Annotated in this window: 57 protein-coding genes (1 of these 57 only partly in view); 38 read left to right on the forward strand and 19 right to left on the reverse strand. The window is 75.7% G+C overall.

Annotated features, from left to right (window positions below):
• The 7 genes from JD79_RS17060 to JD79_RS23920 form a co-directional block, all read left to right on the forward strand.
• Positions 1-903, forward strand: partial view of a tRNA (adenine-N1)-methyltransferase gene (locus tag JD79_RS17060; RefSeq protein ID WP_281270324.1) — the 3' portion only. Its footprint begins 27 nt before the window's first position; the window shows 903 of its 930 coding nt (coding positions 28-930); its start codon lies beyond the left edge, outside the window; its stop codon occupies positions 901-903.
• A 144-nt stretch (positions 904-1,047) separates the two neighbouring features.
• Positions 1,048-2,835 carry a proteasome ATPase gene (gene arc, locus JD79_RS17065; RefSeq protein ID WP_110006501.1) on the forward strand — a complete coding sequence of 596 codons (1,788 nt, stop codon included), beginning with the start codon at positions 1,048-1,050 and terminating at the stop codon, positions 2,833-2,835.
• Positions 2,836-2,907: 72 nt separating this feature from the next.
• Positions 2,908-3,816: a septum formation family protein gene (locus JD79_RS17070; RefSeq protein ID WP_110006502.1), complete on the forward strand. Its 909-nt coding sequence runs from the start codon at positions 2,908-2,910 to the stop codon at positions 3,814-3,816.
• A gap of 52 nt (positions 3,817-3,868) precedes the next feature.
• Positions 3,869-5,374, forward strand: coding sequence for a depupylase/deamidase Dop (dop, locus tag JD79_RS17075; protein ID WP_110006503.1), 1,506 nt, complete (start codon positions 3,869-3,871; stop codon positions 5,372-5,374).
• A complete protein-coding gene (locus JD79_RS17080) occupies positions 5,375-6,358 on the forward strand; it encodes an acyl-CoA dehydrogenase family protein (protein WP_110006504.1) in 984 nt (327 codons plus the stop codon).
• Between the two features lie 72 nt (positions 6,359-6,430).
• Positions 6,431-6,640 carry a ubiquitin-like protein Pup gene (locus JD79_RS17085; protein ID WP_110006505.1) on the forward strand — a complete coding sequence of 70 codons (210 nt, stop codon included), beginning with the start codon at positions 6,431-6,433 and terminating at the stop codon, positions 6,638-6,640.
• Between the two features lie 356 nt (positions 6,641-6,996).
• A complete protein-coding gene (locus tag JD79_RS23920) occupies positions 6,997-7,293 on the forward strand; it encodes an endonuclease VII domain-containing protein (RefSeq protein WP_245900165.1) in 297 nt (98 codons plus the stop codon).
• A gap of 11 nt (positions 7,294-7,304) precedes the next feature.
• Here JD79_RS23920 and JD79_RS17095 read toward each other — a convergent pair whose 3' ends face one another.
• Positions 7,305-7,916, reverse strand: coding sequence for a hypothetical protein (locus JD79_RS17095; protein WP_110006507.1), 612 nt, complete (start codon positions 7,914-7,916; stop codon positions 7,305-7,307).
• 173 nt (positions 7,917-8,089) lie between these two features.
• On the opposite strand from JD79_RS17095, the gene prcB reads away from it, so the two are divergent.
• From prcB to pafA, 3 genes are read left to right on the forward strand one after another with little or no spacing between them, the layout of a single operon-like run.
• Complete coding sequence (prcB, locus tag JD79_RS17100) at positions 8,090-8,947, forward strand: proteasome subunit beta (protein WP_110007800.1); 858 nt, start codon at positions 8,090-8,092, stop codon at positions 8,945-8,947.
• Positions 8,948-8,950: 3 nt separating this feature from the next.
• Complete coding sequence (gene prcA / locus JD79_RS17105; protein WP_110006508.1) at positions 8,951-9,859, forward strand: proteasome subunit alpha; 909 nt, start codon at positions 8,951-8,953, stop codon at positions 9,857-9,859.
• A gap of 59 nt (positions 9,860-9,918) precedes the next feature.
• Positions 9,919-11,277, forward strand: a complete 1,359-nt coding sequence (gene pafA, locus JD79_RS17110; protein WP_110006509.1) for a Pup--protein ligase — start codon at positions 9,919-9,921, stop codon at positions 11,275-11,277.
• Between the two features lie 63 nt (positions 11,278-11,340).
• Here pafA and JD79_RS17115 read toward each other — a convergent pair whose 3' ends face one another.
• On the reverse strand, positions 11,341-12,450 hold the full coding sequence (locus tag JD79_RS17115) for a DUF3866 family protein (protein WP_245900167.1): 1,110 nt from the start codon (positions 12,448-12,450) through the stop codon (positions 11,341-11,343).
• Between the two features lie 142 nt (positions 12,451-12,592).
• On the opposite strand from JD79_RS17115, the gene JD79_RS17120 reads away from it, so the two are divergent.
• The 5 genes from JD79_RS17120 to tatC all read left to right on the forward strand — a co-directional run bounded on the left by JD79_RS17120 (position 12,593) and on the right by tatC (position 16,228).
• Positions 12,593-13,621: a helix-turn-helix transcriptional regulator gene (locus JD79_RS17120; protein WP_110006511.1), complete on the forward strand. Its 1,029-nt coding sequence runs from the start codon at positions 12,593-12,595 to the stop codon at positions 13,619-13,621.
• Positions 13,618-14,583, forward strand: a complete 966-nt coding sequence (locus JD79_RS17125) for a helix-turn-helix transcriptional regulator (protein ID WP_110006512.1) — start codon at positions 13,618-13,620, stop codon at positions 14,581-14,583. Before JD79_RS17120 ends, JD79_RS17125 begins: the two co-directional genes overlap by 4 nt.
• 71 nt (positions 14,584-14,654) lie before the next feature.
• Entirely contained in the window at positions 14,655-14,861 is a 207-nt protein-coding gene (locus tag JD79_RS17130; RefSeq protein ID WP_110007801.1) for a hypothetical protein, read from the forward strand.
• A gap of 114 nt (positions 14,862-14,975) precedes the next feature.
• Complete coding sequence (tatA, locus tag JD79_RS17135; protein WP_110006513.1) at positions 14,976-15,275, forward strand: Sec-independent protein translocase subunit TatA; 300 nt, start codon at positions 14,976-14,978, stop codon at positions 15,273-15,275.
• A gap of 20 nt (positions 15,276-15,295) precedes the next feature.
• Positions 15,296-16,228, forward strand: a complete 933-nt coding sequence (tatC, locus tag JD79_RS17140) for a twin-arginine translocase subunit TatC (RefSeq protein ID WP_245900168.1) — start codon at positions 15,296-15,298, stop codon at positions 16,226-16,228.
• Here tatC and JD79_RS17145 read toward each other — a convergent pair whose 3' ends face one another.
• Positions 16,229-17,617: an FAD-dependent oxidoreductase gene (locus JD79_RS17145; RefSeq protein ID WP_110006514.1), complete on the reverse strand. Its 1,389-nt coding sequence runs from the start codon at positions 17,615-17,617 to the stop codon at positions 16,229-16,231.
• Between the two features lie 278 nt (positions 17,618-17,895).
• Between JD79_RS17145 and JD79_RS17150 the strand changes: the two genes are divergently transcribed.
• The 3 genes from JD79_RS17150 (at position 17,896) to JD79_RS17160 (ending at position 22,608) form a co-directional block, all read left to right on the forward strand.
• Positions 17,896-18,789 (forward strand): diacylglycerol/lipid kinase family protein, encoded by an 894-nt coding sequence (locus JD79_RS17150; RefSeq protein ID WP_110006515.1) that lies wholly within the window; start codon positions 17,896-17,898, stop codon positions 18,787-18,789.
• A gap of 169 nt (positions 18,790-18,958) precedes the next feature.
• Positions 18,959-21,805, forward strand: a complete 2,847-nt coding sequence (locus JD79_RS17155) for a DEAD/DEAH box helicase (RefSeq protein WP_110006516.1) — start codon at positions 18,959-18,961, stop codon at positions 21,803-21,805.
• Between the two features lie 161 nt (positions 21,806-21,966).
• The gene (locus JD79_RS17160) at positions 21,967-22,608 is read left to right on the forward strand and encodes a DUF4333 domain-containing protein (RefSeq protein WP_110006517.1); all 642 of its coding nucleotides are present in this window, start codon (positions 21,967-21,969) and stop codon (positions 22,606-22,608) included.
• Between the two features lie 33 nt (positions 22,609-22,641).
• Here the strand turns inward: JD79_RS17160 and JD79_RS17165 are convergent, their stop codons facing one another.
• The gene (locus JD79_RS17165; protein ID WP_110007803.1) at positions 22,642-23,559 is read right to left on the reverse strand and encodes a 5'-3' exonuclease; all 918 of its coding nucleotides are present in this window, start codon (positions 23,557-23,559) and stop codon (positions 22,642-22,644) included.
• Between the two features lie 76 nt (positions 23,560-23,635).
• Between JD79_RS17165 and JD79_RS17170 the strand changes: the two genes are divergently transcribed.
• From JD79_RS17170 to JD79_RS17195, 5 genes are all read left to right on the forward strand, one after another.
• Complete coding sequence (locus JD79_RS17170) at positions 23,636-24,775, forward strand: M24 family metallopeptidase (RefSeq protein WP_110006518.1); 1,140 nt, start codon at positions 23,636-23,638, stop codon at positions 24,773-24,775.
• Complete coding sequence (locus tag JD79_RS17175; RefSeq protein WP_110006519.1) at positions 24,750-25,217, forward strand: Lrp/AsnC family transcriptional regulator; 468 nt, start codon at positions 24,750-24,752, stop codon at positions 25,215-25,217. The genes JD79_RS17170 and JD79_RS17175 overlap by 26 nt, the downstream gene beginning before the upstream one ends.
• Before the next feature lie 33 nt (positions 25,218-25,250).
• On the forward strand, positions 25,251-26,123 hold the full coding sequence (locus JD79_RS17180; RefSeq protein WP_110006520.1) for a DMT family transporter: 873 nt from the start codon (positions 25,251-25,253) through the stop codon (positions 26,121-26,123).
• 150 nt (positions 26,124-26,273) lie between these two features.
• Positions 26,274-28,166, forward strand: a complete 1,893-nt coding sequence (locus JD79_RS17190; RefSeq protein WP_110006522.1) for an intein-containing Rv2578c family radical SAM protein — start codon at positions 26,274-26,276, stop codon at positions 28,164-28,166.
• 249 nt (positions 28,167-28,415) lie between these two features.
• Positions 28,416-28,706: a DUF1540 domain-containing protein gene (locus tag JD79_RS17195; RefSeq protein ID WP_110006523.1), complete on the forward strand. Its 291-nt coding sequence runs from the start codon at positions 28,416-28,418 to the stop codon at positions 28,704-28,706.
• A 75-nt stretch (positions 28,707-28,781) separates the two neighbouring features.
• On the opposite strand, the gene JD79_RS17200 is transcribed toward JD79_RS17195, so the two are convergent.
• The gene (locus tag JD79_RS17200) at positions 28,782-29,636 is read right to left on the reverse strand and encodes a hypothetical protein (RefSeq protein ID WP_110006524.1); all 855 of its coding nucleotides are present in this window, start codon (positions 29,634-29,636) and stop codon (positions 28,782-28,784) included.
• A 217-nt stretch (positions 29,637-29,853) separates the two neighbouring features.
• Entirely contained in the window at positions 29,854-30,171 is a 318-nt protein-coding gene (locus tag JD79_RS17205; protein WP_245900169.1) for an AMP-binding enzyme, read from the reverse strand.
• Positions 30,172-30,374: 203 nt separating this feature from the next.
• Between JD79_RS17205 and JD79_RS17210 the strand changes: the two genes are divergently transcribed.
• The 3 genes from JD79_RS17210 to JD79_RS17220 all read left to right on the forward strand — a co-directional run bounded on the left by JD79_RS17210 (position 30,375) and on the right by JD79_RS17220 (position 32,948).
• The gene (locus JD79_RS17210) at positions 30,375-30,806 is read left to right on the forward strand and encodes a TetR family transcriptional regulator C-terminal domain-containing protein (protein ID WP_245900170.1); all 432 of its coding nucleotides are present in this window, start codon (positions 30,375-30,377) and stop codon (positions 30,804-30,806) included.
• A gap of 61 nt (positions 30,807-30,867) precedes the next feature.
• Positions 30,868-32,019 (forward strand): carboxylate-amine ligase, encoded by a 1,152-nt coding sequence (locus JD79_RS17215; protein WP_110007804.1) that lies wholly within the window; start codon positions 30,868-30,870, stop codon positions 32,017-32,019.
• A 41-nt stretch (positions 32,020-32,060) separates the two neighbouring features.
• Positions 32,061-32,948, forward strand: a complete 888-nt coding sequence (locus JD79_RS17220; RefSeq protein WP_110006526.1) for a lysophospholipid acyltransferase family protein — start codon at positions 32,061-32,063, stop codon at positions 32,946-32,948.
• Positions 32,949-32,954: 6 nt separating this feature from the next.
• Here JD79_RS17220 and JD79_RS17225 read toward each other — a convergent pair whose 3' ends face one another.
• Entirely contained in the window at positions 32,955-33,482 is a 528-nt protein-coding gene (locus JD79_RS17225) for a GNAT family N-acetyltransferase (RefSeq protein WP_110006527.1), read from the reverse strand.
• Between the two features lie 82 nt (positions 33,483-33,564).
• Between JD79_RS17225 and JD79_RS17230 the strand changes: the two genes are divergently transcribed.
• From JD79_RS17230 to JD79_RS17245, 5 genes are all read left to right on the forward strand, one after another.
• A complete protein-coding gene (locus JD79_RS17230) occupies positions 33,565-35,112 on the forward strand; it encodes an amidohydrolase (RefSeq protein WP_245900171.1) in 1,548 nt (515 codons plus the stop codon).
• Positions 35,113-35,259: 147 nt separating this feature from the next.
• Entirely contained in the window at positions 35,260-36,018 is a 759-nt protein-coding gene (locus JD79_RS23930; protein WP_245900172.1) for a hypothetical protein, read from the forward strand.
• A complete protein-coding gene (gene lnt, locus JD79_RS23935) occupies positions 36,015-36,890 on the forward strand; it encodes an apolipoprotein N-acyltransferase (protein ID WP_245900173.1) in 876 nt (291 codons plus the stop codon). Before JD79_RS23930 ends, lnt begins: the two co-directional genes overlap by 4 nt.
• Complete coding sequence (locus tag JD79_RS17240) at positions 36,887-37,678, forward strand: polyprenol monophosphomannose synthase (RefSeq protein ID WP_110006529.1); 792 nt, start codon at positions 36,887-36,889, stop codon at positions 37,676-37,678. The genes lnt and JD79_RS17240 overlap by 4 nt, the downstream gene beginning before the upstream one ends.
• A 41-nt stretch (positions 37,679-37,719) precedes the next feature.
• Positions 37,720-38,232, forward strand: a complete 513-nt coding sequence (locus JD79_RS17245) for an FxsA family protein (RefSeq protein ID WP_110006530.1) — start codon at positions 37,720-37,722, stop codon at positions 38,230-38,232.
• A gap of 102 nt (positions 38,233-38,334) precedes the next feature.
• Here the strand turns inward: JD79_RS17245 and JD79_RS17250 are convergent, their stop codons facing one another.
• The 5 genes from JD79_RS17250 to JD79_RS17270 form a co-directional block, all read right to left on the reverse strand.
• Positions 38,335-38,679 carry an RNA polymerase-binding protein RbpA gene (locus tag JD79_RS17250; RefSeq protein ID WP_110006531.1) on the reverse strand — a complete coding sequence of 115 codons (345 nt, stop codon included), beginning with the start codon at positions 38,677-38,679 and terminating at the stop codon, positions 38,335-38,337.
• Between the two features lie 190 nt (positions 38,680-38,869).
• The gene (locus JD79_RS17255) at positions 38,870-39,601 is read right to left on the reverse strand and encodes a thymidine kinase (protein ID WP_110006532.1); all 732 of its coding nucleotides are present in this window, start codon (positions 39,599-39,601) and stop codon (positions 38,870-38,872) included.
• Positions 39,598-40,950, reverse strand: coding sequence for an MFS transporter (locus JD79_RS17260; protein ID WP_110007805.1), 1,353 nt, complete (start codon positions 40,948-40,950; stop codon positions 39,598-39,600). The genes JD79_RS17255 and JD79_RS17260 overlap by 4 nt, the downstream gene beginning before the upstream one ends.
• 63 nt (positions 40,951-41,013) lie before the next feature.
• Positions 41,014-41,913 carry a lysophospholipid acyltransferase family protein gene (locus JD79_RS17265; RefSeq protein ID WP_245900174.1) on the reverse strand — a complete coding sequence of 300 codons (900 nt, stop codon included), beginning with the start codon at positions 41,911-41,913 and terminating at the stop codon, positions 41,014-41,016.
• On the reverse strand, positions 41,910-42,686 hold the full coding sequence (locus JD79_RS17270) for a glycerophosphodiester phosphodiesterase family protein (RefSeq protein WP_211308027.1): 777 nt from the start codon (positions 42,684-42,686) through the stop codon (positions 41,910-41,912). Before JD79_RS17270 ends, JD79_RS17265 begins: the two co-directional genes overlap by 4 nt.
• Before the next feature lie 105 nt (positions 42,687-42,791).
• Here JD79_RS17270 and JD79_RS17275 point away from each other — a divergent pair, with 105 nt between their 5' ends.
• Complete coding sequence (locus tag JD79_RS17275; RefSeq protein ID WP_245900175.1) at positions 42,792-43,211, forward strand: hypothetical protein; 420 nt, start codon at positions 42,792-42,794, stop codon at positions 43,209-43,211.
• A 34-nt stretch (positions 43,212-43,245) separates the two neighbouring features.
• Here the strand turns inward: JD79_RS17275 and JD79_RS17280 are convergent, their stop codons facing one another.
• Together JD79_RS17280 and JD79_RS17285 are read right to left on the reverse strand one after the other, a co-directional pair.
• Positions 43,246-43,488, reverse strand: a complete 243-nt coding sequence (locus tag JD79_RS17280; protein ID WP_110006533.1) for a hypothetical protein — start codon at positions 43,486-43,488, stop codon at positions 43,246-43,248.
• A gap of 581 nt (positions 43,489-44,069) precedes the next feature.
• Entirely contained in the window at positions 44,070-45,032 is a 963-nt protein-coding gene (locus tag JD79_RS17285) for an ABC transporter permease (protein WP_110006534.1), read from the reverse strand.
• A gap of 61 nt (positions 45,033-45,093) precedes the next feature.
• Here JD79_RS17285 and JD79_RS17290 point away from each other — a divergent pair, with 61 nt between their 5' ends.
• Positions 45,094-45,939: an ABC transporter permease gene (locus JD79_RS17290; protein ID WP_110006535.1), complete on the forward strand. Its 846-nt coding sequence runs from the start codon at positions 45,094-45,096 to the stop codon at positions 45,937-45,939.
• Positions 45,940-46,110: 171 nt separating this feature from the next.
• Here JD79_RS17290 and JD79_RS17295 read toward each other — a convergent pair whose 3' ends face one another.
• Positions 46,111-46,887, reverse strand: coding sequence for a TetR/AcrR family transcriptional regulator (locus JD79_RS17295; protein WP_110006536.1), 777 nt, complete (start codon positions 46,885-46,887; stop codon positions 46,111-46,113).
• A gap of 127 nt (positions 46,888-47,014) precedes the next feature.
• Here JD79_RS17295 and JD79_RS17300 point away from each other — a divergent pair, with 127 nt between their 5' ends.
• Both JD79_RS17300 and JD79_RS17305 read left to right on the forward strand, forming a co-directional pair.
• Complete coding sequence (locus JD79_RS17300) at positions 47,015-47,971, forward strand: ATP-binding cassette domain-containing protein (RefSeq protein WP_110006537.1); 957 nt, start codon at positions 47,015-47,017, stop codon at positions 47,969-47,971.
• Positions 47,972-47,996: 25 nt separating this feature from the next.
• A complete protein-coding gene (locus tag JD79_RS17305) occupies positions 47,997-48,794 on the forward strand; it encodes an ABC transporter permease (protein WP_211308028.1) in 798 nt (265 codons plus the stop codon).
• 291 nt (positions 48,795-49,085) lie between these two features.
• Here the strand turns inward: JD79_RS17305 and JD79_RS17310 are convergent, their stop codons facing one another.
• Positions 49,086-49,688 (reverse strand): antibiotic biosynthesis monooxygenase, encoded by a 603-nt coding sequence (locus JD79_RS17310; RefSeq protein WP_245900176.1) that lies wholly within the window; start codon positions 49,686-49,688, stop codon positions 49,086-49,088.
• Between the two features lie 185 nt (positions 49,689-49,873).
• On the opposite strand from JD79_RS17310, the gene JD79_RS17315 reads away from it, so the two are divergent.
• The gene (locus JD79_RS17315; RefSeq protein WP_110006538.1) at positions 49,874-50,578 is read left to right on the forward strand and encodes a M50 family metallopeptidase; all 705 of its coding nucleotides are present in this window, start codon (positions 49,874-49,876) and stop codon (positions 50,576-50,578) included.
• Positions 50,579-50,584: 6 nt separating this feature from the next.
• On the opposite strand, the gene JD79_RS17320 is transcribed toward JD79_RS17315, so the two are convergent.
• On the reverse strand, positions 50,585-52,960 hold the full coding sequence (locus JD79_RS17320) for a glycoside hydrolase family 65 protein (protein ID WP_110006539.1): 2,376 nt from the start codon (positions 52,958-52,960) through the stop codon (positions 50,585-50,587).
• On the reverse strand, positions 52,957-53,688 hold the full coding sequence (locus JD79_RS17325) for a beta-phosphoglucomutase family hydrolase (protein ID WP_110006540.1): 732 nt from the start codon (positions 53,686-53,688) through the stop codon (positions 52,957-52,959). The genes JD79_RS17320 and JD79_RS17325 overlap by 4 nt, the downstream gene beginning before the upstream one ends.
• A 221-nt stretch (positions 53,689-53,909) precedes the next feature.
• Here JD79_RS17325 and JD79_RS17330 point away from each other — a divergent pair, with 221 nt between their 5' ends.
• Positions 53,910-54,455, forward strand: a complete 546-nt coding sequence (locus JD79_RS17330; RefSeq protein ID WP_110006541.1) for a YbhB/YbcL family Raf kinase inhibitor-like protein — start codon at positions 53,910-53,912, stop codon at positions 54,453-54,455.
• Positions 54,456-54,571: 116 nt separating this feature from the next.
• Here the strand turns inward: JD79_RS17330 and JD79_RS17335 are convergent, their stop codons facing one another.
• Positions 54,572-55,363 carry a GNAT family N-acetyltransferase gene (locus JD79_RS17335; protein ID WP_110006542.1) on the reverse strand — a complete coding sequence of 264 codons (792 nt, stop codon included), beginning with the start codon at positions 55,361-55,363 and terminating at the stop codon, positions 54,572-54,574.
• 113 nt (positions 55,364-55,476) lie between these two features.
• Here JD79_RS17335 and coaA point away from each other — a divergent pair, with 113 nt between their 5' ends.
• Positions 55,477-56,439: a type I pantothenate kinase gene (gene coaA / locus JD79_RS17340; protein WP_110006543.1), complete on the forward strand. Its 963-nt coding sequence runs from the start codon at positions 55,477-55,479 to the stop codon at positions 56,437-56,439.
• Positions 56,440-56,535 lie beyond the last annotated feature (96 nt).

The raw sequence follows: 56,535 nt of genomic DNA on the forward strand, positions 1-56,535 counted from the left end.
ACCGCGTCGAGCGCAGCACCGGCGCCGGCCGCCGACCCGGTGCCCGCGGGCGGGGAGCAGCCGGCCGACGTCGCCGCACCCGTGCCCGGCGCGTTCGCCGTCGGCGACCGGGTGCAGCTCACCGACCCCAAGGGCCGGCTGCACACCGTCGTCCTCGAGCCCGGCAAGCAGTTCCACACCCACCGCGGCGCCATCGCGCACGACGACCTCATCGGCGCCCCCGAGGGCTCGGTCGTGCACTCCACCGCGAACACCGGCTACCTGGCGTTCCGCCCGCTGCTGGCCGACTTCGTGCTCTCCATGCCCCGCGGCGCCCAGGTCATCTACCCCAAGGACGCCGCCCAGATCGTCGGCAGCGGCGACGTCGGCCCCGGCATGCGGGTGCTCGAGGCCGGCGCCGGCTCCGGCGCGCTGACCTGCTCCCTGCTGCGCGCCGTCGGGGAGTCCGGGCGGGTCACCAGCTACGAGCGACGCGAGGACTTCGCCGACGTCGCCCGCGCCAACGTGGGCGCCTTCTTCGGCGGCGTCCCCGCCCACTGGGACCTGCGCCTCGGCGACCTCGCCGACCACCCCGCCGAGGAGGTCGTCGACCGCGTCGTCCTCGACATGCTCGAGCCCTGGGCCGTGCTGCCCACCGTCGCCGCCGCGCTGCGCCCGGGCGGCGTGCTCGTGGGCTACGTGGCGACGGTCACCCAGCTGTCCACCTACGTCGAGGCGCTGCGCGCCCAGGGTGTGTGGACCGAGCCGTACGCGTGGGAGTCGCTGGTCCGCCCGTGGCACGCCGTGGGCCTGGCCGTGCGCCCGGAGCACCGGATGGTCGCCCACACCGCGTTCCTCGTGACGGCCCGCCGGCTGGCCGAGGGGACCGTCGCCCCCATGCGCCAGCGCCGCCCCCAGAAGTAGCGCTGACGGCCCCTCTACAGCACCGCCGACCGGGCCGCGAGGCGGCGGGAACGGGGGCGCCACGGTCCGCGCGAGCCCCCGGCACGGTGTCGGTCGGCGTGTATAGATTTGCCTCCTGGCTCCACCGAAGTGCGGAGGTGCGCGATGGGCCCCGGTCCTGCAAGCGGTCCCGACGAGTTCCGAGCGCGGCGCGAGCGTGACGTCTCGGCCCTGCTCTCCCAGATCTCCTACCTCGAGGAGGAGATCGGTCTGCTGCGCCGCAAGGTGGCCGACAGCCCCCGGCACGTGCGGGCGCTGGAGGAGCGGATCGCCGAGGCGGAGGGCCGCGCGGCCTTCCTCTCCGAGCGCAACGACAAGCTGGCCGGAACGCTGCGCGACGCGCGCGAGCAGCTGGTGACGCTCAAGGAGGAGATCGACCGGCTCGGCCAGCCGCCGTCGGGCTACGGCGTCCACCTCGGCCGCCACGACGACGGCACCGTCGACGTCTTCACCGGCGGGCGCAAGCTGCGCGTCTCGGTGTCCCCGGCGGTCGAGGTCGAGGACCTGCGGCCCGGCCAGGAGGTCATGCTCAACGAGGCCATGAACGTCGTCGAGGCGCTCGGCTTCGAGAAGCAGGGCGACGTCGTCATGCTCAAGGAGCTGCTCGAGCCGATCGACGGCGTCACCCAGCGCGCGCTGGTCATCGGCCACACCGACGAGGAGCGGGTCGTCTACCTGGCCGACTCCCTCAGCGACCAGCCGCTGCGGGTCGGGGACTCGCTGCTGCTGGAGTCGCGGTCGGGCTACGTCTACGAGCGGATCCCCAAGAGCGAGGTCGAGGAGCTCGTCCTCGAGGAGGTCCCCGACATCGACTACACCGACATCGGCGGGCTGGCCCGGCAGATCGAGCAGATCCGCGACGCCGTCGAGCTACCGTTCCTGCACGCGGACCTGTTCCGCGAGTACGAGCTGCGCCCGCCGAAGGGGATCCTGCTCTACGGCCCGCCCGGCTGCGGCAAGACGCTGATCGCCAAGGCGGTCGCCAACTCGCTGGCCAAGAAGGTCGCCGCCGTGCGCGGCGAGGGCGTCAACCAGGCCAAGAGCTACTTCCTCAACATCAAGGGCCCGGAGCTGCTCAACAAGTACGTCGGCGAGACCGAGCGGCACATCCGGCTGGTGTTCCAGCGCGCCCGCGAGAAGGCCAGCGAGGGCACGCCGGTCATCGTGTTCTTCGACGAGATGGACTCGATCTTCCGCACCCGCGGGTCGGGCGTGTCCAGTGACGTCGAGTCGACGATCGTCCCGCAGCTGCTCAGCGAGATCGACGGCGTCGAGGGCCTGGAGAACGTCATCGTCATCGGCGCATCCAACCGCGAGGACATGATCGACCCGGCGATCCTGCGGCCCGGCCGGCTCGACGTGAAGATCAAGATCGAGCGGCCCGACGCCGAGGCCGCCCGCGACATCTTCAGCAAGTACCTGCGTCCCTCGCTGCCGATCAGCGCCGACGACCTCGCCGAGAACGGCGGCAACCGCGAGGCCACCATCGCGGCGATGATCCAGCGCACGGTCGAGCGGATGTACACCGAGAGCGAGGAGAACCGCTTCCTCGAGGTGACCTACGCCAACGGTGACAAGGAGGTCCTGTACTTCAAGGACTTCAACTCCGGGGCGATGCTGCAGAACATCGTCGACCGGGCCAAGAAGATGGCGATCAAGGAGCGCCTGGAGACCGGCGTCAGCGGTCTGCGGGTCAGCCACCTCATGCAGGCCTGCGTCGACGAGTTCAAGGAGAACGAGGACCTGCCCAACACCACCAACCCCGACGACTGGGCGCGCATCTCGGGGAAGAAGGGCGAGCGGATCGTCTACATCCGCACGCTCATCAGCGGCAAGGGCAGCGAGTCCGGCCGGGCCATCGACACGGCCACCAACACCGGCCAGTACCTCTGAGCCCACCCCGGTCGCCCCGCCCCCGCGGGGCGGCCGGGGCCCGGGCAGGCGGACGTCCGGAGGAGCCACGGCATGCCGACAGCACGGGGGTGCGGGCACCGGTGTCCCGGCCGTGCGGCCGGGGTCCTCGCGGCCGCTGTCGCCGTCGTCCTGTCCGGGTGCAGCACCACCGTCGGCGGTGAGGCCTACTTCGCCGGCCTCGAGCAGGCCAAGCCGACCGTGCCGCCCGCCCCGCCGGGCAGCACCGACCCGGCGGCCCCGCCGCTGACCGGGACCTGCTGGCAGCTCGCCGAGGGCCAGGAGGAGACGCCGCTGCAGCCGCCGGAGCAGGTGGAGTGCTCCGGCGACCACGACGCCGAGACCGCGGTGGTGGGCGACAGCGGTCTGGGCGAGGAGGACCCGCGTCCCACCGAGGCCGACCTCGACGACGCGAACAGCCCGGTGAGCCGGGCGCTGGCCGACCTGTGCGGCCTCGACGTCGTCCGCGAGTACCTCAGCGGCGACGAGCTCGACGACCCCTACGCCTACGTCGCCGGCTACCTGCCCGACGAGGAGCAGTGGGCGGCCGGCGCCCGCTGGGCCCGGTGCGACGTGTACTACGGCTACGACGCGCCGGAGACGGTGCCCGGCGTCCTGCAGGGCGCCCTCGCCGGCGGCGACGACGCGTTCCGCGCCTGCTTCGCCGGGGTGGTCACCGACTACACGGTGGTGCCGTGCTCGCAGCCGCACGAGGCCGAGCCCGTGGGCACCGAGGTCGCCCCGCTGCCGGAGGACCCGCCCTATCCCGACGAGGCGGCCCGCCGGTCGCTCGTCGGGAGCTGCACGGGGCCGGCGCAGGAGTACGGCGGCGGGGAGGTCCCCCACGGCTACGCCGTCGACGTGTGGCTCGACACCCCCGACGAGTGGACGGAGGCCGCCTTCGCCCGGTGCGTGCTCGTCCCCGCAGGGGGCGGCCGGACGACGGCGTCGGTGCGTCCCTGAGGCCGTCCGGGCGCCCCGGGCCGCCCGGCGCGCGACGCCTAGGCTCGGTTCCATGAGCGCGCGCCGGGTCATGGGGACCGAGGTCGAGTACGGCATCTCGGTGCCCGGGCAGCCCACCGCCAACCCGACGACCCTGTCCAGCCAGGTGGTCAACGCCTGGGCCGTGGCCGATGCACCGACCCGCCGCCGCCCGCGCTGGGACTTCGAGGAGGAGTCGCCGCTGCGCGACGCCCGCGGCTTCGACCTCTCCCCGGCCAGCGCGCTGGACCACACCGACCTCGACGAGGACTCGGGGATGGCCAACGTCATCCTCACCAACGGCGCCCGGCTCTACGTCGACCACGCGCACCCGGAGTACTCGACGCCGGAGGTCACCAACCCCCGCGACGTCGTCCTCTGGGACAAGGCCGGTGAGCGGGTGATGGCCGAGGCGGCCCGTCGCGCCGCCCGCATCCCGGGCACGAGTGCGATCCAGCTGTACAAGAACAACACCGACGGCAAGGGCGCCAGCTACGGCGCCCACGAGAACTACCTGATGGACCGGCGGACGCCGTTCATCGACATCATCCGCGGGCTCATCCCGTTCTTCGTCACCCGCCAGGTCTTCGCCGGCGCCGGGCGGGTGGGCATCGGCCCCGAGGGCCGCACCCAGGGTTTCCAGCTCTCCTCGCGCGCGGACTTCTTCGAGGTCGAGGTCGGCCTGGAGACGACGCTCAAGCGGCCGATCATCAACACCCGCGACGAGCCGCACGCCAACCCCGACGAGTACCGCCGGCTGCACGTGATCATCGGCGACGCCAACCTCGCGGAGCTGTCGACCTACCTCAAGGTCGGGACGACGTCGCTGGTGCTGGCGATGATCGAGGCGCGGGCGCTGACCGAGGACCTGTCGATCGAGGAGTCGGTCGCCACGCTGCAGGCGGTCAGCCACGACCCGTCGCTGACCACGCTGGTGCGGCTGCGCGACGGGCGCCGGATGACCGCGATCGACGTCCAGCGCGCCTACCTCGACCAGGCCGAGCGGTTCGTCGACCGCGGCGGGGAGGCCGACGAGCAGACCGCCGACGTGCTGCGCCGCTGGGCCGAGGTGCTCGACGACCTCGCCACCGACCCGATGCGGCTGGCCGACCGGCTGGACTGGCCGGCCAAGCTGCGGCTGCTCGAGGGCTACCGCTCCCGCGACGGCCTGTCCTGGGGCGACTCGCGCCTGCAGCTGGTGGACCTGCAGTACTCCGACGTGCGGCCGGAGAAGGGGCTCTACCACCGGCTGGTGGCGCGCGGCTCCATGCAGCGGCTGCTCACCGACGAGGAGGTGACCCGCGCGATGGTCACCCCGCCGTCCGACACCCGGGCCTTCTTCCGCGGCGAGTGCCTGCGGCGCTTCCCGGCGCAGGTGGCCGCGGCGTCGTGGGACTCGGTGGTGTTCGACCTCGGGCGGGAGAACCTCGTGCGCATCCCGACGATGGAGCCGCTGCGCGGCACCCGCGACCACGTGGGCCTGCTGTTCGAGTCGACGTCGAGCGCGCAGGAGCTGGTCGACACCATCACCGGCGGCTAGGTGACCTCGCCGGTCGCGGTGGCGCGGGGGCTGGCCGCCGCGGTGCTGGCGCCCGCGGCGGCGGAGGTGGACCGCAGCGGGGTCCTCCCGCGCGGGCACCTCGACGCGCTGGCCGACGCCGGGCTCTACGGCCTCATCGGGCCGGCCCACGCCGGGGGCCTGGGCGCCGACCTCGGCACCTTCGCGGCCGTGGTCGAGGAGCTGGCCGCCGGTGACCTGGCCGCCGCGTTCGTCTGGCTGCAGCACCACGGCGTGGTGGGCCGCGTGGCGGCGGCCGGCTCGGACCCCGGCCTGCTGGCCGGGCTGTGCCGCGGTCGCGTGCGGGCGGGCATCGCGCTGCAGGCGGCCACCCGTCCCGACGCCGCGCCGGTGACCGTGCGGCGCGACGTTTCGGACCTCGTGCTCGACGGCGCGGCCCCGTGGGTGACCGGGTGGGGGCTGCTCGACCTGCTGCTGGTGGCCGCGCGCGACGGGGACGACGTCGCGTTCGTCCTGGTGGACGCGGTCGAGGGGCCGACGCTGGCGGTGCTGCCGCAGTCGCTGGTGGCCGTGCAGGCGAGCGCCACGGTGGAGCTGCGGCTGACCGGTCACCGCGTGCCGTCCGCCCGGCTCGTCGGGCGGACGCCGCTGGCCGCGGTCCGCGCCGGCGACGCCGCCGGGCTGCGGCTCAACGGGTCGCTCGCGCTGGGCCTGGTCCTGCGCTGCACCCGGCTGCTCGGTCCCTCACCCCTGGACGACGACCTCGGCGCCGCGCGGGCCCGGCTGGACGCCGCCGGTCCCGGGGAGCTGCCGGACGCCCGGGCGGAGGCCGCGGCCCTCGCCCACCGGGCGTCCGGGGCGCTGGTCGTCGCCACCGGCAGCGCCGCCGTGCGCGCGGGCAGCGTGGCGGAGCGGACGGCGCGCGAGGCGCTGTTCCTGCTCGTGTTCGGCTCCCGGCCGGCGATCCGGGCGTCGCTGAGAGCGCGGCTCGGCGCGGCCGGCTGAACCCGCCGGGTGTCGGTACCTGCGGGTAGTTTCGGCGGCAGCACGCACTGGGCGCGCACCAGGGGAGGGCACATGGCCACCAGGGACACCGGCGGGCAGCAGCGGGCGACGCGGTCCAAGGAGGAGACCGAGGAGGTCGAGGCCTCGGTCGACACCGAGGTCGCCGAGCGCCACAAGGAGATGTCCGAGGACGTCGACGCCATCCTCGACGAGATCGACGACGTCCTCGAGGAGAATGCAGAAGAGTTCGTGAGGAGCTATGTTCAGAAAGGCGGCCAATAGACCATTCTCCCGACAGCACTTCTCGTGCAGTAAACAATACCAAGTATTGTCGGGATTGTGGTGAGGAGCGACCGGTCGGGGAGTTCACCTCCGACCGGTCGCGACGGGACGGCCTGAGCTTCTACTGCCGCGTGCACGCCCGTCGCCGACTCCTGCGTTCCAAGGACGCGCGTCAGGGACCGCCCAAGAGCAGGCACCGACGGGAGGTCGCCGTCCCGGACGGGCACAAGTGGTGCCCGGACTGCGCCACGGTGAAGCCGATCGACGACTTCGTGCGGAACAGGAGCCAGCCTTCCGGGCGCCAGCCGTACTGCAAGCCGTGCCACAACGCCCGCGGCAAGGCGTCGAAGGACCGGATGGGTGGATCACGTACCTACCACCTCAAGCGGCGGTACGGGATCACAGCCGCGCAGGCCGATGCCATGCTCGCCGAGCAGGGCGGCCTGTGCGCCATCTGTATCAAGGCGCCCGCGGAGCACGTGGACCACTGCCACGCGACCGGCAGGGTGCGGGCGTTGCTGTGCTTCAACTGCAACGGCGGCCTGGGCCAGTTCAAGGACGATCCCGAGGTGCTGCGGGCGGCCGCCGAGTACGTCCTCCACCACCGTGCTCTCCAGGCCGGCGCGCCCGTTCCACCGCCGGCCGCGGACTGACCGCTGGCCGGTCAGCGCAGGGCGACGAGTGCGGCCAGCAGGCCGCTGACCAGCGCACCCACCACGGTCAGGCCGGTGATGAGCACCGCGACCACGTCGCGGAGGCGCCCGGGCACGCGGCCGGTCTCCGGCGCGTCGGGGAGCGGCGGCACGCCCCACGCCGCGCACAGCAGGCGGGGGAGCACCACCGCACCCTGCGCCTGGCGGGCGAGGAGCAGCACGCGCACCTCCGGCAGCCGCGCCACCTCCGGCCACGGCACCCGCAGGTGGCCCCCGCCGTCGGCCAGCAGCAGGCCGGTCGGCTCGCCGTCGTCCTCCTCCACGGCGACCGCCTGCACCTCGGTCAGGTCCACGCCGTGCCACCCGAGCAGCGTCCGGCCGGCCAGGACGCCGTCGTCGCACCACAGCGACCTGCCCGCGCCGTTCTCCCGGACGGCGGAGGACAGCACCACGGCGGCGAGCACGACGACCGTCGCCAGCGGGACGGCGACCCAGCCGGCGCCGGTCCCGAGCGCCCAGCCGGTCGCCGGCGCGACGACGCCGACGAGCAGCGCACCCGCCCCCGCCAGCGCCCACCAGCGGCGCCGGTCGGGCACCCGCGGCACCACCCGCGCCGCGGCCATGGCCCCACCCCCGTACCGCCGTGGAGGCGCGACCGTAGTGCGCCACGGGGCCCGCTGCCAGGCCCCGCGTCCCGGGTGGGCCGCCAGCCGCGCCGGTAGGGTCGACGACGAGCGCCGCGGGCACCCGCGGCACGTCGAGGAGCACCCCGTGGGGCGCGGAGAGGGTGGACGGGTTGACCCAGTCGCACACCGGCCGGAGCGGCTTCCCGCCCGCCTACCTGGACCGGGTGGGCTCCTCGTTCACCGACTTCCTCGCCCAGGCGGCCCCGGACCTGCTGCCGAGCCGGCGGCCGGTGCCGGGCGTGCAGGCCGGCGACCTCACCCCGCACGGCACCACGATCGTCGCCGTCACCTACGGGGGCGGTGTCCTCATGGGCGGTGACCGGCGGGCCACCATGGGCAACCTCATCTCCAGCCGCGACATCGAGAAGGTCTACCCGGCCGACTCGTGGTCGGTGATCGGCATCGCCGGCGCCGCGGGCATCGCCATCGAGATGGTCCGGCTCTACCAGGTCGAGCTCGAGCACTACGAGAAGATCGAGGGCCTGACCCTCAGCCTCGACGGCAAGGCCAACCGGCTGGCGCAGATGATCCGCGGCAACCTCGGCGCCGCCCTGCAGGGCCTGGCCGTGGTCCCGCTGTTCGCCGGCTTCGACCTCGACGCCGCCGAGGGCGCCACCCCGGGCCGGATCTTCAGCTACGACGTCACCGGCGGGAACTACGAGGAGCGCGGGTACGCCGCGGTCGGCTCCGGCTCGCTGTTCGCGAAGAACTCGCTGAAGAAGACCTGGCGCTCGGGCCTGGACGCCGGTGCCGCCACGCGCACCGTCGTCGAGGCGCTCTACGACGCCGCCGACGACGACTCGGCCACCGGCGGCCCGGACCCGGTGCGGCGGCTGTACCCGATCGTCTACCGCGTCGACGCCGAGGGCGCGGTGCGCCTGACCGACGCCGAGGTGGCCGAGGTCGCCGACGCGATCATCGAGGAGCGCGCCGCCGCCGACCGCGAGAACGTCGACCGGGGGGCCTGAGCCATGACCATGCCGTACTACGCCTCCGCCGAGCAGGTCATGCGCGACCGCTCGGAGTACGCCCGCAAGGGCATCTCCCGCGGCCGCAGCGTCGCCGTCCTCACCTACGCCGACGGCGTGCTGTTCATCGCCGAGAACCCCAGCTCCACGCTGCACAAGGTCGGCGAGATCTACGACCGGATCGGCTTCGCCGCCGTGGGCCGCTACAGCGAGTTCGAGAGCCTGCGGGTGGCCGGCGTGCGCCTGGCCGACGTCCGCGGGTACTCCTACAACCGCCGCGACGTCACCGGCCGGGTCATCGCCAACGCCTACGCCCAGACCCTGGGCGCGATCTTCACCGAGCAGATGAAGCCCTACGAGGTCGAGCTCTGCGTGGCCGAGGTGGGGGAGACCCCCGAGCAGGACCAGCTCTACCGGCTGACCTTCGACGGGTCCGTCGTCGACGAGCCGGACTTCGTCGTCATGGGCGGGCAGGCCGACGCCGTCACCGCCCGGCTGCGGGAGGACTTCCAGGCCGGCCAGTCGCTGTCCGACACGCTCATGGTCGGCGTCCGCGCGCTGTCGGCGTCCAGCCCGGCGCTGTCGGGCAACGGCGACCGCGGCCTGCTGCCGGCCGGCCAGCTCGAGGTCGCCGTCCTGGACCGCCGGCGGCCCAAGCGGGCCTTCCGCCGCGTCGTCGGCGCGGCGCTGGGCACGCTCCTCGGCGACCGGTCGGCGGCCGGGCAGGCCCCGGAGGGGGCGACGCACGCGCACACCCCGAGCGTGCCGCAGCCGGGCACCCCGGCGGGCCTGGGCGACCCGGCCGCGCCCGACACCGCCGGCGGCACCGGCGGGTCGGGGGAGGGCAGCGGCCCCCAGTCGGGCCCCGCCGACGGCGGAGGCGGCGGCACCGACGGCGGTCCGGCGTCCTGATGGGCGGCGGGCCGCGGCAGGAACCGGCCGGAGTCGCATCCGGCGCCTAGGCTCGGTCCGTGGACCGACGGATCTTCGGGATCGAGACCGAGTACGGCGTCACGTGCACCTTCCGCGGGCAGCGGCGGCTGTCCCCGGACGAGGTCGCCCGCTACCTGTTCCGGCGGGTCGTCTCGTGGGGGCGCAGCTCCAACGTGTTCCTGCGCAACGGCTCCCGGCTCTACCTCGACGTCGGCAGCCACCCCGAGTACGCCACCGCCGAGTGCGACGACCTCACCGAGCTCGTCGTCCACGACAAGGCCGGTGAGCGGATCCTCGAGGGCCTGCTGGTCGACGCCGAGCAGCGGCTGGCCGAGGAGGGTGTCACCGGCGACATCTACCTGTTCAAGAACAACACCGACTCGGCGGGCAACAGCTACGGCTGCCACGAGAACTACTGCGTCGGCCGGCACGGGGAGTTCTCCCGGCTGGCCGACGTGCTCATCCCGTTCCTGGTCAGCCGCCAGCTGATCGTGGGCGCGGGCAAGGTGCTGCAGACCCCGCGCGGGGCGATCTACTGCGTGAGCCAGCGCGCCGAGCACATCTGGGAGGGCGTCTCCAGCGCCACGACCCGCTCGCGGCCGATCATCAACACCCGCGACGAGCCGCACGCCGACGCCGAGCGCTACCGGCGGCTGCACGTCATCGTCGGCGACTCGAACATGAACGAGACGACGACGCTGCTCAAGGTCGCGATCACCGACCTGGTGCTGCGGATGATCGAGGCCGGCGTCCCGATCAGGGACATGACGCTGGAGAACCCGATCCGCGCCATCCGCGAGATCAGCCACGACATCACCGGCCGCCGCAAGGTCCGCCTGGCCAACGGCCGGGAGATGAGCGCGCTGGAGATCCAGGCCGAGTACCACTCACGGGCGGCGGAGTTCGTCGACCGCGAGGGCTTCGGCCCGGTGCACCGGCAGATGCTCGAGCTGTGGGGGCGGGTGCTCAAGGCCGTCGACAGCGGCGACCTCTCGCTGATCGACCGCGAGATCGACTGGGCCACCAAGCTGTCTCTGATCGAGCGCTACCGCGCCAAGAACGACCTGTCGCTGTCCTCGCCGCGCATCGCGCAGATGGACCTCGCCTACCACGACATCAGCCGCAAGCGGGGGCTGTACTACCTGCTCGAGCGCCGCGGCCAGGTGGAGCGGGTGGCGCACGAGCCGCGGGTGTTCGAGGCCAAGAACGTGCCCCCGCAGACCACCCGGGCCAAGCTGCGCGGCGAGTTCATCCGCAAGGCCCAGGAGAAGCGCCGCGACTTCACCGTCGACTGGGTGCACCTCAAGCTCAACGACCAGGCGCAGCGCACCGTGCTGTGCAAGGACCCGTTCAAGAGCGTCGACGAGCGCGTCGAGAAGCTCATCGCCTCCATGTAGCCCGGCCGGTGCAGCCGGTGCACGTCCGCGGATCCGCACGGTGCGGATCCGCGGACGTGCGCGTCACGCCTCGTCGGGCAGCGGTACGCGGACGGCGGCGTAGCGGCCGGCGGCCGCGGCGGCGAGGAAGTAGGCGCGCTCTTCCGGCCAGCCGCGGCCCATCGTCGACAGCGTGACCGGTGAGAGCTGCAGCGCCTCGTCGAGGCCGTCGACGTCGACCCACACCACCCGGTTGCGCTCGGGCTGCCCGGCGAGGTCCTCCTCGACCTGCTGCCCGAGCTCCGAGCCCAGCCCGCGCGGGGCCACCAGCGTCACCCCGGCCATCGCCACCCGACCGAACGCGGTCAGCGAGTGGTGGGAGACGCCGCGGTGGCGCGGGCGCGGGTCGGCGTCGGAGATCCGCAGCGCGCCGATCGGCTCGCCGCCGAGCACGCTGACGGCGTTGCACGCCTCCCCGGCGGCCACGCCCGAGAAGCCCCACGGCGTGCCGGTGCCGAGGTTGCCCGGCCCCTGGGTGACCACGGTGACGTCGGCGCCGAGCACGTGCCGGGCGGCCAGCAGGCCGGTGTGCAGCGTGACCGCCTCCAGGTCGCCGCCGAAGGCCTGCCCGACGGTCACCACGCCGGCCAGCGACGGCGCCAGCGTGTGCAGCGTCCGGGAGAAGCCGGCGACCAGCGCGCCGCCGTCGGTCATGACGTAGGCGACCCTCAGGTCGGGATCGGTGGCGAACAGGCCGATGAGCACGGCCGGCAGCGCGGAGTGCAGGTCGGCGACGACGACCGGCATCCCGCCGAGGTCCTCGGCCGCGGCGATCGTGTCGTGGTGCTCGGTGTCCTGCTCGTCGACGCCCTGCACGCTCACCTGCAGCGGCGTGTAGCGCGCCTTGACCAGGTGGCCGGGGCCGGTCGGGTCCGGGGGCAGCCGGTCGGGGACGGCGACGACGAGCGCGTAGCCGCCGGTGCCCAGCCGCTGCGCCCACGCGGTGGTGTTGAGCAGCACCTCGTCGCCCACCTCGGGGACGCCGACCAGTGACGGGTGGGCCAGCGAGCGCACCTCGCCGTCGCCGGGCACCTCGACGGTGAGCTCCAGCGCGTCGCGCCAGCTCCTGCCCGTCGCGGTCACCGTCCCGCGTCGCCAGCGGATCCGTTGCACGCTCGTCCGGTTCTCCCCCACGGGGCGAGCGTAGGGACCCCGGTGCCCCCCGCGCCTCGCAGACCCGGTGCGGGCTCCGGCACCTCCGGCACCGGGGCCGCCGCGGAGGTGGTCCGCGGCCCGGGACGGGTGCTCAGGGCGCGGGCTGACTAGCCTGGGGCGCGTGTCGGCGAAGCGGGCGGAGCGGCTGGTCAACCTGGTCATCGCCCTGCTCGGGACCCGGCAGTACGTGACCGCCGCCCGGATCCGCGCGACCGTCCCCGGCTACGAGCCCGACGACGGCTCCGCCCGCGCCGACGAGGCGTTCAAGCGGATGTTCGAGCGGGACAAGGCCGAGCTGCGCGAGATGGGCGTCCCGCTGGAGACCGGCCGCACCAGCGTCTTCGACACCGAGGACGGCTACCGCATCGCGCGCGCCGACTACGAGCTGCCCGAGATCACGCTGACCGGCGAGGAGGCCGCCGCGGTCGGCCTGGCGCTGCGGCTGTGGGAGTCCGCGCAGCTGGCCGGTGCCGCGCAGAGCGCCCTGGTGAAGCTGCGCGCCGCCGGTGTCGACGTCGACCCGGCCCGGGCGCCGATCTCGCCGCGGCTGGACTCCGACGAGCCGGCCTTCGAGCCCTGCTACGCCGCCGCGCGCGACCGGCGGGTGCTGCAGTTCGACTACCGCCGTCCCGACGAGGACGCCCCGGCCCGCCGCCGCGTGCAGCCCTGGGGCGTCGTCGCCTGGCACGGCCGCTGGTACCTCGTGGGCCTGGACCTCGACCGGCAGGCGCCGCGGGTGTTCCGGCTCTCCCGCGTCGTCGGCACGCCGCGGGCGACCGGGCCGGAGCACGCCTTCGAGCCACCGGCCGACGTCGACCTCGCCGGGCTGGTCGCCGGGGCCTTCGGCGGCCGGGGGGAGGAGCAGCTGGTGGTCGTGCGCGCCCGCCCCGGCGCCGCGGTGGGGCTGCGCCGGTGGGCGACCCCGCTGGGCGCCGGCCCCGACGGCGACGACCGGCTGCAGCTGCGCACCACCGAGCCGTGGCGGCTGGCCGACCAGCTGGCCGCCTACGGCCCCGACGTGCTCGTCGAGTCCCCGGCGGCGGTGCGCGACGCCGTCGTCGAGCGGCTCACCCGGCTCGCGGCGATGGCCCCGACGATGGCCCCGACGGAGGCCCCAGCGGAGGCCCCAGCGGAGGCGGGGGACCGATGACCAGCCCGGCCACCAACGAGCGGATGACGCGGCTGCTGTCGCTCGTCCCGTACCTCACCGCCCGGCCCGAGGGCGTGCCGCTGCCCGAGGTGGCCCGCGACTTCGGTGTCCCCGAGCGGCAGCTGCGCCGCGACCTCGAGCTGCTGTGGATGTGCGGCCTGCCCGGCTACGGGCCCGGCGACCTCATCGACCTGTCCTTCGAGGGCGACCGGGTGCGGGTCACCTTCACCGCCGGCATGGTCCGCCCGCTGCGGCTGACCACCGACGAGGCGGTCGCCCTGGTCGTGGCGCTGCGGACGCTGCTGGACCTGCCGGGTCTGGCCGAGCAGGAGGCGGTCAGCCGGGCCCTGGCCAAGGTGTCGGCCGCCGCCGGGCACGCCGCCGAGGGGGTCACGCCGGTGGCGCTGAGCGTCGACGCCCGGGAGCAGGCCCTCGCCGTCGTCCGGCAGGGGCTCGAGCGGGGGCGGGCGCTGCACCTGCACTACTACGTCCCCACCCGCGACGAGCGCACCGAGCGCACCGTCGACCCCATGCGGCTGCACCTGGTCGACGGCCGCTGGTACCTGGAGGCGTGGTCGCGGGAGGTCGCCGGGGTGCGGCTGTTCCGCCTCGACCGCATCGACGACGTCGAGGTGCTCGACGAGCCGGCCGCCCCGCCGCCGCAGGCCGCGCCGCGCGACGTCGAGTCCGGCGTCTACCAGCCCGCGCCGGACGCGCCGGTGGTGCGGCTGCGGCTGGCCCGCACCGCCCGCTGGGTGGCGGAGTACTACCCGGTCGAGGACGTCCGCGAGGTCGACGACCCGCCCGGCGGGCTGGCCGTGGCGCTGCGCACGCACGACCTGGCCTGGGCACGGCGGCTGGTGGCCTCCCTGGGCGGGGCCGCGACCGTCGACGAGCCGGCCGGGCTGGCCGGGGCGGTGGCCGCCGACGCGCGCGCCGCCCTCGCCCGGTACGGCGCCTGATCCCCGGCGCCCTGCCCCCGGCGCCCTGCCCCCGGCGCCCTGCCCCCGGCGCCTAGGGTGCTGCCGTGCTGATGCTCGTCGTGTGGATCGCCGTCCCCGTCCTGTGCCTGGTCGTCCTCGGCGTCCTCGCCCACGGCCTGCTCGGTGCGTTCCAGCGGCTGGGCCGCGAGCTCGAGGCCGCCGAGCGGGACGCGCGGCCCGTCCTCGAGCAGGCGCAGGCCACCGCCGCCCGGGCGGCCGAGCTGCAGGCGGGCGGACGGCAGGCCGACGCGGGCTGAGCGGGCGCGGGCCGAGCGGGCGCGGGCTGGACGCCTGACCCCATCCGTCGGGGGTCCTGGGACGAACCCCCTGCGGCGTAGCATCGCGCTCGCCCCCCTCGACCTGGAGGACGCATGAACATCGGTGCGCCGGAGATCATCCTGATCATCCTCGCCGTCCTGTTGCTCTTCGGTTACAAGAAGCTGCCCGACGCCTCGCGCTCGTTCGGCCGCTCGCTGCGCATCTTCAAGGGCGAGATGAAGGGCATGAAGGACGACGACGCGCGCGCCGCGACGCCGGCCCCGCCCGCGGTGCTGCAGGCCGCCGACGCCGACCGGCGCGCGCAGCTCGAGGCCGAGGCGGCCGCCGCCGAGGCGCGCGCCGCGGAGCTGCGGGCCCGAGCCGCGCAGCCCGGCGCCGCCGACGCACGCTGAACCCGCCGCAGGAGCGCACCGTGAGCGGTCCGTCGCTGCGGCGCCGCCGGCGCCGGCCGCCGCGGGACCCCGAGGCGACGATGAGCCTCATCGCGCACCTGACCGAACTGCGCAACCGGGTCGCCAAGGCCCTGCTCGCGCTCGCGCTGGGCACCGTCGCCGGCTTCCTCTGGTACGACCACGGGCTGCTGACCTTCCTGTCCGAGCCCTACTGCTCGGTGCCGCCGGAGCTGCGCTACCAGGGCGCGGAGGACTGCCAGCTCGTCGTCCTCGACGTCTTCGGCGGCGTGCTGCTGCGGCTGAAGATCGGCCTCATCGCCGGCGCGGTGCTGTCCAGCCCGTTCTGGCTCTACCAGCTCTGGGCGTTCATCACCCCGGGGCTCAAGCGCAACGAGAAGCGCTACGCGGTCACCTTCGTCGCCGCCTCCACGTCGCTGTTCGCCCTCGGCGCGGTCCTGGCCTACGTCACCCTCTACAAGGGCCTGGAGCTGCTGCTCTCCCTCGCCGGGGACGAGGTCGCCTTCCAGCTCACCGCGGCGGACTACCTCGGCTTCGTCATCAGCCTGCTGGTGGCCTTCGGGCTCAGCTTCGAGCTGCCCCTGGTGGCCGTCGCGCTGAACCTGGTCGGCGTCCTGTCCCACGCGGCGCTGGCCCGCAGCCGGCGGTGGATCTTCTTCCTCACCATCGTCTTCGCCGCGTTCGTGACGCCCACCCAGGACCCGTTCACGATGCTGGCGATGGCGCTGCCCATGGTGGTGCTGTTCGAGCTGGCCATCCAGGTCACGCGGATCGTGGACCGGCGGCGCGCCCGGCGCGAGGCCGTCGAGTCCTTCCACGACGTCCCCGACGGCGAGGCGTCCCCGCTGGACGCCCGGCCCTCGTCGCTGGACGCGACACCGACCCGCCCCGAGGACCTGGTGCCCGGCCCGCCGGCGGAGCGTTCCCGCCGCTGACTAGGCGGCGGCCAGCGCCGCCAGCAGCGCCTCGCGTGGCGGGGCCTGCGGCGGGCCGGCCGGCCGCCCCGGCTGGCCGGGCCCGTCGGCGAGCGGGCGCCCGGGGCGCCACCCCTCGGCGAGCATCGCGGCCACCCGGGGGTGCACCGCGCTGAGCGCCGACGGCGGGTCGACCAGGTGCGCGTGGCGCAGCACGGCCCGGCCCACGACCGGGTCGGCGCCCGCGGCGGCCATCACCAGCCAGCCGGGCAGCGGTGCCCCAGCGACGGCGGCCGGCGGCCCGCCGGTCCAGGAGCGGCCGTCGCGTGCCGCCCGCCAGGCCGCCGCGCGCGCGGCGTCGGTGCGGCAGCCGTCCTCGAACCAGGCGTGCAGCTCGCCGAGGACCCAGGCGTCGACCTGCGCGCGCCAGGACCGGGCGTCGCCCGGTGCCGCGGCCACGGCCTCGGCCAGCCGCAGGGCGTGCGCCACCGCCAGCGCCGAGCCCCGGCCGAAGTGCGGGTTGCTGGTGCTCACCGCATCGGCGAGCGGGTGCAGGCCCAGCGGCGCGGCGTCGTCGAGCACCCGGAAGGTGCTGCGCAGGCCGCCCATGACCATGACCGGCGAGACCGGCCGGGCCCGTGCCGGATCGGTCCACAGGGCGGCCAGCGGCACCGCCCGGGTAGCCGCCTCGAAGCAGGACAGCTCCCGCAGGCGCGCGAGGTCGTGGTCGTCGGGCAGCCGGGTGAGGCAGACGGAGAACGTGCCGGCGTCGTGGGGGAAGACCAGCACCGCGTACCCGTCGCCCTCGGCCACCGAGACCACGCCGCGCTCCACGGGCCCGAACTCCGCCCCCGGGAGCAGCCGGTAGCGGCGGGAGGCGTACACCTCGTCGGTGGGCACGTCGACGGTGTCGCCGGACCAGCGGCGGGACAGCCGGCCCCGCCGGCCGGTGGCGTCCACGACGAGGTCGGCGGGCAGCACCGCGCCGTCGGCGAGGCGCACCCCGGTGACGGCGCCGCCGGCGGTCTCGACGTCGGAGGCGGCGGCGGACCGCAGCTCCACGCCGGGCTCGGCCTCCGCCGCGGCCTGCAGCACCCACTCCAGCGTGCTGCGGCGGCACCACAGCGCCCGCAGCCCGTCGGGGAGGTCGACCGGGGCGGCGCCGTGCGCGACCAGCGAGGCCAGCACGTCGGGCAGGCCCGCGGCGAGCTCGGCGTGCAGCCGGGCGAGGAAGGCGTGCGGCTGGTGGAACTGGGACACGCCCCGCCGCGCCCACCCCGCCGCCCCGTCGAGGTCGGCGGGCCGCACCCCGCCGTCGCGGTCCACGACCCGCACCCGGTGTCCCTGACGGGCGAGGGCCAGGGCGGCGGTCAGCCCCGAGATCCCGGCACCAGCGACGACGACCTGCACGACGACCTCCCGCGGATCCGGACCTGGCCAGCGCGGACGCCCGTTGGTTGCGCTGGGCACCGAGCCGACGGAGCCGGCACATGGACTCACCGGCCGCGTTCGGTGTCAATCCCGTGACGGTGCGTCGACGCGCAGTGCGGCCCTGGGGCGTGGGAGCCGGGCCGCGGGGCTCCGACCTGGGGCGCTGGTCGACCGCGCCGCAGGTAGGAGGCCCACCGGAGATCGTTGCCGAGCCGTAACGTGGGCCGGCCGCAGGGGCGCAGGGGAGGGGAGGCCGGGTGGGCGTCGACGTCGCCGTCCTCGTCAGCGCCGCGGCCGGCCGCGGCCGGGCGCGCACCGTGTCGGCGACCGTCCTGGAGGCGCTGCGCCGCGGCGGGCTGACCCCGACCGTGCTGGCCGCCACCACCCGCGCCGAGGCCGAGCGGGCGGCGGCGGAGGCCGTGGCGGCCGGGACCGGTGCCGTGGTCGCCGTCGGCGGGGACGGTGCCGCGCACGCCGCGCTGCAGGCGGTCGCCGGCACCGGCACGCCGCTGGCCGTCGTGCCCGCCGGCACCGGCAACGACCTGGCGCTGGCCCTCGGCGTGCCCCCCGAGCCGGTGGCCGCGGCGGCGGCAGCGGCCACCGACCTGCGCGAGGGCGCCGTCCGCGGCCTCGACGCCGGGCGCACCGGCGGCCGCTGGTGGGCCACGGTGCTGTGCTGCGGCTTCGACTCGGCGGTCACCGACCGGGCCAACCGGCTGCGCTGGCCGCGCGGACCCCGGCGCTACGACGTCGCGATCCTCGCCGAGCTGGCCCGGCTGCGGCCCCGCGAGGTCACGCTCACCCTCGACGGCGAGCCGCGGACCCTGCCGGTCACGCTGGTCGCCGTCGGCAACACCGCCTGGTACGGGGGCGGCATGCGGGTGTGTCCCGACGCCGACCCCGCCGACGGCCGCCTCGACGTCACCGTGGTCGGGCCGGTGACCCGCCGCGAGCTGGTGCGCACCCGCCCGCGGCTGACGGCGGGCACCCACGTCGCGCACCCCGCCGTCGCCGTGCACCGCGCCGCGCGGGTGGAGCTGGCCGGGGCGGGACTGACCACCTACGCCGACGGCGAGCCGGTGGCCGCCCTGCCCGTGGTCGCCGAGGCGGTGCCCGGCGCGCTGCGGGTGGTGGGGTCGGCGCGTCCCTGAACGGCGGGGACGAGCCGCAGCCGACGGCCTCGGCCACGACCGTTATCCCCAACTACCGGTCACGACCGGACGACCACGGGACACGACATCGACGAGGAGAGCCGCCCCCACGACCGGCCGGGTCCCGCCCGCGCTGAGGACATCGGGGGAAGCGCCTAACGTGGGGAGCATGTCCAGCCCCGCCGAGCGGTACGCGGCTGCCCGGCGGCGCAGCGCGCACCCGACCCTGGCCGACTTCACGTCCGAGCTCGGGTTCTCCCTCGACCCGTTCCAGGTGGAGGCCTGCGAGGCGCTCGACGAGGGCGCCGGGGTGCTGGTGTGCGCGCCCACCGGGGCCGGCAAGACCGTCGTCGGTGAGTTCGCCGTGCACAAGGCGCTGGCCGAGGGCCGCAAGGCCTTCTACACGACGCCGATCAAGGCGCTGTCCAACCAGAAGTACAACGACCTCGTCGACCGCTACGGCGCCGACCGGGTCGGCCTGCTGACCGGCGACAACGCCGTCAACGGCGACGCCCCGGTGGTGGTGATGACCACCGAGGTGCTGCGCAACATGCTCTACGCGGAGTCCCCGGCCATCGACGGGCTCGGGTACGTGGTCATGGACGAGGTGCACTACCTCGCCGACCGCTTCCGCGGCGCCGTGTGGGAGGAGGTGATCATCCACCTGCCGGCGTCGGTGACCCTGGTGTCGCTGTCGGCCACGGTGAGCAACGCCGAGGAGTTCGCCGACTGGCTGGTCACCGTCCGCGGGCACACGAGGGTCGTCGTCAGCGAGGTCCGGCCGATCCCGCTGTGGCAGCACATGCTCGTCGGCAACCGGGTGTTCGACCTGTTCAGCCTGCGGCCCGCGGCGCACGCCGCCGAGCAGGGGGAGACCCCGCGCACCCAGTCCACCCGCGACCGGGGCGCCAGCGTCGTCGACCCCGAGCTCGTGCGGTTCGTGCGCGAGTACGAGCGCCGGCTGGACACCTGGGGCGGGGGCGGCGGCGGGTCGCGGCGCGACCGCGACTGGCACAAGCCCCGCTACCGCCCGCCGGCCCGCCCGGAGGTGGTCGAGCGGCTCGACCGCGCCGGGCTGCTGCCGGCGATCACCTTCATCTTCAGCCGCAACGGCTGCGACGCCGCCGTCGCCCAGTGCCTGCAGTCGGGCCTGCGGCTGACCGACGAGGCCGAGCGCGCCGAGATCGCCCGGATCATCGACGAGCGCACCGGCGGCCTGCCCGACGAGGACCTGCACGTCCTCGGCTTCTGGGAGTGGCGCGAGGGCCTGCTCGCCGGGCTGGCCGCCCACCACGCCGGCCTGGTGCCGGCGTTCAAGGAGACCGTCGAGGAGTGCTTCGTCCGCGGCCTGGTCAAGGCCGTCTTCGCCACCGAGACCCTCGCGCTGGGCATCAACATGCCCGCGCGCACGGTGGTGCTCGAGCGGCTGGTCAAGTGGAACGGCGAGGCGCACGTCGACGTCAGCCCGGGGGAGTACACCCAGCTCACCGGGCGGGCCGGTCGCCGCGGCATCGACGTGGAGGGGCACGCCGTCGTCGTCTGGGCCCCGGGCATGGACCCCTCCGTGGTCGCCGGCCTGGCCAGCACCCGCACCTATCCGCTGCGCTCGTCGTTCCGGCCCAGCTACAACATGGCCGTCAACCTGGTCGGCTCCTTCGGCCGGGCCCGCGCCCGGGAGCTGCTCGCCTCCTCCTTCGCCCAGTTCCAGGCCGACCGCTCGGTGGTCGGCCTGGCCCGGCAGGCCGCCCGCTCCGAGCGCGACGCGGAGCGGTTCGCCGCCGAGATGAGCAGCGAGGGCGGGGACGTGCTGGCCTACGCCCGGCTGCGGCGGGAGATCGCCGACCGGGAGAAGGAGCTCTCCCGCGACTCGCAGGCCAAGCGCCGCATCGAGGCCGCCGACGCGCTGGCCGCGCTGCGCCCCGGCGACGTGATCCGGGTGCCCTCCGGCCGCCGGCAGGGCCTGGCCGTCGTCCTCGACCCCGGGATCACCGACCTGTCCGACCCGCGGCCGCTGGTGCTCACCGAGGACAAGTGGGCCGGGCGGCTGGGCACCGTCGACTTCCCGACGCCGGTCAGCGCGCTGGCCCGCGTCCGGGTGCCGAAGAACTTCAACCACCGCAGCCCGCACGCCCGCCGCGACCTCGCCTCCACGCTGCGCTCGGCGCGGCTGGAGAACGACCTCGGCGCGCGCCGGGTGAAGATCCGCTCCGCGGCCGCCGACGACCCCGTGCTGCACGACCTGCGCCGCGCCGTGCGCAACCACCCGGTGCACGGGCTGCCCGACCGCGAGGAGCGGGTCCGCTCCGCCGAGCGGTACCTGCGCGCGGTCGCCGACGCGGAGGCCACCCACCGCAGGATGGCCGAGCGGACCGGCTCGCTGACCCGCCAGTTCGACCGCACCTGCGACGTCCTCGAGGAGCTCGGCTACCTGGTGCCCGAGGTCGTGCCGCTGGTGCCCGCCGACACCGAGGAGCCCACCCCGCTCGACGACGTCCCGCGGGTCACCGAGGAGGGGCGGCGGCTGGCGCGGATCTGGTCGGAGGCCGACCTCCTGGTCGCCGAGTGCCTGCGCGCCGGGACCTGGCGGGGGTTGGGCCCGGCCGAGCTCGCCGCGGTGGTCTCGACGCTGGTCTTCGAGGCCCGCCGGGAGATGCCCGGCCAGCCCGCGGTCCCGGCCGGGAAGGTGGCCGGCGCGATCGCCGAGATGCGGGGCATCCGCGCCCGCCTGCAGGACGTCGAGCTCGACCGGGGCCTGCCCGCCAGCCGCGACCTCGACCTCGGTTTCGCGTGGGCCGCCTACCGGTGGGCCGACGGGCAGAGCCTCGACCGGGTGCTCGCCGGTGCCGAGCAGGCGGGCACCGAGCTCTCCGGCGGCGACTTCGTGCGCTGGGCGCGGCAGCTGGTCGACCTGCTCGACCAGCTGGCCAAGGTCGCCGACGAGGCGGTGGCGGGGGTGGCCCGCGCCGCGGTGGGCCGGGTCCGGCGCGGCGTGGTGGCGGTGGCGATCAGCGGGTGATCGTCGCCGTCCCCGCCGCGGCGGGCGCCGTCCCCGCCCGGGCGGCGGCCACGGCGCGCGGGGGCTGGCGGAGGCCTCCCGTGGTGCACAATCCCCCCGCTCCCGTGACGCAGTGTCATGGGAGGACCCGTCCGGGTCGAACGGAACGAGCAGGAGCGACGATGACCAACCCACCGCAGGGTGGCCAGCCGGGGCAGTACGGGCAGCCGGGGCAGTACGGCCAGCAGCCCGGCCAGTACGGGCAGCCGGGGCAGTACGGCCAGCCGGGCGGTGGGCAGTACGGGCAGCCCGGCGGGTACGGGCAGCAGCCGGGGCAGTACGGGCAGCCCGGCGGGTACGGGCAGCCGGCGCAGCAGCCGGGCCAGTACGGCCAGCCCGGGTACGGCCAGCAGCCGGGGCAGTACGGCCAGCAGCCCGGCCAGTACGGGCAGCAGCCCGGGCAGTACGGGCAGCCGGGGCAGTACGGCCAGCCCTACGGCCAGCAGCCGCCGAAGAAGTCACGGACCGGGCTGGTCATCGGCCTGGTGGCGCTCGCCGTCGTCGTCATCGCCGCGGCGATCATCCTGCCGATCGTGCTCGGCAAGGACGTCCTGGACCCGTCGCAGGCCGAGGACGACATCGCCACGCAGTTCCAGGAGACCTTCGGCGTCTCGGTCGAGGTCTCCTGCGACGACGAGATGGTGGTGGAGAACGGCGCCACGTACGAGTGCACCGGCACGACCGAGGACGGCGAGGACGTGACCCTGCAGGTCGCGATCACCGACGCCGACTCGGCGGCCTACACCTGGGAGGTCGCCTCCTAGCGGCGCGTCCCCCGCGGACGGGCCGGCCGGCGCTCACCCCAGGGCGTCGGCCGGCCATCCGAGGGCCGCGCCGAGCCGGCCCAGCGAGGACCGCAGGCCGTGCGCGTCGGCCAGCGCGGCCAGCGCGTCCGGGTCCGCCGGGCGGCGGGGCAGCGACCCCTCGACCGCCGGCATGTCGATGTCACGCGCCACGGCCACGACCACGGGCGCGGCGTCGAGGTAGTCCCCGCCCGCGTGCAGCCGCTTGAGCACCGCCGCGGTGAGCGGCGCCTTCGGCACCACGGTGCGCGCCGCGGCCGCGCGGATGCCGGCCAGGTCGCCGAACTCGGTGACCAGCGCCGCCGCCGTCTTCGCGCCGATGCCCGCGACGCCGGGCAGGCCGTCGCTGGGGTCCCCGCGCAGCACCGCGAAGTCCGCGTAGGCCCGCCCGGGGATCCCGTACCGCGCGGCCACCGCCGCCTCGTCGACCACCTCGATGTCGGCGATGCCCCGGTTGGTGTAGAGCACCCGGACGCCGCGGGCGTCGTCGACGAGCTGGAACAGGTCCCGGTCCCCGGTGACGACGTCGACCGGCCCGCGCGCGCGGGTGGCCAGCGTGCCGATGACGTCGTCGGCCTCGTAGCCGGGCGCCCCGACCCGGGCGATGCCGGCCGCGGCCAGCACGTCGACGAGCACCGGCACCTGCGGCCCGAGCTCGTCGGGCGTCTCCTCGCCGCCGTCGGGGGAGAGCCGGTGTGCCTTGTACGACGGCAGCGCCGCCACGCGGAACGCCGGCCGCCAGTCGTCGTCCCAGCAGGCCACCAGCCGGTCGGGGGAGTGGGCGGTGACCAGCCGGGCGGTCATGTCGAGGAAGCCGCGGACGGCGTTCACCGGCCGGCCGTCGGGCGAGGTCACGCTGGTCGGGACGCCGTAGAAGGCCCGGAAGTAGAGGCTCGCGGCGTCGAGCAGCATGGTCGTCACGGGCGGGGACGGTAACGGTCCGGGAAACCCCGGCGGGAGCGGTCGGTGCCCGGGTTAGTGTCCCGGGGTGGCAAGCAGCACGGGGGCCCTCGTCAGCATCGACCGCGTGTACGCCGCGCGCAGCGTCGCCGCCGAGCTCGGCGTCGACGTCCTGGTCCTCACACCGGGCTCGGACCTGCGCTACCTGTGCGGCTACGACGCCCACGCCATGGAGCGGCTGACCGCCCTCGTGGTCCCCCGGGCCGGGGAGCCGCTGCTCGTCGTCCCCCGGCTCGAGGCGCCGATGGTCGACGCGAGCCCGGCCGGGACGCTCGGCCTGGAGCTGCACGCCTGGGACGAGACCGACGACGCCTTCGCCGTCCTCGCGCGGGAGGTGACCGCCCGGCTGGGCGGTGCACCCACCCGGGTCGCGGTGGGCGCGCGCACCTGGGCCGAGCACGCGCTCGGCGTGCACCGGGCGCTGCCGGGCTCGGCGCTGGAGCTGGCCACGCCGGTGCTCGACCGGCTGCGGATGGTCAAGACGCCGGCCGAGGTGGAGGAGCTCGCCCTCGCCGGTGGCGCCATCGACCGGGTGCACGCGCGGATGGGGGAGTGGCTGCGCGTGGGCCGCACCGAGGCGGAGGTGGGCGCCGACATCGCCGCGGCCATCCTCGCCGAGGGGCACGTGGGTGTGGACTTCACCATCGTCGGGTCCGGCCCCAACGGCGCCAGCCCGCACCACGAGCTCTCCGACCGGGTGGTGGCGGCCGGTGACCTCGTCGTCGTCGACATCGGCGGGGAGACGGCCACCGGCTACCGCTCGGACTGCACCCGCACCTACGTCGTCGGCGGCGAGCCCGACGCCGAGGTGGCCGAGTGGTACGCGGTCCTGCAGGACGCGCAGGAGGCCGCCGTCGCCGCCGTCCGGCCCGGGGTGACCGCCGAGGAGGTCGACGCCGTCGCCCGCGACCGGATCACCGCCGCCGGGTGGGGCGGGCACTTCATCCACCGCACCGGTCACGGCATCGGTCTGGACACCCACGAGGCGCCCTACATCGTCGCGGGCAACGACCTGCCGCTGGAGCCGGGGATGGCCTTCTCCGTCGAGCCCGGCATCTACCTGCCCGGGCGCTGCGGCGCGCGCATCGAGGACATCGTGGTCTGCACCGACGACGGCGTCCGCACGCTCAACGAGGGTCCCCGTGAGCTCGTCGTCCTCCCCGGCTGAGCACGCCCCCGACGTCGACCGGGCGCTGCTGGCCGCCCTGGCGCGGGACGGGCGGGCCAGCTACACCGAGCTCGCCGAGCGGGTGGGCCTGTCGGTGTCGGCGGTGCACCAGCGCGTGCGCCGGCTCGAGCAGCGCGGCCTGATCACCGGTTACCGGGCGACGATCGACGCGCGGCAGGTGGGGGCGGGGCTGACGGCGTTCGTGTCGATCACGCCGCTGGACCAGGCGCAGGCCGACGACGCCCCGGCCAAGCTCACGCACCTGGACGCGATCGAGGCCTGCTACTCGGTGGCGGGGATGGAGAGCTACCTGCTCAAGGTGCGGGTCGCCTCGCCGGAGGCGCTCGAGGCGCTGCTGCGCGACATCCGCACCACCGCCAACGTGGCCACCCGCACGACCGTCGTCCTCTCGACCTTCTACGAGGACCGTCCTCCCGTCTGAGCCCGGCCCGGCCCGGCCCGGCAGAGTGGTGCGGTGACCGACGACCTCGCCCGCGGGGTGGGCGACCACCTGCCCGGCACCGTGCTGGCCCTGACGGCGGCGCTGCTGTTCGGCCTGGGCTCGGTGCTGCAGCACGAGGCGGCGGCGCGGGCCTCGGCCGGCGGGCGGCTGCGGATGCGGGCGATGGTCGGCCAGCGGACCTGGCTGGCCGGCCAGGTGACGACGACGGCCGGGACGGGGGCACAGGTGGCGGCGCTCGCCCTGGCGCCGGTGTCGCTCGTGCAGCCGCTGCTCGCCGGGGCGCTGGTGGCCGCCCTCGCCGTCCGCTGGGCGCGGACGGGCCTCCCGCCGACCCGGCCGGAGGGGCTCGGCGCGGTGCTGACCGTCGCGGGGATCGCGGTCTTCGTGACGGCGGCCCGTCCGGGCCCGGGGGTCGTCGACCGGGTGCCCGCCGGGTGGGCGGTGGTGCTCGCCGTCGTGGGCGTCACGGTGGCCGTCGCGCTCACCGCCCGGCTCGGCGCCGGCCGGGGGGCCGCGCTCGCCTGCGGCGTCACCGGGGGCCTGGCGGCCGGGGTGGCGGCGGTGCTCGTCGCGGCCGGGCTCACCGCGGTCTCGACCGACGGGGTGGTCGACGCGCTCGCCCGGCCCGCGGTGTGGGGCGCGGTCGTGGCCGGCGTGGTCTCCCAGGTCGGCGCCCAGCAGGCCTACGGGCGGGGATCGCTGAGTGCGTCCCTGCCGGCGCTCGCGGTCCTGGACCCGATGGCGGCGGTGCCGGCCGCCCGGTTGCTGCTGGGGGAGCACCTCGAGCCGGGGCACGCGGCGGTGTGGGGTCCGGCGGGGCTCGTCGCCGTCGTCGGCATCGTGCTGCTCACCCGCGGTGGCGGGCAGCCGGCGCCCCGGCGGTGACGCCGCGGCCGCCGCGGGACGCCCGACGACCGGTGTTCCCGTTATCCCCAACTTCGCGACGACTCCGTCGGCGGCCCCGCTGGCACGGCGGATGGACGACGACCGCGAGGCGACTGGACAGGGCGTCGAACACGTGTTCGCATTCCAGGCGTGAGGTGGGACGCCCGGCGGCTCGACGCCGACGACGAGTCGCTGCTGCCGGGCATGCCGAGCCTGCGCGGGTTGCTGCGCAGCGTCGAGGTGCCCGAGTTCCCCGGTGTGACGATGCACGAGGTGCTGTGCCGGTCGGCGCTCAACCCGGTGCCGGAGGCCTCGCGGATGCCCTTCTCGCACACGATCAACCCGTACCGGGGTTGCCTCCACCAGTGTGTGTACTGCCTGGCCGGGGACACGCGGATCCTCATGGCCGACGGCCGTCAGCGGCCTATTGCGGCGCTGCGGGTGGGGGACCGCGTCATCGGCACGGAGCGCCGCGGCACCCACCGGTACTACGTGGAGACCGAGGTGCTGGCCCACTGGGGCACGGTCAAGCCCGCCCACCGCGTCACCCTGGCTGACGGGACCGAGCTCCTGGCCAGTGGGGACCACCGCTTCCTGACCCGTCGCGGTTGGAGACACGTCACCGGTACGACGTCCGGCCGCGGGCGGCGACCGCACCTGACGACCGACGACGAGCTGATGGGCTTCGGGCGGACGGGGACGTCCCCCGTCGTCCGCGCCGAGTACCGGCGGGGCCACCTGGCGGGGACGGTCCGCGGCGACGGCCACCTCGGGGTCCACCGTCAGGAGCGACCCGGGCGGGCCCACGGGGACGACCACCGCTTCGGCCTGGCGCTGGTGGACGACGAGGGTCCGGACCGCGCCCAGGCGTACCTCGCCGCGGAGGGCATCCGCACGCCTCGTCTCGGCGTCGCGGACGCGGTCGGCAACCGCCGACCCCTGCCGGCCATCAGGACGTCCGCGGCGGCCGCCGTCGGCCGCATCGCCGACCGCCGGGAGTGCGGGGTCGACGGCATCGCGGTCGAGGCTGACGCGGCTCTCCAGGTCGTCGACCTGCAGTCGGTCGGCCTCGAGATGCCGATGTTCGACATCACCACCGGCACCGGCGACTTCGTCGCCAACGGGGTGGTCAGTCACAACTGCTTCGCCCGCTCGACGCACGAGTGGCTCGACCTGGACGCCGGCCGGGACTTCGACACGCAGATCGTCGTCAAGACCAACCTCGTCGAGGTGCTGCGCCGAGAGCTGGCCAGGCCGTCGGGCAGGCGCCGGCACGTGGCGCTCGGCACCAACACCGACCCCTACCAGCGCGCCGAGGGCCGATACCGGCTGATGCCCGGGGTCATCCGGGCGCTGGCCGACTCCGGGACCCCGTTCTCCGTCCTCACCAAGGGCACGCTGGCCCGCCGCGACCTGCCGCTGCTCGCCGACGCCGCGCGGGACGTCCCGGTCGGCTTCGGCGTCTCCCTGGCCATCTGGGACGACGACCTGCACGCGAGCCTCGAGCCCGGCGTGCCGTCGCCGCGCGCCCGGCTGGACCTGGTGCGCGCCGTGGCCGACGCCGGCCTGCCCTGCGGCGTGTTCCTCGCCCCGGTGCTGCCGGGCCTCACCGACCGCCGGTCCGACCTCGACGCGGCCCTCGGGGCGATCGCCGAGGCCGGCGCCACCGGCGTCACGGTGGTCCCGCTGCACCTGCGTCCGGGCGCCCGCGAGTGGTTCTCCGCGTGGCTGGCCCGCGAGCACCCGTCCCTGGTCGGCCGCTACCGGCAGCTCTACCGCGGCGGCGCCTACGTGCCGGCCGAGTACCGGGCGTGGCTCGCCGCGCGGGTCGCGCCGCTGCTGCGCCGGCACGGGCTCGACGGTCGGTCCGATGGAGCGGCCCGGGGCGCCGAGGCTCCCCCCGGCGTCCCCGGTGACGACGAGGCGGCCTTCCCGGCCGGGAGCCTGCCGCCGGCCCGCGACGACGCCGCCGCGCGCCCGCGGGGAGCCCGGCCGAGGCGCGCCCGCGCCGACGACGTCCCCGGCCAGCTGGCTCTCATCTGACGCGCCCTGAAATGGTCAGGGAAGGCTGTCCTGACCATTGCGCGACACAACCGGAAATGGGATCGGGAAAAGGGGACCCTGCGCCGTTCCGAGACGCGGGGGCGCCGCCGAGCAGCTGTTGCACAGGGAAGGCTGCCCTCACCGGAAATGGCGGCCCGTCGACACGCGGAATGATTTCCCGACTCGATCCGCCCGCCATTCTGCGGCACACTCGGGTCAGCCGATCCGCCCGGCCCCGGAGGACCCGAGATGACCACAGTCATGCCGCCCGTCAGCGAGTGCACCGTCGACGGCTGCTCCTACAACGACCACGGCTGCCACGCCTTCGCGATCACCGTGAGCGGCACGGACGGCCACGCCGGCTGCGGCACCTTCATCCCGCTCACCGTCCGCGGCGGCCTGCCGCGGGCCGAGGCCCAGGTCGGCGCCTGTCAGCGCACCGACTGCCGGCACAACGACGCCCTCGAGTGCCACGCCGAGGGCATCCGGGTCGGCTTCGACCACGACACGGCCAGCTGCCTGACCTACTCGGCGGCCTGACGGCCCGCTGCGCGGTCCCTCCGACGGCCCGGGTGCCCGCCCGGGCCGTCCTGCCGTGCGGGGGAGGAGAGGGGCTCAGGCCGGCGGTGCGGCCGCGGCCCTGTTCGCCCGCGCGGCCCGCTCGGCGCGCACGGCACCGCGGGCGGCCACCGGCTCGGCGCCGGCGGCGAGGGCCAGCCGGCGGTAGGAGTCGTAGGACAGCGTCTCGTAGACGGCGGCCAGCGCCTCGGCCCGCTGGCGCCGTCGGCCGGTCGTCGTCGCCCGCAGGTACAGCGCGGTCCGCACCGCGTGCTTGGTGAACGTCACCTGCAGCGCCTGGCTCGACAGCCGGCCGCCCACGTGCGAAGTGTAGCCCGGGCCGCGGCGCAGTGCCGGCAGCACCCACGGGCTGTCGGCCAGGGCGGGGAAGCGGTTGCGCACGGCCTCCCACGCGTGCCAGGCCGTCAGCGCGCCGGGCACCGACCACTCGCCGTCGTCGGTGGTGACGACGAGGCGGCGCGCGGTGGCGTGCACCTGCTCGCGGCGCAGGTCCCGGAAGCTGCCCACCGGCGCCGGCCAGCGCAGCGCGATCGCGCACCACACCACCGTGCGCAGGTGCTCGGGGTCCTCGCTGCGGACCTCGGTGAGCGGCCGCAGGTCCAGGGTCCGCGGGTCGGGCTCCGGCGTCGGAGGCGTGGGCAGGGGGACGCCGCCGTAGCGGGCGACCTTGCTGTAGAGGGTGACGGTGGCCGGTCTCCAGCCCCGGGCCGCGGCGACGTCGTCCATCCCGCCCTCGGCCAGCTCCTCCGGCCCGAGGCCGAGCTCCAGCGCGGCGTCGACGAGCCGGCGCCACTGGACGGCGTAGCCCTCGGGCGGCGCCAGCCGCCCCCAGGCCCGCGCCGCTGGCAGTGACGGCATCTCCGGGAGCGGTCCCTGCCAGCCCTTGGCCATGCCTCCATCATACCCGTTATCCCCAACATCTCAACGCAATGCAGCCAGAACGAAGAACACCCCCGACGGCAAGGAGCAGTTGCGACCTCCGGGACCTCGCCTGAGGTCCCGGAGGTCGAGGAGTCCGCCGAGGTCGGGCAGCCCGGGTCCGTCCCCGTGCCGGCCGCGGACCCGGCGCGACGTGCGGCGGCCGGACCGCCGGGGGAGGGGTCGCCGCCTACCGGGTCCCGTCCGCGGGCACCAGGCGCGCGCGGATGTCGGGCTTGAGCACCTTGCCGACCTTCGAGCGGGGGAGGTCGGCCCAGACGAGCACCTCCTTGGGGGCCTTGACCCCGCCGATGCGCGCTCGGGCGAAGGCCCGCACGTCGGCCGGGTCGAGTGCCGTCCCGGCCCGTGCCTGCACGACGGCGACCACCCGCTCGCCCCACTTCTCGTCGGGCAGCCCGACGACCGCGCAGTCCTGCACGCCGGGATGGGCCATGAGCGCCTGCTCGACCTCCGCGGAGTACACGTTGAAACCGCCGCTGATGATCATGTCCTTCGCGCGGTCGACGAGGTACAGCCAGCCGTCCTCGTCGAGGTAGCCGACGTCGCCGGTGTGGTGCCAGCCGCAGCGAACTCGCCGCCGCGGCGCTGGAGACGCTCGCCGAGCTGGGCTACGCCCGCACCGGCCTGCGCGACATCGCCGCCCGCTCGGAGTTCTCCCACGGCGTCCTGCACTACTACTTCCGCGACAAGGTGGAGCTGATCACCCACTGCGTGCGCGAGTACAAGGCGCGCTGCGCCACCCGCTACGACGAGGCGGTGGCCACGGCGACCACCGCCGAGGAGCTGGTCCAAGGGTTCCTGCGGGAGCAGACGGCGACGCTCACCGGCGAGCCGCAGATGCACCGGCTCTGGTACGACCTGCGCAACCAGTCGATGTTCGAGCCCGCGTTCCGCGCCGACGTCGCCGAGATCGACCTGCTGCTCGAGCGGATGGTCTGGCGCGTCGTGAGCCGGTACGCCGAGCTGTCGGGAACCCGCCCGCGGGCCTCCTCGACGGCGTTCTACGCCGTCCTCGACGGCCTGTTCCAGCAGGCCCTGCTGCGCCAGCTCGCCGGGGACCCCGAGGCGGCGCCGGCGCTGCGTGAGGCCGTGCAGGGGGTCCTGCCGCAGCTCGTGCACTGACCCTGCCGCCCCACCGGCCCGCCGCCCTGCGGTCCCGGGGGCCGGTGGGGACGATGTGCCGGTGCGCACGGTCGGGGTGGAGGAGGAGCTGCTCGTCGTCGACCCGTCGGGGACGCCGGTGCCGCTCGGCCCTGAGGCCCTGGCGGTGGCCGCCCGGCGCGGCGAGGGCGAGACCCCGGAGCAGCACGAGCGCGCCGGCGACGAGGGAGGGGAGTCCCGCGGGCACCTGGTGCCCGAGCTCAAGCAGGAGCAGCTGGAGCTCGGCACGCGGGTGTGCACCGACCTGGCCGAGGTGACCGGCGAGCTGCGGTACTGGCGCGGGCGGGCCGACGCCGCCGCCCGGGCCGTCGGCGCCCGGGTGGCGGCGCTGGCGACCTCACCGGTCGCGGTGCAGCCGCGGACGACGCCGGGCGAGCGCTACGGCGACATGACCGACACCTTCGGCCTCGTCGCCCGCGACCAGCTCACCTGCGGGTGTCACGTGCACGTGTCGGTGGCCGACGACGAGGAGGGCGTCGCCGTCCTCGACCGGATCCGCGTCTGGCTGCCGGCGCTCACCGCGCTCACCGCGAACTCGCCGTTCTGGCTGGGCGCGGACTCCGGCTACGCCAGCTTCCGGTCGCAGGCGTGGAACCGCTGGCCTTCCTCGGGCGCCACCGAGCCCTTCGGGAACGCGGCGACCTACCACCGGGTGGTCGCCGACCTGGTCGCCACCGGCACGATCGTCGACGCCGGGATGGTGTACTTCGACGCCCGCCTGTCGCAGACCTGGCCGACGGTCGAGGTGCGCACCGCCGACGTCGCGCTGCGGGTCGAGGACGCCGTCACCCACGCCGGGCTGGTCCGCGGGCTGGTGGAGACCGCCGCCCGCGAGTGGCGCGAGGGCGTCCCGGCGCCGCGGGTCCGCAGCGAGGTGCTGCGGGTGGCCGCGTGGCGGGCCGGCCGCTCGGGGACCACCGGCGACCTGGTGCACCCGCACACGTGGCGCCCCGCACCGGCCGCCGACGTCGTCGCGGCGCTGCTGGAGCACGTGGGGCCCGCCCTGGAGGCCACCGGCGACCGGCGGCGGGTCGCCGACGGCGTGGCGGCGGTCCTGGACCGCGGGACCGGCGCGGACCTGCAGCGGCGCGTGCACCGCGCGACCGGGGACCTGACCGCCGTGGTGCGCGCGGCCGTGCGCCTCACGACCGGGGACCCCGCGGCGGGGGAGTGACTCCCCGGGAAGCACGCAGCCGGGGCGGATATCGTCCCGCCATGTACACCGCGACCTGGCGTGACGTCGTGCGGCGCGACCTGTTCGGACCCCGGCCCGGACGCGGGGACGGCCCCTACCGGCTGGTCATCCGCGTCACGCTGGTGGTCTTCCGGTTGCTGCGCCTGCGGTTCGACGTCCGCGGCTCCGAGCACGTGCCCGCCTCCGGCGGCGCGGTGGTCTGCAGCAACCACGTCAGCTACCTGGACTTCACCTTCCTCGGCCTCGGCGCGCTGCCGCAGCACCGCCTCGTGCGGTTCATGGCCAAGGCCTCGGTCTTCGGCCACTGGTTCGCCGGGCCGTTCATGCGGGCCATGAAGCACATCCCGGTCGACCGCAAGGCCGGCGCGGCCGCCTTCGACGCCGCCGTCCGGGCGCTCAAGGACGGCGAGGTCGTCGGCGTCTTCCCCGAGGCGACGATCAGCCAGAGCTTCACCGTCAAGGACCTCAAGGCCGGCGCCGCCCGCATGGCCCTCGACGCCGGCGTGCCGATCGTGCCGGCCGCGGTGTGGGGCGGGCACCGGGTGGCCACCAAGAAGCACCCCGTGGACCTCACCCGCGGCCGCGCGGTGACCGTGCTCCTCGGGGAGCCGATCACGCCCGCGCCCGGCGAGACGCCAGCCCAGCTGCTCGAGCGCACCCGGGAGGCGATGGTGGCCCTCCTCGACGAGGCCCAGCGCACCTATCCGCAGCAGCCCGAGGGCCCCGACGACCTGTGGTGGCTGCCCCGGCACCTCGGCGGCACCGCGCCCACCCTGGAGGAGGCCGCCCAGCGGGACCGCGACGACGCCGCCGGCACCCGCGTCCGGGCGCGCACCTCCCGGCGCACCCGGCTGCGCCGCCTCACCCGCCGCCTGACCCGCCGCCCCACCCGGCGCGACGCCGCCTGAGGGCGGCTACTCCACCACCACCGGCGCCATCAGCCGGAAGGCCTCCAGCTCGACGTCGTACCAGCGGCGCAGCCGGCCCAGCGGCGCCATGCCCAGGCGGCGGCACACCGCCAGCGAGGCCTCGTTGCCGGGCCGCACGACGGCGTAGACCTCCGGCAGGCCGGCGCCGAAGGCGTGCTCGACCACCGCCCCGGCCGCCTCGGTGGCGTAGCCGCGGCCCCAGCTGTCCGGGTGCAGGTGCCAGCCCACCTCGACCTCCCCGACGCCGCCGGGCAGCGGCTTGAGCAGCACCGTGCCGGCCACGACGGGTGCCGGGCCGCGGACCTCGATCGCCCAGGTGCCGTGCAGCGGGTCGGCGCGGCGGATCTCCGCCCACCGGCAGACGAGCTCGACCGGGCCCACCGAGGGGGTGCCGCCCAGCCAGCGGGTCACCTCCTCGCGCCGGTACATGTCCGTCAGGCGGGCGAGGTCGTCGCGGCGGGTCGTCCACGGGCGCAGCCGCAGCCGGTCGGTGAGCAGTTCCCCGTCCGGCACCGCGGCTGCCTACCCGGCGTGTCCCGCCCTATCCACGCACCCGCCGCCGGACCGCCCGCGGGACGCCGTCATGCTCGGCGGCGTGACCCCGCCCGACTCCCCGACCGCCGACGTCCCGCCCGACCTGCTGCTCACCGACGTGACCGTCGGCGACCGGCCCGGCCGCGCCGTGCACGTCGCCGGCGGGCGGATCACCTGGATCGGCGCCGCCGCCGACGCGCCGCGTGCCGGGCAGGTGATGGCGGGGGAGGGCGCGCTGCTCACGCCGGCGTTCGTGGACGCGCACGTGCACGCCACGGCGACCGGCCTGGCACTCACCGGCCTCGACCTCCACTCGAGGTCGAGCCTCGCCGACGCCGTGGCGGCGGTCGCCGAGGCGGTCCGCACCGCTCCGCCGGGGATCCTGCTCGGCACCGGCTGGGACGAGACCGGCTGGCCCGAGGGCCGCGGGCTCACCCGCGCCGACCTCGACGCCGTCGTCGGGGACCGCCCGGCCTACCTCGCCCGTGTCGACGTCCACTCCGCCACCGTCTCGACGGCGCTGCTCGACCTCGTGCCCGGGATCCGGGACCTGCCCGGTGCCTCGCCCGACGGGCAGCTGCGCCTCGACGCCCACCACGCCGCCCGCCAGGCCGCCTACGGAGCGGTGACCGCGCAGCAGCGCGCCGCCGCGCAGGCCGCCACCCTCGCCGAGGCGGCCCGGCTGGGCATCGGCAGCCTGCACGAGATGGCCGGACCCGAGGTGTCCAGCGCCGAGGACCTGCGCGCGCTGCTGGTCCTCGCCCGGGAGCGGCCCGGGCCGCGGGTGGCCGGCTACTGGGGCGAGCTGGCCGAGCGCGGCGGACTGGAGCTGGTGCGCGAGCTCGGCCTGGCCGGCGCCGGCGGCGACCTGTTCTGCGACGGCGCGTTCGGCTCGCACACCGCGGCGCTGAGCGCTGCCTACCGCGACCGCCCCGGCACCGCCGGCGCGCTGCGCTTCGCGACCGCCCAGCTGGTGGAGCACGTGCGCGCGTGCACCGCCGCCGGCGTGCAGGCCGGCTTCCACTGCATCGGCGACGCCGCCGTCGGCCAGGTCCTCGACGCCGTCGGCGCGGTGGTCGCGGAGCTGGGCCTCCCGGCGGTGCGGGCCTGCCGCCACCGGCTCGAGCACGTGGAGATGGCCGGCGCGGAGGCGGTCGAGCGGATGCGCGCGTGGGGGATGGTCGCCAGCGTCCAGCCCGCCTTCGACGCCACGTGGGGCGGCCCGTCGGGGATGTACGCCGAGCGCCTGGGCGCCGACCGCGCCGCGGCCTGCAACCCGTTCGCCGACCTCGCCGACGCCGGGGTGGCCCTGGCACTGGGCAGCGACGCCCCGGTGACGCCGATGGACCCCTGGGGCGGCGTGCACGCGGCGGTCGACCACCGCACCGCGGGCGCGGGCCTGCGCCCGTTCGACGCCTTCGACGCGGCCACCCACGGCGGCTGGCACGCGATCGGTGCCGAGACCGCGGCCGGCCCGCTCGCGCCCGGCGCCCCCGCCGACCTGGCGCTGTGGGACACCGACGCCACCCTCTCGGCCGTCCTCGACCGCCGCCTGCGGCCCGGGTGCCGGCAGCTCGTCGTCGCCGGGACGCCGGTGCGGTCGCTGTAACCACCCGGTCCGGCGACCGCACGCCCGGGGGACCCCGCAGGTCGCGCGGGAGGACGCGCCCCGCGGGGTGGGATGCTGGTCGACGGGCCGTGACCGCGGCCGTCCCGCGGGCGCCGCCCGCGGGAGACCCACGCGGGGAGGTCGGGAGTGCCGCCAGCAGCCGTGACCGAGGCGGTGGCCACCGGCTCCGCCACGCCCGGGTCCGGCGGACGGTCCCGCCACCGCCTGCCGTGGCGCACCCTGCTGGCCCTCGCCGGCGGCCTCGCGCTGCTGCTCGCCTTCCCCGGCCACTCCCTCCCGCCGCTGGCGGTGCTGGGCCCCGCGGCGCTCGCGCTGGCCGTCCGCGGCCGCCGGGCCCGCTCGGGGGCGTGGCTGGGCCTGGTCCTCGGCCTGGCGTTCTTCGTGCCGCTGCTGTCGTGGAGCGGCGTCTACGTGGGCTCGTTCCCCTGGCTGGCGCTCGCGGTCTCCCAGGCGCTGTTCGTGGCGCTGCTCGGGGCGGCGTCGGCGGCGGTCTCCCGGTCGCGGCTGTGGCCGCTGTGGACCGCGGCGCTGTGGGTGGCCGAGGAGGCCCTGCGCGGCCGCGTTCCCCTCGGCGGGTTCCCCTGGGGCCGGCTGGGGCTGAGCCAGACCGACGGGCCGTTCCTGTCCCTGGCCGCCTACGGCGGGGTGCCGCTGGTCTCCTTCGCCGTCGCGCTCACCGGGACCCTGCTGGCCGCCGCCGTCCTGGCGCTGGCCCGGGCCTGGCGCGCCGCCGGGACCGACCGCGGCACCCGGCGTCCCGCGCTGCGCGCCGCGGCCGCCGCTGTCGCCGCCGTCCTCGCCGTCCCCTGCTCGGCGCGCTCGCCTGGCTGCCGCTGCCCGGTCCCTCCCTCACCGAGGGCGGCCCGACGCGGACCGTCGCGGTGATCCAGGGCGACGTCCCGCAGGCCGGGCTGGACTTCAACGCCCGCCGCCGCGCGGTCCTGGACAACCACGTGCAGCAGACGATCTCCCTCGCCGCGGCGGTGGCGGCCGGCGACCGGGCGCAGCCGGACCTGGTGGTGTGGCCGGAGAACAGCTCCGACATCGACCCCTACCTCAACGAGGACGCCGCGCGGCAGATCAGCCGGGCCGCCGAGGTGGTCGGCGCGCCGATCCTGGTCGGCGCGGTGGTCGAGGGACCGGGCCGGTTCATCAGCAACACCGGCATCGTGTGGGACCCCGAGACCGGGCCCGGTGACACCTACGTCAAGCGGCACCCGGTCCCGCTCGCCGAGTACGTGCCCGCGCGCGGCTTCTTCCGCCTCTTCAGCGACAAGGTCGACCTGGTCCGCCGCGACTTCGCCCACGGCACCGAGGTCGGCGTGCTGGAGATGGGCGGCGCGCGGGTCGGCGACGTCATCTGCTTCGAGGTGGTCTACGACTCCCTCGTCGCCGACACCGTCGAGGCCGGCGCCGGCATGCTCGTCGTCCAGACCAACAACGCCACCTTCGGGTTCACCGACGAGAGCGAGCAGCAGCTGGCCGCGAGCCGGCTGCGCGCGGTCGAGTTCGGCCGCACCGTCGTCGTCGCGGCCACCAGCGGCATCTCCGCGGTCGTGGCCCCCGACGGGTCGCTGGCCCGCCGCTCGGAGCTGTTCACCCCCGCGGTCTTCGTCGAGGACGTCGCCCAGCGTGACTCCACCACGCTCGCCGAGCGGCTCGGCGCCGCCCCGGAGTGGGTCCTCACCGCCCTGGGTGCGGGCGCCGTCCTGGCCGTCGCCGTCCCCGCCGGGCGCCGCCGGCGGGCCGCCCGGTGAGCGCGCCGCGGGTCCTGGTCGTCATCCCCACCTATGACGAGGTGGACAACCTCGAGCCGGTCCTCGACCGGCTGCACGCCGCCGTCCCCGACGCGCACGCCCTCGTCGTCGACGACGGCTCGCCCGACGGCACCGGAGACCTGGCCGAGAAGCTCGCCGCGCTGGACGCGCGGGTGCACGTGCTGCGTCGCACCGGGAAGGCGGGGCTGGGCCCGGCCTACGTCGCGGGCTTCCGGTGGGGCCGCGAGCGGGGCTACGACGTCCTCGTCGAGATGGACGCCGACGGTTCCCACCACCCCGAGCAGTTGCCGGCGCTGCTGGCCGCCCTCGACGGCGCCGACCTGGTGCTGGGCTCGCGTTACGTGCCCGGCGGCAGCGTGGAGGACTGGCCGCGCCGGCGGCTGCTGCTCTCGCGTCTGGGCAACGCCTACACCCGCCGGGCGCTGCGGCTGCCGCTGGCCGACGCCACGGGCGGCTTCCGCGCCGTCCGCGGCGAGCTGGTCGACCGGCTGCCCTTCGACCGGGTGGCCAGCCAGGGCTACTGCTTCCAGGTCGACTGGGCCTGGCGGGCCTGGCGCGCGGGTGCCCGCGTGGTGGAGGTGCCGATCACCTTCAGCGAACGCGAGTTCGGCAGGAGCAAGATGACGTCCTCGATCGTTGTCGAGGCGTTGGCACGGGTCACCGGATGGGGCCTGCAGGACCGGCTGGCCGATCGGCTGCCGGGCCGGGTCCCTCACCCCGTGCCGGGACGGGTCCGGGACGGCGGGCGGTCCAGCGAGGTCCGGTAGGCGGACCCGGGCCGCCCGCGTGGCCGGACCGAGGGAGTGCCGTGGCACACCGGGTACGCGTGGTGGCGGGGCTGTGGGCCCTCGCCGAGATCATCGTCTTCGCGCTGGTCGCCGCCTGGATCGGCGTGGCCTGGACACTGCTGGCCGCGCTGGCGACCACCGTGCTGGGCTGGACGCTGGTGGCCCGCCAAGGAACCCGGGCGCTGGCCGACCTGCGGGAGCGCGCGCGGATGCACCGCCCGCCGGGCTCCGCGGCCACCGACGCCGGGCTGGTCGCCGCCGGCGGCGTGCTCATGGTGCTGCCGGGCTTCCTCGGCGACGTCGTGGGCCTGCTGTGCCTGCTGCCGCCCACCCGGCCGCTGGTGCGCGCCGTCGTCGGCCGGGGGCTGGCCGCGACGCTGGGCCTCGCGGGGCCGGTGCGGGTGCGCAGCTCCCGGGTGGAGACGTTCCCGCGGCCCCACGGCCCGGTGCGGGTCATCGAGGGCGAGGTCATCGAGGGCGAGGCCGTCGACGGCGGGGCTGCGGGGGAGGGGCTGCGGGGGAGGGGCACCTGATCCGCTAGGACGCCCGCCCGACGACGGGACCGGACCGGGTGCGGACGCAGAACGGCCCCGGTGGGGAGTCCCACCGGGGCCGTCCGACTAGGAGAGCCGAGCTCAGCTGGCGCGGGTCCGCCGACCGCGCAGCACCTCGAGACGCTCGGCGAGGACCTCCTCGAGGTCCTCCACGGAGCGACGCTCGAGCAGCATGTCCCAGTGCGTCCGCGGCGGCTTGACCTTCTTGGGCGCCGGCTCGGAGCCGCCGACCAGCTTGGCCGAACCGCCGTCGAACTTGCACTCCCAGGTGTCGGGCACCTCGGCGTCGTCGGCGAACGGCACGGTGAACTGGTGACCCGAGGGGCACTTGTACTCGACGTACTGCCGCTCGATCGGGGCGGTGTTCCGCTCGGTCTCGTAGCTCACGCTGCCCAGTCGGCTGCCCCGCAGGGAACGCTCGCCCATGGCACACCGTCCTCTCGTGCTGGTGGTGTCGGTCAGGACTCTCCGCGCAGCAGGGGGTACCCACTGCGGGAGGGTGTCATGGAGACCAACGGCGGATTTCGCGGAGAGATTCCGCTGAGTCGGTTCCCCATCATCGCATGGGGTGGTAATGGCGCGCGCACCGCCCCTCGGACGGGGGAGGCCGCGCCCCTCAGGAGAGGGCGAGCTGCCCCGGGCCGGCCGGGGTGGGGCCGAGCTGGCCCAGCACGTGGTGACGCCGGCACAGCACCTGGTAGTGCACGTCGGTGCCGGTGGCCGGGTCGTCGGTCTCCTCCGGCGCCGGCGTCGGCGCGGTGTCGGCGACCACCACCGTGGCTCCCGAGCGCACCATCGCGCCGTCGACGACGCGGGCGTTGAGCAGGCCCGGCAGGCCGCACCAGCACAACACCTCCACCTGGATGCGCTGCACGTCGTCGGCCACCTCGAGCAGCCGCTGCGTGCCGGGGAACAGCCGGGCGCGGAAGTCGGTGGTCAGCCCGAAGGCGTAGACGTCGACGTGCGAGGCGTCGACGAGCTCGGCGAGCTGGTCGACCTGCTCGGGGCTGAGGAACTGCGCCTCGTCGACGATCAGGTAGTCCACGCGCCGCCCGTCGGCCCAGTGGCTGCGCACCAGCAGCGTCAGGTCGGTGCCGGGATCGACCTCGACGGCGTCGCGCGAGAGCCCCACCCGGGAGCTGATCCGCGGCGCGGCCGACCGGTCGCCCTGGGTGACCAGCAGTCCCGAGCGGCCCTGCCGGCTCTGGTTGTGGTCGACCTGCAGCGCGAGGGTGGACTTGCCGCAGTCCATCGGGCCGTGGAAGAAGCGCAGGTGCGCCGGGGCGGGCGCGCGCCGCCGGTCGCCCGCGGCCGGGACCGCGGCGAGCGGGACGGACGGATCGCTCACAGCCGCTCCGGCGGGGTGTTGCCGGCGGCCACCACGGCCCGGCGCATCGGCAGCCGCAGCAGCAGCAGGAACCCGGCCACGAAGAACACCACCAGGCTGACGATCGCGTACCGGTAGGAGCCGGTCAGCTGGTAGGTCAGGCCGAAGGCCAGCGGCCCCAGCCAGCTGGTCCCGCGGTCGCTGATCTCGTAGAAGCTGTAGTACTCCGCCTCCCGGCCGGCCGGGATCAGGTGGCTGAACAGCGACCGGGACAGCGCCTGGGTGCCGCCCTGCACCAGCCCGATGACGGCGGCCAGCGCGTAGAACTGCGCGACCGCGCCCTCCTGCAGCGTGTACGCGGCCACCAGCACCGCCGTCCAGGCCACCAGGCAGCCGAGCACGGTGCGCTTGGCGCCGTAGCGGGCGGCCACCCGGCCCAGGCCCAGCGCCCCGACGACCGCGACCACCTGGACCATGAGGATGGCGCCGGTGAGCACCGACTGCGACAGCCCCAGCTCCTCGCTGGCGTAGGTGGCCGACAGCGAGATCACCGTCTGGACGCCGTCGTTGAACAGCAGGTAGGCGCCGAGGAACCACAGCGTCAGCGGGAACGCCCGCATGCCCTTCAGCGTCGCGGCCAGTTGCCGGAAGCCGCTGGTGGCGGCGCCGTGCGCGGCGGCCTGCGCCGGCCGATCGCGCAGCAGCGAGACGGTGACCAGCGTGAACAGGCCCCACCACAGCCCCGCCGTCGCCAGGCAGATCCGCACCGCCTCGCCGGAGGTCAGCCCGAGGGACTCCGCGCCCAGGAAGAGCCCCAGGTGGACGGCCAGCAGTAGCGCGCCGCCGACGTAGCCGAAGGCCCAGCCGCGGCTGGAGACGGCGTCGCGCTCGTCGGGGCCGGCCAGGTCGGGCAGCCACGAGTAGTAGACGACCGTCGCCGCGCCGAAGGCGACGTTGGCGACGACGAACAGCACCGCGCCGAGCAGGTAGCGCCCGTCGGCGACGAAGAACAGGCAGGTCGCCGCCAGCGCCCCCAGGGCGGCCAGACCCCCGAGCAGCTGCCGCTTGCGGCCCGACCGGTCGGCGACGGCGCCGGTGATCGGCAGGACGAGCACCTGCAGGATGACGGAGAAGGACAGGACGTAGGAGAACCAGCTGCCGGGCGGGATGGACAGCCCGAGGAAGGGCAGCCGGCCGTCGGCACCGGCGGCGTCCTCCGCGACGGTGGTCAGGTACGGCCCCAGGAAGACCGTGGTGACGCTGGTGTTGAACACCGACATCGCCCAGTCGTAGGAGTACCAGCCGAAGCGCTCGCGGCGCAGCGCGCGGTCGGCGGGGCCCGGGGCGGCCTGCAGCTCGGGGGCGGTCACGGCCGGAGGGTGCCAGCCGGGACGGGGCACTTCCAGCACCGGGGGGTCACGGTGCGTCCTCGATCAGGGGACGTCGTCGGGGACCACGCCGCCGGGGAAGGCCGCCGCGCCGGTCGTCGGCCGGGTGGGGTCGGGGTGCAGCGGCCCGCTGGCCGCGCGCAGCGGCACCAGCCCCCGGGTGATCGCGGCGGCGATCCGCATCCGCGCGCGGTTGGCGTCGCCCACCCGGCCCACCTCGAGGTCCTCCATGAACACCGGGGGCCCGACGTGCACCCGCAGCACCGGCCGCCGCACCAGCGAGCGCGCCAGCGTGCGCAGCTTCCCCCAGTCGTTGCCGTACTGCAGCACCTCCTGCGCGCCCCACTGGCTGACCGGCAGCACCGGGACGCGGACGCCGAGGGCCAGCCGCGCCATGCCGGTGCGGCCACGCTCGGGCCACCCGTCCGGTGCCAGGCCGACCCGTCCCTCGGGATAGGCGACGACGTGCCCGCCGTGCACCAGCGCCACCTCGGTGACCCGTGCCGCGTGCCGGGCGTCCTCGGTGCCGCGCTGCACCCGGATGCCGCCGGCGCGCTCGAGCAGCGGCCCGGCCACCGGCGCGGAGATGATCCCGCCGGTGGCCATGATCCGCGGCACGACGCCGAGGCGGTGCAGCGCGACGGCGATGAGGAACGGGTCGAAGTCGCCGACGTGGTTGGCGGCCAGCAGCAGCGGCCCGCGGCGCAGCTCCTCGGGGATGGAGCCGGTGATCTCCACCCGGCCGAACAGGTCGACCAGCCAGGAGAAGTTCCGCAGCGTGAACCGCCAGAACCACCACGGCGGCGCCGCGGCGATGGCCAGCTCGCGGACGAACCACTCGGGGTCGGTGTCGCGGAGGATGCCCTCGAGGTGGTCGGGCAGCGGCGGCGGCGTCGGCCGCCACTCCCGCAGCCAGGTGGCGAGCCGCCCGGGCAGGCCGCTCACCGGCCCGCCCACTGGCCGCGCGCCTGCAGGAGCTCCTTGAGCATGGCCGGACGGTCGGTCATGATCCCGTCGACGCCGAGGTCGAGCATCGCCGTCGCCTCCTCCTCGGTGTCGACGGTCCACACGTGCACCTGCAGGCCGCGGGCGTGCGCGGCGGCGATGAACCGCTCGTCGACCAGGGCGCGGCCGCCCAGCTGCAGCGGCACCTGGGCGCAGCCGGCCTGTACGCGCACCAGCCCGGCCGCGCGGGGGGAGTAGGACGACAGCCGCAGCGCCGCCACGCCGCGCGGGCCCAGCGACGTGCACACCGTCGGCCCCAGCAGCCGCCGGGCGGCCGCGACCCGGGCGTCGGAGAAGGACCCGAGGCAGACGCGGTCGAGGACGTCCATCCGGCGCAGCACGCGCACCAGCGGCGCGAGCACCCCGGCGGCCTTGATGTCGAGGTTGAACCGGACGTCGGGCCAGGCGCCGAGCAGCTCCTCCAGCCGCAGGACCGGCTCCCGGCCGCCGATGCGCGCGCCGGCGACCTCCGCCCACGGCAGCTGCTCGATGCGGCCGGTACGGTCGGTGACCCGGTCCAGGCTCGGGTCGTGGAAGACCACGACGACGCCGTCGGCGGTCACCCGCACGTCGGTCTCCAGGTACCGGTAGCCCATCGCCACGCAGGCCTCGAAGGCCGGCATGGTGTTCTCCAGGTGCTCGATCGCGCCGCCGCGGTGGGCCATGGCCAGCGGGGCCGGCCCGTCGAGGAAGGCGAACCGGGCGGGGGGCACGGCCGACACGCTAACCGGAGGCCCCGACGCGCTCACCAGCCCCTTCTCACCGGCCGTCGGGCGTGTCCGCCGGGACTGTCGGTGGGGCCGTCTAGCGTGCCCGCCGTGGGCAAGCAGCAGCTCGACCGGGCGGTCGGGGCGACGGACGGGAAGGCGACGGAGACGACGGGACGGCAGGGGAGCGGCGCCGAACGGCGGTGCGGGTGGTGCCGGCGGGTGCTGCCGCAGGCCGGGTCGGTCGGCCGCCCGCGGATGTACTGCGGACAGGCGTGCCGGCAGCGGGCGTACGAGCAGCGCACGGCCACGGCCAAGGCCGGCCTGTCCGAGGACGTCGTCCTGGTGCGGCGCGCCGAGCTCGACGGCCTGCAGGACCGGCTGTTCCAGCTGCGCTGCGCGCTCGAGGACGTGCAGACGCTGCTCGGTGAGCGGCACACCAAGGCCGAGCTCGAGCGCATGCTGGCCGACCTGGTGCACTCGACGGGCCGGCTCGACAAGCTCTGGGTCTCCGAGCGCGCCGCCGGCTGAGTCCGGTGTCCGGGCCCGGCCGGTCAGCGACCGGTCAGTCCGGGTCCTGCGTGTCGTCGTCCTGGTCCTCGGGCGCACCCGGGTCCGGGTTGCTGTTGTCCGGCAGGTTGTCCTGCGACTCCTCGGACGGGTCGTCGCCGCTGGTGTTCTCGCTGTCGTCGGTGGTGCCGTCGTTGCGGTCCAGCCCCGCCGGGTCGCCGCAGGCCGTGAGCGTCGCGCCGCCCCCGAAGAGCGCCAGCGCGGTCAGCAGAGCAGCGATCGGACGTCGGAGTTGCATGCACCCGACCCTACGTAGGCACCCGGCGAGCCGCCCGTCGAAGCCGCCGACACCTCCGTCATTGCGTCACAGTGACGCAATGACGATGGTGTCGCGCATGGGGGACGAGGGGTCCGTGGCGGAGCGAGGCGGCCGGACGGGGCGCCGGCGGCGGCCGGGGTCGATCCGGGCGATCCGGGCGATCCGGGGCTGGTCCGGCGCCGTCCGGGGTCACGGGAGGCGGACCTCGGCGAGCGGGGTCGTCGGACGAGCCGGATGCCGGTGGGCGTCGGTGGCGGGGCTGGTCGCCGGGCGGGACCCGGGCGGGACCCGGACGGGACGCGACAGGTCGACGGTCGAGCCCGGGTCGGGCGGCGCAGCCGACGGGCCCGGGCAGCGGTCGGCACCGTCGGCACGCGCCGTCGAGTGCTCCAGACGCTCCTGGTGACCGGGGCCACGGCGATCCGGGTGGGCGTCGGCGGGCCGCCCGGAACCCCGTCCGACGCTCGTCCAGGCTCCGCCGATAATGCACATTATGTCAACTCATCCGGAACGGACCCGCTCCCCGGACCGGACGACCAGCTCCTCGAGTGTCCGGGACGTCAGGCCGCCGGCCGCAGCCGGACCCGCGGGTCGACGGCGGCCGCGGCGACGTCGGCCACCGCGTTGGCGACCATGACCGTGGCGATGACCACCGTCGTGAGCCCGAGGAGCAGCGCCCGGTCGTGCGCCCGGATCGCCGCCAGCACGGCGCCCCCGACCCCGGGCATGCCGAAGACGCCCTCGACGACGATCAACCCGACGAACAGCTGACCCAGGTTGGCGGCCACGAAGGTCACCACGGGGGTCAGCGCCGGGCGCAGCGCGTGCACTGCGACCACCCGCCAGGGCGGCAGCCCGCGCCCGCGGGCGGCCAGGACGTAGGGCGCGCGCAGGGTGTCGCCGACCTCGGCCCGGGTGATCAGCGCGGCGTACCCGGTCGAGAGCGCCGCCAACGCCACGATCGGCAGCACGTAGGCCGCCGGATCGCCGGTCCGGCCGTTGACCGGCGCCCATCCCAGCTCGGAGACGAAGACCCACCGCAGCAGGTACGCCGCCACCACGACCGGCGTCCCGACCAGCACGGTGGCCACGGCGTACACACCTCGGCCGGTCCCCCGGCCGCCGCCGGCCAGCGCGCCGGCGACCACCCCGACGACGAGCTGGACGACGATCGCGCCGGCCAGCAGCACGGCGCTCACCGGCGCGGCGCCGGCGACGACGTCGGCGACGGCCGGGCCGGGTACGACGGTGGTCCCCCGGACCGCCGGCAGACCCCGCCCCCAGTCGCCGGACACCAGGTCGCCCAGGTAGCGGCCGTACTGGACGAGCACGGGCTGGTCCAGGGAGTAGTCGATGCGGATCCGCGCCACGAGCTCCGGCGGCGCCGGCCGGAAGCCGAACAGCGCGCGCACCGGGTCCCCGGGCAGTTGCGTCACGGCGAGGAACACGAGCGTCACGGCCACCCAGAGGCTGAGCAGCACCTGCCCGGACCGGCGGAGGGCGAACGCGAGCACGGCGGTCATCGTGGCAGCACCGTGATCACCACGGTCGACGCCGGGGCGCCCGCTCGGCGAGACTCGCCGGGTGCCGTCCCCCGTCCGCCCGGTCGCGCGGCTCCGGCGGTGGAACGCGCCGCTGGGCGTCGCCGTCGTGCTGCTGGGCCTGCTCACCGTCGCGGTGCTGGTCCCCGGCACGCTGACCGGCGACGACCCGCGGTCCTGCGACCTCGCCGACTCGCTGGCGCCGCCGTCGTGGGCCCATCCGTTCGGCCACGACCTCTTCGGCTGCGACCTGCTCGCCAAGACGCTGTACGGCGGGCGGACGTCGCTGCTGCTCGCGGTCTCCGTCCTGGTCCTCACCGGCCTGCTCGCCGTCGTCGTCGGGGCGCTCGCGGGCTACACCGGGGGGCTACTGGACGGCGTCGTCTCGCGCGTCACCGACGTGTGGTCGGGCATCCCGCTCGTGCTCGGCGGCGTCGTCCTGCTCAGCGCGACCGACCGGCGGGGCGTGTGGCAAGTCGTCGCCGTCCTGGCGGTCTTCAGCTGGCCGCCCATGCTGCGGATCGTGCGGGCGAGCACCCGGCAGGTCCTCGCGCTCGAGTACGTCACCGCGGCGCGGGCCCTGGGCGCGGGCCCCGTGTGGCTGCTGACCCGGCACGTGCTCCCCGCCGCCGTGCGGCCGCTGCTGGTGTTCGCCAGCGCCTACGCGGGGGTGCTCATCTCGGCCGAGGCCGTACTGACCTTCGCCGGGGTCGGGTTGCAGCGGCCCACCGAGTCCTGGGGGATCCTGCTCCAGCAGGGCGGCGAGGCGGCGTCGCGGGCACCGCACGCGCTCGTCGCGCCGAGCCTCGTGCTGGTCGTGACGGTGGCCGCGCTCGTGCTCCTGGGCGAGGGCCTGCGCGCCGCCGGCCGGACCGGGCACGGCCGATGAGTCCGGGTCCCCCGCTCGCGTGCCGGTCGGTACGGGGCGGGTGGCGTCGGTGCCGCACTCCCCCGCGACACCGCGGTGGACCTGACCCGGTCGCTGCTGGTTTGACCAGTCTTCGGGACCACCGGTTGATGATCCCCATTGTTGGGGATAACGGATGGAGGCAGGACTCCGTCACCGCCGGCCGGTGGTCCGCTCGATGAACGCGGCGACACCGTCGAGGTAGCAACCCAGCGCGAAGGCGAACTCGGGCCCGGAGTCGTCGTACCCCTCCGGTGCGGTGTCCTCACCGCCGGGACCCTCCGGAGCGAAGACGCCGGAGGCGATCGCCCTGCTCAGCGCCGGGTACCGGGCCGGGTCGACCACCGTGGCCAGGGCCCGCGCGAAGCCGGCGCCGAACGCCTCCGGGTCGGCCTCGTAGCCCGCGGCGAGGTCGATCGACAGCCGCGCCTGGCCGTGGACGACGGGCATGAGACCGGTGACGACGAGCACCTTTGCGCCCTCCGGCAGCCTGGTATCGGCCAGGGCGCCCAGGGCGCGGTCGAACCACTCGAGGTTGCGCGGCCCCACCGGCGGCCCGCTGATCGGGATCTCCCGGTACCACGGGTGCCGCCGGAAGCAGCCCAGCACCGCGTACGCCCACGAGGTCAGCCGCTCGCGCCAGTCCGCGCCGGCCAGTTCCGGCGCGCCCTCGAGAGCCGCGTCGGACATGAGCAGCAGCAGCTCGTCCTTGCTGTCCACGTGGCGGTACAGCGACATCGGCGCGCTGGCCAGCTCCGCCGCGACCCGTGCCATCGAGACGGCGTTCAGACCCTCGGCGTCGGCGATCCGGATCGCCGCCCGGGTGATCGCCTCGACGCTCAGAGCAGAGGTGCGCCCCCGGCGGGCGGGGCCGCGCCGTCCCCACAGGAGCGCGACCCGTGGCGGTAGCTCGGGCGGTGCCCCGTCCATGCGCTCGTCCTCCCCTCCCCCGCGGACCCGGCGAGCGTAGCCGGGAGCTTGTGCCGTATTGAGCGTACGTCATACGCTGTCATGCGTACGAGGTACGCATCAGTGATCCCACCCCAGAGGAGGAGCCGTGCTCGTCGAGGCGACCGGCCTGTGCAAGTCGTTCGGGGACACCCGGGTGCTCGACGGTGTCGACCTGTCCGCGGCCGAGGGCGAGGTCCTCGCCCTGCTCGGACCCAACGGCGCCGGCAAGACCACCACCGTCCGCATCCTCACCACCCTGCTGCGTCCCGACGCCGGTGCCGTGCGCATCGCCGGTGTCGACGCCCTCCGCCATCCCGCGCAGGCCCGCGCCGCTCTGAGCCTCACGGGCCAGTCGGTCGCCGTCGACGAACGGCAGACCGGGCGGGAGAACCTGGTCATGGTCGGCCGGCTGGCCCACCTCGGTCGCCGGGTCGCCCGGGCGCGGGCCGGCGAGCTGCTCGACCGGTTCGGGCTCGGCGGCGCGGCCGACCGCTTCGTGGCCACCTACTCCGGTGGCATGCGCCGGCGGCTCGACCTCGCGATGAGCCTGGTCGGCCGCCCGCTGGTGCTCTTCCTCGACGAGCCGACCACCGGCCTCGACCCGGCCAGCCGGGCCACCATGTGGGCCGCGATCGGCGAGCTCGTCGACACCGGGACGACGATCGTCCTCACCACCCAGTACCTCGAGGAGGCCGATCGGCTGGCCTCGCGGGTGGTCCTCGTCGACGGCGGCCGGGTCACCGCCTCGGGCACCCCGGACCAGCTCAAGGCACGCGTCGGCGGCGACCGCCTCGAGGTGCGGCTCACCGACGCCCGTGACCTCACCCGCGCCGCGGCCGCGGTGCCCGGCGCCGTCGTCGACCCCGGGCGCCGGCTGCTCACCCTCCCCACGGACGGCACCGCCGCGCATCTGCACACGGTGCTCGACCGGCTCCGCGACGCCGGCCTGCCGGTCGAGCGGGTCGCCGCCGCCCGACCCACCCTCGACGACGCCTTCCTGGTCCTCACCGGCACACCCCCCGCCTCGCCCGCGCGCGACGACGCCGTTCCCGTCCCCGCCTGACCGCTCCGCCTCCAGGAGACCTCCCGTGACCGTTGCCACCGTCCCCGTCGCCCGCCACTCGGGCCCGCGGGCCACCCTGTCCGACCAGCTCGTGATGACCGGCCGCTGCGTGCGGTTGACCCGGCGCAACGTCGACACCCTCGTGATGGCGATCCTGCTGCCCCTGCTGCAGATGGCCCTGTTCGTCTACGTCTTCGGCGGGGCGATCAGCAACCGCGCCGCCTACGTCGACTACGTGGTCCCGGGCATCGTGCTGCTGTGCGCCGGCTACGGCGCCACCTCCACCGCCATGTCGGTCGCCGCCGACACCACGAGCGGGATGGTCGACCGACTGCGGTCCATGCCGATCCGCAGCTCCGCGGTCCTCACCGGGCACGTGGTCGCCAGCGTCGCGCGCAACGCCGTCTCGACCGCCGTCGTCGTCGCCGCGGCCGTGCTCATGGGCTTCCGGTCCGACGCCGGACCGCTGGAGTGGCTCGCCGCCGCCGCCGTGGTGCTCCTGTACGTGCTGGCGCTGTCGTGGCTGGCCGCGTTCCTCGGAGTGCTCGCCCGGAGCGTGGAGTCGGCGAGCGCGCTGAGCTTCGTCATGCTCTTCCTGCCCTACCTGAGCAGCGCCTTCGTGCCGCCGGAGACGCTCCCCACCCCGCTGCGGGCGGTCGCGGAGCACCAGCCGATCACCCCCGTCATCGAGACCGTCCGCGGCCTGCTGACCGGCACGCCGGTCGGGGCCTCCGGGTGGACCGCGGTCCTGTGGTGCACCGGCGTCCTCGTCGCTGCGGTCACCGCGGCGGGCTGGGCGTACCGGCGGCGCGGCCGGTCCTGATCCCCGCAGCGGACGGGGCACCCGCGGTGTGCGGGCGCCCCCTCGTTGTTCGTTCCTTCCCTTGGCTTTTTCCGATGGTTAGTTGGGGATAACGGTCATCACGACTAGGGTGCGGTCCGGCGGCAGGCGCGTCCGCGTCGCTCGGCAGGGAGGCGGCTCGCCCGTCGCCGTCGTGGAGCCCGCTCCGCGCCCGCCAGGGCGAGCGGGGAGCACGAGGCGACAGCTGCCCGGGAGCCCGCGGCAGGGGGCCGGGGATGCGCGCTCCCCCGCCGCGTGGCCGTCGCGGACCGGTCAGCGGCCGCGCCGCTCCCGCCAGGGACGTCCGTGCAGCCACCACTGCAGCCGGCGGGTGACCCAGGGCAGCAGCAGGTAGGTCATCATCGGGGTGAGCGTCAGGGTCACGACGAGCACCCGCAGGGCGACGTGCACGTCGGCGAGCGCCGCGCCGAGGGTCACCGTGGCCAGCAGGTTCAGCGGGTAGAAGACCAGCCAGATGGTGGTCGCCTGCTTCCACCGCGGCGGGGGCGGCGGCCCGGAGGGCGTCACCACCTCGGTGCTGACCGGCTGGTCGAACCAGCCCTCGATGCCGGTACGCCGCTCCGTGCGGGTCACCTCGGCCAACCCCTCGGCCGAGCGCAGCCACCAGGCCCGCTCCGCGGACGCCTCCCACGCCTCGAGGGCCCGCTGGTCGGCGAAGCGGCAGAGCATGTGCCACTCGTCGGAGCCGTCGTGCGGGCGGACCCAGCCGGCACCCAGGAAGCCCGGGAACGACTCGGCCATCGTCATCCCGGCCCGGATCCAGGCGGTCATCTCCCGCGTGTGCGCGGGATCGGCGCGGCGGGTGAAGGAGACGGTGACCGGCAGGTGCCGGGCGGCGACCGGGAGCGACGTCACCGTCTCAGGATGAGCGAGCGGCGGCGGCCGCCGCAGTCCGTGGCGGCGTGATCTCCCCCGCTCTCGGTGCCTCTCCCCTCGCTGGGGTGCGTCGGGTGGTTCGAGGCGGCAGTTGGGGATAACGGTCGACACGGCGGCGCCTCGCGTCCCGGGTGCTCCCGGGCGGCTGCGGTTGACTCGCCGGGATGGACGCCGTCGACCGCCTCTGGACCCGCGTGAGCGCCGAGGCCCCGCTCCCCCTCGAGGTCCTGGCCGCGGCCGCCGTCGTGGCGCTGCTCGTCGTCGGCACCCCGGCGCTGTGGCGGCCGGCGCGGACCGTCGTGACCATCGCCCACGAGGGCGCGCACGGGCTGGTGGCGCTGGCGACCGGCCGGCGCCTGGCCGGGATCCGGCTGCACTCGGACACCTCCGGGCTGACCGTCTCCAGGGGCCGGCCGACCGGCACCGGCATGGTGCTCACCTGCGCGGCGGGCTACGTGGGCCCCGCCCTGTTCGGCCTGGGCGCCGCGGCGCTGCTCGCGGCCGGGCACGCGGTCGGGGTGCTGTGGGCGGTGCTGGCGCTGCTCGCGCTGCTGCTCGTGCAGATCCGCAACCTCTACGGGCTGTGGGCGGTGCTGGCCACCGGCGCGGCGCTGGCCGCCGTCACCACGTGGCTGCCCCCGGCCGCTCAGGCCGCCGTCGCCGCGGCCGTCACCTGGTTCCTGCTGCTGGCCGCACCGCGCACCGTGCTCGAGCTGCAGGCGGCGCGCCGGCGGCGGGCCGCGCCGGACAGCGACGCCGACCAGCTGGCCCGCCTCACCCGGCTGCCCGCGGTGCTGTGGGTGGACGTCTTCCTGCTCGTCGACGTCGCCGCCCTGGCGCTCGCCGTCAGGTGGCTGCTGCTGCCCTGACCGGACTCACCCGGCCCCGTACCGGCTGCGCCGGCGCGGCTCGGCCCCGTGCGGCTGGGTGACCTTGCCCGTGTCGGGCGCCGGGGGGATGTCGACCACCACGTCGTCGTGGTCGACGGTCAGCCGGCGGCCGTGGTGGTGCACGTCGAGCGCCTCGCCCTCGAGCAGCCGGTAGGTGGCCTGCTCCTTGGTCACCGTCACCTGCAGGGAGCGGCCCTGGTAGGCCAGCCGGAACCGCAGCCGGCTGATGCGCTCGGGCAGCCGCGGCGCGAAGAGCAGGCGCCCGTCGTGGTCGCGCATGCCGCCGAACCCCGCGACGGCGACCGTCCAGCCGCCGGCCATGGAGGCGATGTGCAGGCCGTGGCCGGAGTTGCCGTGCAGGTTCTGCAGGTCGGTGAGGGTGGCCTCCGCCCAGTAGTCGTAGGCGAGTTCCAGGTGCCCGGTCTCGGCGGCCACCACGGCCTGCTGCGCCGCCGACAGCGACGAGTCGCGCACGGTCCGGGCCTCGTAGTAGGCGAAGTCGGCCACCTTCTCCTCGAAGGTGAAGGCGTCCCCGCGCAGGTGCAGCGCCATGACCAGGTCTGCCTGCTTGATCACCTGCTTGCGGTAGATGTCGAAGTACGGGTAGTGCAGCAGCAGCGGGTAGCACTCGCGCGGGGTGCTCGCGAAGTCCCACTCCTCGTGGTGGGTGAAGGCGTCGGACTGCATGTGCACGCCCAGCCGCGTGTCGTAGGGCACGGCCATGAGGCGCGCGGCCCGCAGCCAGGTCGCCGCCTCCTCCTCGGTCACCTGGAGCCGGCCGGCGACGTCGGGCTGCCGCTCGACCGCCGCGGCCGCCTCGCGCAGGTTCCGCTGCGCCATGAGGTTCGTGTAGACGTTGTTGTCCACCACGGCCGTGTACTCGTCGGGCCCGGTGACGCCGTCGATGCGGAAGCCGTGCTCCTCGTCGAAGTGCCCCAGCGAGGCCCACAGCCGGGCGGTCTCGATCAGCAGCTCCGCGCCGAAGTCCCGGTCGAACTCCTCGTCCTCGCTGGCGTGCAGGTAGCGGACGACGGCGTCGGCGATGTCGGCGTTGATGTGGAAGGCCGCCGTCCCCGCCGGCCAGTACCCCGACGTCTCCTCGCCCCGGATCGTGCGCCACGGGAAGGCCGCGCCGTGCAGGCCGAGCTCGCGCGCCCGGGAGCGGGCCAGGTCCAGCGTCGAGTGCCGCCAGCGCAGCGCGTCGCGGGCGGCCTCCGGCGCCACGTAGGTGAGCACGGGCAGCACGTAGGTCTCGGTGTCCCAGAAGGTGTGGCCGTCGTAGCCGGGACCGGTCAGCCCCTTGGCCGGGATCGGCTGCCGCTCGGCGCGCAGCCCGGCCTGCAGCACGTGGAAGACACCGACCCGCACCGCCTGCTGCAGCTCGTCGTCGCCCTCGATCTCGACGTCGGCCCGCGCCCAGAACTCGTCGAGGACGGACTTCTGCTCCTCGGCCAGCCGCGGGAAACCGGCCAGCTTGGCGGTGGCGAGCGCGCCCTCCACCTGGTCGCGCAGCGCCGCGGCGGACCGCCGCGACGACCAGCCGTAGGACAGGTACTTGATCATCTTCACGGTGGACCCGCGGCCGGGCAGCCGCGCGGCCAGCGTGTAGCGCGCGAGGTCCTCGCCGGCCTCCATGTCCTCGGTGACCGAGTCGGGGACGTCGATGACGTGGTCCATCCCGGCGGCCATGCGCAGGTGGCTGCGCTTGGTCCGGTGCACGAGGACGGCGCGGTGGCCGCGCCCGACGGCGAGCTCGCTGGTCAGCGGCCGGCGCAGCGCCGCCGCGGCACGCGGGTCGTCGGCCTCGCTGCCGCTGTCGACCGGCTCGTTGGCGAGCAGGTCCGACTGCAGCGCGACGTAGAGGTCGCCCCGGTCGTCGGTGCACTCGACCTGGTACTCGATCGCGGCGATCGACCGGCGGCGCAGCGACACCAGCCGGGTGCTCGTCACGCGCACCGTACGGCCGTTGGGCGAGCGCCACTCGGTGACCCGCCGCAGCACGCCGCGGCGCAGGTCGAGCGTGCGGCGGTGCTCGACGATCTCGCCGTAGTCGAGGTCGAGCGGGGTGTCGCCGACCAGCAGCCGGATCAGCTTGCCGTCGGTGACGTTGACGACGGTCTGCCCCTGCTCCGGGAAGCCGTAGCCGGCCTCGGCGTAGGGCAGCGGCCGCTCCTCGAAGAAGCCGTTGAGGTAGGTGCCCGGGACGACGATCGGCTCGCCCTCCTCGAACGACCCGCGCAGGCCGATGTGCCCGTTGGCGAGCGCGAACACCGACTCGTGCACGCCCAGGGAGCCGTGGTCCAGGCCGATCTCGGTCAGCGCCCACGGCTCGACCGGGAAGGTGGCGCGCCCCTCCGTCACTTGCCCGCCTCCAGCAGCTGCTCGAGGTCGGTGACGACGACGTCGGCACCGTTCTCCTTCAAGGCGTCGGCCTGTCCCACCCGGTCCACGCCGACGACGAAGCCGAAGTCCCCCGCCCGGCCGGCCGCGACGCCGGCGAGGGCGTCCTCGAACACCGCGGCGGCCGCGGGCTCGACGCCCAGCGCGCGGGCGCCGGCGAGGAACGTGTCGGGGGCGGGTTTGCCGCGCAGGCCCTCGCGGGCGGTCACCACGCCGTCGACGCGGGCGTCGATGAGGTCGGCGAAGCCACCGGCGGTGATGACCTGCTCGCCGTTGGCCGAGGCGGTGACCACCGCGGTGGCGAACCCCGCCTCCTTGGCCGCGCGCAGGTAGGCCATCGACCCGGGATAGACCTCGACGCCGTTCTCCTCGAGCTCGGTGAGCAGCAGCTCGTTCTTGCGGCGGCCGACGCCGTGCACCGTCTGGGCGTCCGGCGGGTCGTCCGGCGTGCCCTCGGGCAGCGTGATGCCGCGGCTGGCGAGGAAGTCGCGGACGCCGTCGGCGCGGGGCTTGCCGTCGACGTAGCGGTTGTAGTCGAGCTGGGTGAACTCCGGCGCCTGCGGGTCGCGGGCGCGGAGGAACTCGTCGAAGGTCCGCTTCCACGCGGCCATGTGCACGGTGGCGGTGCGCGTGAGCACGCCGTCCATGTCGAAGAGGCAGACGCGGATGCCGTCGGGGAGTCCGAGCACGAGTCCCCACGGTACGGCGCGGGGGGCGCGCCCACCTGTCGAGACCGCAGCCTCACCCGCGCGGGGCTGCTCCCTCCCCGCCGCTCGTGCTCTGCCCCCGATCCGTGGGCAGAGCACGAGCGTGCGCGGGTGGTCCTCGGCCGGGGCGCGCGGCGCAGGCCGGCTGCCTAGGGTCGGCCCGGGCGGCAGCGGCCGCCCGCCGATCCGAGGAGAGGACCGCCATGGCCGACCGGCCCGTCCCGCCGAGCCCGTACGACTTCCTGCCGCCCGTCCCGTCGTTCACGGTGACCAGCACCGACGTCGGGGACGGCGAGGTCCTGCCGATGCCGCACGTCAGCGGCGTCCTGGGCGCCGGCGGCGAGGACCACTCCCCGCAGCTGTCCTGGTCCGGCTTCCCGGAGGGCACGAAGGGGTTCGCCGTCACCGTGTTCGACCCCGACGCCCCCACCGTGTCCGGGTTCTGGCACTGGGTGGTCACCGGCATCCCCGCCGACGTCACCGAGCTGCCGTCGGGTGCCGGGTCCCAGGACGGCGCGCAGCTGCCCGCCGGTGCCCGGCAGCTGCGCAACGACGCGGGCTTCGCCGGCTACGTCGGGGCCGCTCCCCCGGCCGGGCACGGCCCGCACCGCTACTTCACCGTGGTGCACGCCCTCGACGTCGAGGACACCGGCGTGCCCGACGACGCCAGTCCCGCCTTCCACGGCTTCACCCTCTTCGGCCACACGCTGGCCCGCGCGGTGCTCGTCCCCGTCTACGTCCAGGACTGAGCGGTCCAGGACCGAGCGGTCCGGGACCGAGCGGTCCCGGACCGAGCGCAGGACCGAGCGCAGGACCGGCGTGACGGCTCCGACCTCCCCCGGGGCGGGAGGTCGGGGCCGGCCGGTCACCCCGCCGGGCGGGCGGCGACCCCCGTCGAGCCCAGCCAGGCGAAGCCCACCCGCTCGTAGACCCGCGCGACGTCGTCGTCCCCGGCGGTCAGGAACACCAGGTCGGCGGTCTCGCGGGCCTGGGCGACCAGCGCCGAGGCCAGCGCCGCGCCGACCCCGCGGCCGCGCCGCCGCACCGAGCTGGCCACCCCGACGACCTCGCTGACCTCCGTGCCGTCGACGTCGACCGGCTGGTGCGAGCCGACGGCGACCGGCGTGCCGTCCTCGACGGCGACCATGACCACCGTGCGGCCGGTGGCGACCCGCTCGCGCAGCACGGCGGTGCGGGCCTGGTCGGGGTGCCCGGGGTCATCGGTGTCCTCCGCGTGCGGGGCGAACCCGGTCTCCAGCAGGTGCTGGTAGTGCGGCAGCGCCGGGTCCTCGGCACCGACCAGGTACAGCCGCACGCCGTGCGGGAGCAGCAGCTCGACCGGCTCGTCCGCGACCAGCAGCGGGAACTCGGTGACCACCAGCCCGGCCGCGCGGGCGGCGGCGGCGAGGGTCGGCGTCCGGTCGGCCACCCACTCCACGGCGGCCGGCAGCCCCGCCTCCTCCTGCAAGGCCACCGCGGCGCGGACGTCGTCGGCGGGGACGTCGCGCGTCCCGGGCAGCGGCCGGGCGGGGAACGGCCAGGCGGGCGGCCCGATGGGGACCGCGAGCGCCCCGGCCGTCACCGGCGGCGCGTCGGGCAGCGACGCGACGGCGGCGTACTGCTCGACGCGGTCGAGCAGCCCGGGGCGGGTCGGCACACCGGCACCCTAGACGCGCCCGGCCCCTCGGGCGCCGGTCGAGGCCGGGTCCGCGGGGGCGCCCACCCCCGCGGGTGACCCGGCGACGGGGCCGTGCGGACCCGGGCGGCACGATGGGCACCGTGACGGCCGGGACCCGCCCCTCCATCTCGCCCTACGCGGCGTTCGACCGCGACGCGTGGCGGGCGCTGGCCGCCGTGCGCACGCTGCCGCTGGACGAGGCCGACCTGCGCGCCCTGCGCAGCCTCGGCGACCGCATCGACCTCGACGAGGTCGCCACCGTCTACCTGCCCCTGGCCGAGCTGCTCAGCCTGCACGTCACCGCCAGCCAGCGGCTGTGGGCCGCGCAGAACCGCTTCCTCGGCGACACCACCGCCAAGGTGCCCTACGTCATCGCCGTCGCCGGCAGCGTCGCCGTCGGCAAGAGCACCACCGCCCGGCTGCTGCAGACGCTGCTGGCCGCCGGCCCCGGCTCCCCGCGGGTCGACCTGGTCACCACCGACGGGTTCCTGTGGCCCAACGCCGTCCTGGAGGCCCGCGGGCTGATGGCCCGCAAGGGCTTCCCCGAGAGCTACGACCGGCGGGCGCTGATCCGCTTCCTGGCCGACGTGAAGTCCGGGCGCGGCGAGGTCAGCGCCCCCGTCTACTCCCACCAGTCCTACGACGTGCTGGGCGGGCAGCGGCAGGTGGTCGACCGCCCCGACGTCCTCGTCGTCGAGGGGCTCAACGTGCTGCAGGCCGGCCGCCGCGAGGACGGCCGGGTGCCCGAGGTGTTCCTGTCGGACTTCTTCGACTTCTCCGTCTACGTCGACGCCGCCGAGACCGACATCCAGCAGTGGTACGTCGAGCGGTTCCTCGCGCTGCGCCGGACGGCGTTCGCCGACACCTCCGCCTACTTCCACCGCTACGCCGACCTCAGCGACGACGACGCGCGCACCACCGCCCTGTCCATCTGGGCCGCGGTCAACGGGCCGAACCTGCGGCAGAACATCGCCCCGACCCGGTCGCGGGCCCGCCTCGTCCTGCAGAAGTCCGCCGACCACTCGGTGCGCCGGGTGCTGCTGCGCAAGCTCTGACCCTCCCCCTCGCGGTGTCCCTCCCTTCCCACCCATTCGAGCGCGGAAGTTGGGGATAACGGTCGCGGGCACGGTCGCGGGGACGATCGCGGGGCA

It is taken from the genome of Geodermatophilus normandii, assembly GCF_003182485.1.
GTDB classification, from domain to species: Bacteria; Actinomycetota; Actinomycetes; order Mycobacteriales; family Geodermatophilaceae; genus Geodermatophilus; species Geodermatophilus normandii.

Bases quoted from the DNA above. Each gene is read 5' to 3' on its own strand.
- arc (WP_110006501.1), top strand. From the start codon at position 1,048: ATGGGCCCCGGTCCTGCAAGCGGTCCCGACGAGTTCCGAGCGCGGCGC.
- JD79_RS17155 (WP_110006516.1), top strand. From the start codon at position 18,959: ATGTCCAGCCCCGCCGAGCGGTACGCGGCTGCCCGGCGGCGCAGCGCG.
- JD79_RS17250 (WP_110006531.1), bottom strand. From the start codon at position 38,679: ATGGGCGAGCGTTCCCTGCGGGGCAGCCGACTGGGCAGCGTGAGCTAC.
- JD79_RS17285 (WP_110006534.1), bottom strand. From the start codon at position 45,032: ATGACCGCCGTGCTCGCGTTCGCCCTCCGCCGGTCCGGGCAGGTGCTG.
- JD79_RS17315 (WP_110006538.1), top strand. From the start codon at position 49,874: ATGGACGCCGTCGACCGCCTCTGGACCCGCGTGAGCGCCGAGGCCCCG.
- dop (WP_110006503.1), top strand. From the start codon at position 3,869: ATGAGCGCGCGCCGGGTCATGGGGACCGAGGTCGAGTACGGCATCTCG.
- JD79_RS17220 (WP_110006526.1), top strand. From the start codon at position 32,061: ATGTACACCGCGACCTGGCGTGACGTCGTGCGGCGCGACCTGTTCGGA.
- JD79_RS17125 (WP_110006512.1), top strand. From the start codon at position 13,618: ATGACCAGCCCGGCCACCAACGAGCGGATGACGCGGCTGCTGTCGCTC.
- tatA (WP_110006513.1), top strand. From the start codon at position 14,976: ATGAACATCGGTGCGCCGGAGATCATCCTGATCATCCTCGCCGTCCTG.
- JD79_RS17085 (WP_110006505.1), top strand. From the start codon at position 6,431: ATGGCCACCAGGGACACCGGCGGGCAGCAGCGGGCGACGCGGTCCAAG.
- JD79_RS17165 (WP_110007803.1), bottom strand. From the start codon at position 23,559: ATGCTGCTCGACGCCGCGAGCCTCTACTTCCGGGCCTTCTACGGCGTC.
- JD79_RS17130 (WP_110007801.1), top strand. From the start codon at position 14,655: ATGCTCGTCGTGTGGATCGCCGTCCCCGTCCTGTGCCTGGTCGTCCTC.
- JD79_RS17330 (WP_110006541.1), top strand. From the start codon at position 53,910: ATGGCCGACCGGCCCGTCCCGCCGAGCCCGTACGACTTCCTGCCGCCC.
- JD79_RS17280 (WP_110006533.1), bottom strand. From the start codon at position 43,488: ATGCAACTCCGACGTCCGATCGCTGCTCTGCTGACCGCGCTGGCGCTC.
- JD79_RS23920 (WP_245900165.1), top strand. From the start codon at position 6,997: ATGGGTGGATCACGTACCTACCACCTCAAGCGGCGGTACGGGATCACA.
- JD79_RS17195 (WP_110006523.1), top strand. From the start codon at position 28,416: ATGACCACAGTCATGCCGCCCGTCAGCGAGTGCACCGTCGACGGCTGC.
- JD79_RS17070 (WP_110006502.1), top strand. From the start codon at position 2,908: ATGCCGACAGCACGGGGGTGCGGGCACCGGTGTCCCGGCCGTGCGGCC.
- JD79_RS17095 (WP_110006507.1), bottom strand. From the start codon at position 7,916: ATGGCCGCGGCGCGGGTGGTGCCGCGGGTGCCCGACCGGCGCCGCTGG.
- JD79_RS17160 (WP_110006517.1), top strand. From the start codon at position 21,967: ATGACCAACCCACCGCAGGGTGGCCAGCCGGGGCAGTACGGGCAGCCG.
- prcA (WP_110006508.1), top strand. From the start codon at position 8,951: ATGACCATGCCGTACTACGCCTCCGCCGAGCAGGTCATGCGCGACCGC.
- JD79_RS17200 (WP_110006524.1), bottom strand. From the start codon at position 29,636: ATGGCCAAGGGCTGGCAGGGACCGCTCCCGGAGATGCCGTCACTGCCA.
- JD79_RS17205 (WP_245900169.1), bottom strand. From the start codon at position 30,171: ATGATCATCAGCGGCGGTTTCAACGTGTACTCCGCGGAGGTCGAGCAG.
- coaA (WP_110006543.1), top strand. From the start codon at position 55,477: ATGGGCACCGTGACGGCCGGGACCCGCCCCTCCATCTCGCCCTACGCG.
- JD79_RS17295 (WP_110006536.1), bottom strand. From the start codon at position 46,887: ATGGACGGGGCACCGCCCGAGCTACCGCCACGGGTCGCGCTCCTGTGG.